This is a genomic window from Methanobrevibacter woesei (genome assembly GCF_003111605.1).
Classification (GTDB): domain Archaea; phylum Methanobacteriota; class Methanobacteria; order Methanobacteriales; family Methanobacteriaceae; genus Methanocatella; species Methanocatella woesei.
In genome coordinates this window covers 56,340-112,756 of sequence record NZ_MZGU01000006.1, presented here as the reverse complement: position 1 = coordinate 112,756, position 56,417 = coordinate 56,340, and the positions used below count along the sequence as shown (strand labels likewise).

Below are 56,417 nucleotides of genomic sequence, written 5' to 3'. Positions count from 1 at the left end.
TCCTAAAAATAAAGGATTCAAAATACACTGATGGGATAGATGATGAATCAGAACCTTTAAGGCCACAGTCAGCTATTAACACAATCTATGAGGTATTTGGAAATAACAGAATAGTAAATGATGCAGGAAGTCATACTACCTGGGCAACTATTCTTAAAAAGTCAGATGATTTTGGAAAACTTCTCTTTTCAGGAGGGTTTGCACCAATGGGCTATGGTCTTCCAGCTGCAGTGGGCTCTGCAATAGCTAAGCCTCAGGAAAAAATCATCCTCATTAATGGTGATGGTGATTTTCAGATGAATATGCAGGAATTAGCTACAGTGGCTGAAAACAACCTTAATATATTAATGGTAATCCTTAACAATTCTCAGTATGGGGTTATAAAACAGACTCAGAGGAATGTTTACAATATGGATCCCTTTGAAGTGGATTTAACCAATCCTGATTTTATTAAAATAGCTAGTGCATATGGCATTGATTCAGCAAGGGTAACTTCTAAAGATGAACTTAAAGGTGTTTTAGCTTGTGTTAAAGAGTCAAGCAAGCCTTTCCTTTTAGAGGTTGTTGTAAGGCAGGAGGACATTCCACTTCCTAAATAATCAATTATTTTTTTAAACAATATTTTAGACACATTTTATAAACATTTAATAAGTAGCAGTGTTATAGTTTACTTTAAGTAGGTGAATGAAATGATGATTAGTCCAAAGGGGTACATTGAAACTGTAAAGGATTTATCCTATGAAGAGCTTTTAAAGGAAAGGGGCAGTTTATTGCGAAGAATAAGGAAATTTGAAAGAGATTACAGGAAAAATTCAGATGACCTGCTTCTTGTGGCGAGATGTCCTTCACCAGATGTTGAATATTTATGCAATCTGATGTATCTTGCGGAATTATGTAATTTGATTTCAGATAAGTTTATTGAAAAAAGAGATGGGGAAATTCCATATTGAAATGGCTTTGTAATGTTTATTTTAATTCTTCCAAAAAATTAATAATAATTTATCGATAATTAGTAATACATGGATATGGAATATATTAAAAATAATTACCGTTTTGAGTTGCTTACATCTGAACATGATTTGTCTTCTTTTCACTGTGATTCCGATGATCTCAATGAATTTTTAAAAGAAGATGCATTAATTCAACAAAATTATAAATTTAACATGACTAAATTAATTTGTTGTGATGGTGAGATTATTGGTTATTTTTCTCTTTTAACAGATAAAATTAGAATATCAAAACTTTCAGAAGATGAGTGTAATAAGATAAAATTAAAAACAAGATTCAAAGAGTTACCAGCTATAAAAATTGGTAGATTAGCACTTGATAAAAAATATACTAATCAGGGATTGGGCACAATTATTCTTGAAAGTATTATGAATATTATCTACAATTTGTCAATAAATGATGTTGGTGTTAGGTATATTACTGTTGATGGTTATGTGAAAGCATATCATTTTTATGAGAATAATGGATTCTCTGTACTTAAAAAGGATAAAAACTTAATTAAAAGCTTAAATAAAATAAAAAAATTAAACCCTGAAAGGACAATTGCATTATATTTTGATATTTATAGAGCTTCAAAGGGATAAATAAAGTTAAATCATAGGTCTTCTTGGATTTTTCATTCTATTGAACATATCTTTTTCTTTTTTAGATGGTTTTTTATCCATATCTTTAATAAATTCTTTTGCATATTCTCCTTTTAAGACGGGGGTGGGATTAATAAGTTTTGCCATTTATATCACTTCATATGTTGTTTTAAGGTTATATTATTGCTTATCTTATTATTTATTTAGTTTTAACTGTTATTTAACATCATTAAAGTTGAATTAAGTATATTTTGATGATTTATGTCAATTTTTAGCTGAATTAAATTCAAAAAGAAGAATATTCAAGAAAATCTAAGTTATAAACATCTTTTAACAAATTCACGAACAATTCTCTCTTCATTGTTAAAAGACTCATCAAAGGGTACAAAAATCCACTCCTCTTTTTCAAAGATAAATCCTAGGGGTTTAACTTCAAAGGAACTTACATTCTTGTAGATTATGGTGGTAATCTCCTCGAAGGTAAAATAGAGCTTTAAGTCAAGAACTTCAACTTCCTTAAAGAGGATTCTTGATTTGCGGCTTATGGTATTATTCACTAGGTTCTTGATTTTCTCCATTATCTTTACCTTCCCTTGGATTTCTTACCAGTTTTATAAAATCTCTCACTTCTTTCTGCCTTAATAATTGGATTGTTGGAATAACAATCTTCAGGAGATTTACCTTGATATCAACACACCCTTTAAAATCAAATGTTGGTTCTTTAAATGTAGGTTCAACAGTTAACTTTACATTTTTATGAGAGCTATTTGGAACTACAAACAATGACCACATATATCCAGTATATTTTGCAGTGCTGACATAGCTAGACATACCAAAATCTAAATGATTTTCCAATTTTTTAATTTCAAGAGAGTGGAGAATCTCAGTTAAGTACTCAATTAGACTATCTAAAACATCAAGCAGTGGTTTTACAATCTCTTTAAATGGATAACCTTCGCCATCCCTATCAGATTCTTTTTCATCATCACTTTCACCTTCTTTTGGTGAAGGATAATCCTTTCTAAAAATAGAATAGCTATTTAGCAAGGTTATGTTTAAATGATATTCAAAATCAGAATTAAGTTTATTATAGGTTAAATTGATTCTAACTCCAAGATAAAGGAATACAATTATTAAAATTAGTATAACTGCAATTATTATTCCTATAACTTCAGGGATGCTCAATTTAACCACTTAATTAAGGAGTGTTTAGTCAGTTACTTTAGGAGTGTTTGGTTCAATGTATTCTCCTTCATCGTAGTCGTCATCTTCCTCTTTTTTAATGTACTCTTTTACTAAGTCACTGATAACTAAACCAAGATCACTTAAAGCCTTGTTGACTTCATTTCCTTTGGTTAAGTTAAGAACTCTCATTCCTTCAGTAGTGTCTCTAGATTTAGGTATGATGACCATGGATGTTGGTTCCACTCCAGCTCCAGCTCCAACTATATCACTGTCTTCACTTCTAATCATGTTTTTTCCAACAGCAAATCCCACTCCCATTCTCATTACTGGAATAAGGATTTTATCATCGGTTTCAATAGGTTCACCAATATAATTGTTAACATTTGTTAATTTGCGCAATTCTTCAACAGTTGCTCTAATGTTTGATTCAACCATATTTTTAACTCCTTTAAATTAATTATACTTATTGCATTTATTTAATATAAAGTTAGTTTTTTTTTAATAAAAAGTGAATAAGATTTAGCTATTTTTATCTATAATTGAAAAAGAAAGTGTTAAAAAGTAGATTTAAATAAAAAAAGCTCTAAGAATCGGATTAGGGAGTGACTCTTAGAGCTTATAAAGTAATTCCTTGCTTTTCTTGAAGTAAGGCAAGTTAATTTTTATTCATTAAACAGTAATATTTATATTCCTATTACTATATTTATTTTATTATTATTTTACATACCTAAAATAAGCTGTAATATGTTAAATTCAGAAAAAAAAAGATTAAAAAAAGAAAAAAAGAGAAAATTTAGAGATAGGATTTTACAAGAGAGGATACTCCAGCAGCTCCGTCCTCTACAATACCATTTCTTTCTAAGTAGATTCCCATAGCTGCAAAGGTTTGGAATAACTCTTTGTAGGAGATGTTACCCATGTGTCCTATTCTAAATACATTACCTTTTAAGTGATCTTGTCCACCAGCTAATTCTACACCAAATTCGTCACGGATGGTTCCTCTGAAGTCAGAATCAGTAAGTCCTTCAGGTATTTTAAGTGCAGTTACAGTAGCTGAAGATACTTTTTCATCAGCAAATAATTCAAGACCAAGTGCTTTTGCAGCTGCAACAGTAGCATTTGCAGCTTTGTGGTGACGTGCAACTCTTTTGTCAAGTCCTTCTTCATCAATCATTTTTAATGCTTCGTTCATAGCGTAAGTTAATGATACTGAAGGGGTGTAAGGAGTTTCAGCAGGGTCTTTGTTTCCGCTTTTTCTGTATGCTTTCATGTCTAAGTAGAAAGTGTGTGAATCGACATTTTCACATGCTGCCCATGCATCGTCACTGTAGGTAATTGCAGCCATTCCAGGTGGTGCAGCAATACATTTTTGAGAACCGGTTACACAAACATCGATGTTGTATTTGTCTACATCCACTTCATCCCCACAAAGGGAAGATACTGTATCTACAATGTATAATGCATCGTAGTTTTTCATTACTTTACCAATTTCTTTAATTGGAGCAGCTACACCAGTGGAAGTTTCGTTGTGAACAACACTTACTGCTTTGATGGATTCATCAGCATCTAAAGCTTCTTTAATTTGTTCAGGGGTTACTGCAGTTCCCCATTCAACAGCTAACTCTTGGGTTTTAATACCATGTGCATCAGCTATTTTTTTGAAACGTTCACCGAATTTTCCACCAACTACATTTAATACTTTTTCTCCAGCATTTAAAACATTACTAATTCCTGCTTCCATTACAGCAGTTCCGGATCCAGTAATTAAATAAGATTGATTTTCAGTTTGAAACATTTTTGACATTAATTCGTTAGTTTCAGTTAAAATTTCCCCATATCTTTTACTTCTGTGGTTAACAACTGCTTGAGACATTGCATTAAGAACTCTTGGATGTACAGTTGTTGGTCCAGGAAGCATTAATAAAATATCATCCATTAATTTTTCCTCCAATTAGAACATAAGTAGCTTTTCATAGCTAGTTACTTTTTTAATTTTTATACTTTTTAAATATTATGTAAAATTTGAATTTTTATTCAATTTTATTATATTAAACATTGTCTTTTTAAAAGAGGATTTACATATATAATATTGAACATTTGTTTTACATTAGGAGAATATTATGATAGAATTTCGAAGAATTTTTAATTATGTTTTTGGTTTATTTTTAATCACATTAGGAGTAGGTCTTTCAATTAAATCTAATTTAGGTTCTACTCCTGTTAGTTCTATTCCATATACACTTAATGTTATTTGGGGAATTGAAATAGGGGTTGCAACTGTTATATTTCATACTATGCTTGTTATAACTGAATTGATATTATTGAGAAGGGCATTTAAGCCTAAACACTTCTTGCAAGTCCCTGTTGGAATATTGTTTGGATTTTTTACAACAATATCTGTTAATTTAGTTAATTTGCTTCCAGACACTTCAAATATTATACTAATTGTAATTATGGTGCTTGTAAGTACATTTTTAGTTGCTTTAGGATTGTTCTTTTATGTTCCTACAAATATTGTTCCTTTATCAGTGGAAGGAATCACTCAGGCAATAGCTATTGTATCTAATCAGCCATTTACAAAAGTTAAAGTATTCTTTGATGTTTCAGTAGTTGTGCTTTCATTTGTTTTATGTTTCATATTTACAGGAGTTATTGGTGGTAGTGTAGGTATTGGAACTATTTTCTCAGCTATTTTTGTTGGAATAACATTAAAATATATTAATAAAGTAGTTTTACACTTTACAGGTCTTAATGCTGACTTAAAAAAAATGTAGGAGGTATTTAGTAAAATTATGAATTCCACTAGGAGAATTGTACAATATTTATTTGGTTTATTTATTATGACTTTGGGGATTGCATTTTCCCTAAAATCAAATTTAGGTTCTACTCCAATTAGTTCTATTCCATATTCAATGGAGTTGATTTGGGGAATTGAAGTTGGACTTGCTACTTCAATATTCAATGTTTTGCTTGTCTTGACAGAGCCTATTATACTTAGAAGGAAATTTAAAAAGAAACATCTCCTGCAGATACCTGTAAGTATAATCTTTGGTTTTTTCACAACTGTCGCAGTTAATTTAATCAATTTTATTCCAGAGCCTTCAAATTTTTTATGGGCATTGGTTATGATGGTTGTAAGCATATTTTTAGTTGCATTAGGTCTGTTTTTCTATGTACCTACAAATTTAGTGCCATTGGCTGGTGAAGGAGTTGTTCAGTCAATAGCTATTGTTTCAAAAAGATTATTCCCAAGAATAAAGGTTTTCTTTGACAGTACAATGGTTATAGCATCCTTTGTACTTTCATATGTATTTTTAGGTGTTATTGGTGGTAGTGTAGGTATTGGAACTATTATTTCAGCTATTTTTGTTGGAATAACATTAAAATATATTAACAAAGCTTATACTTATTTAACAGGAAAAGATGTTGATTTGAAAAAAATGTAGGTGTTTTAAAATGGATTTTGGAATTTGGGAAAAATGGTATAATGAAATCTTAGATGACTTTGGCTTTTCAAAGGATGATGATGAAGCATCAGCAAAGGAACTTGATGAAATATTATTTGATGAAGGGGCACTCACTTTAGAAGACCTTTATGAGTTAATACACACATACCGTAAAAGCAATGATTTCATTGTCTTTGGAGCAGGCCCTTCCTTAAAAAAACATATTCAGGAACTTAAAGAAAATTATGATTTAAATGACTATACATTAATCGCTGCTGACGGGGCAACAACTGCACTTATTGAAGAGAAAATAATTCCAGATATTGTAGCTACTGATTTAGATGGAACAATAAATGATATCTTACTTGCAAACTGCAGAGGTTCATTAATGGTTATTCATGCTCATGGCAACAATAAGGAAGCTATTCTAAAATACACTCCATTTTTTGACAATATTTTAGGAACTACTCAATCCAAACCTCATGGAAACCTTTATAACTTTGGAGGATTCACTGATGGTGATAGGGCAATATTTTTAGCTGTTGCACTTGAAGCAGAAAACATTATACTAGCTGGAATGGACTTTGGAGATGTTGTAACCAAGTACTCAAGACCAAATATTCCTGGAGCCACTGGTCCTGCTGATGAAATTAAGAAGAAAAAACTTGTATATGCTGAGAAATTAACTAATTGGGTTAGTGAAAATGAGGATGTAGCTATTATTAACCTAAAATAATCAACATTTTTTTATATTAGTTAAAATTATAATATTATTATGGCAATTGAAGATATTTTAATGCATGATGAAAGTTTATTTTCTAATATAAACGCATTTGATCCAGATTATGTGCCACCTAACTACAATTATCGGGATAGTCAAATGGAAGGTATGGCTTTAGCTATTAGGCCAGCAATTGGTGGTGGTCAACCTTCTAATCTAGTCGTTCTTGGATCATGTGCAACAGGGAAAACAACAGCTGTTAAAAAAGTTTTTGAATTAGTTGAAAAGAACACAACAAAAGTGGTTTGTGTTTATATTAACTGCCAGATTCATACAACTAAATTCGGAATCTTTTCTCAAATATATAAAAAGATATTTGGACATTTGCCTCCAGAAACAGGTGTTCCTTTTACTAGAATATACACTAAAATCATGCAATATCTTCAAAAAGAAAAGAAATCACTTGTTTTAGCATTAGATGATGTTAACTATCTTTTTCAGGGAAAAGTAATTAATAAAGTATTTTATGATGTTTTAAGGGCATATGAAGAGTTTTCTGGTGTAAAGACAAGTATTTTTGCAATTTTATCAGACTTGGAGTTCAGGTTTGCATTTGATAAAAATGTTACAACTGTCTTTATTCCTAATGATGTTATTTTTCAGCCATATTCTCTTTCAGAAATTCAAAGTATTTTAACAGACAGGGTTAATGCAGGATTCTTCCCAAATGTAATTTCTGAAGAGATTATTGAAGAAATAGCTATGTATACCTATGAAAAAGGGGATTTGAGGATAGGTATTAATTTACTTAGAACCTGTGGTAATATTGCAGAGTCAGAGGCAGCCCGTGAAATTACCAAGGAACATTTGGATAAAGCTATTGGTTCATTAGTTCCTATTGATTTGTCTCAAACTTTAAATTCATTAAATGATACAGAAAGAGCATTGCTTGATATTATAATGGATAGTGAAGAGATTTACACTGCAGGTAATCTGTCTGAATTATTCAAAGAAGAAAAAGGAGTTAGCTATGCTACCTTTAACAGAACTTTAGAAAAACTAGAATTTTTAAGGTTAATTGATACCAAATTCACTGGAAAAGGTGTTCGTGGCAATTCAAGAGAAATAATTCCAAGATTTACAAGTAATGATTACTCAAAATGTAGAAAATAGTGAATTTAGGAAAAAGATCTTTCAATTTGTATCTGGAGGACTAACCTTTTCCCTAAACTTTTTTTTTTGATATTGTAATTTCCGTTAACATTAACAATTTGCATGGATCAACTTGCATAATGTTACAGCAAATATATTAGGGTTTGGTATATTCTATAAAATAAATTTCATTTAATATATGAAACTAGGGTTTTGTGCTGTTACAACAGAAATTACAGATAAAAGCAATACTGCAAATACTGCAAGTATCACCATGCAAGCTTTAATATCATAACTACTGAATTGTATTTCATCTGTAAAGGAATTTCTTTTTCTTAAATCAGCTTTTAAATCAGTATTATAAGTCTTTAACATTTTTATCACATCGCTAAATTAATATTGTTTAAAAGTATAATATAAAGAAAGAGCGACCCCATTTGAAAAGTAATATTTTTAGAGTTGAAATGTATGTGTAAAAATATAGAAAAACCCTTTGAATTCTTTGATGTAACTGCAGATATTGGATTTTACTCTTATGGAAATAATTTGGAAGAAGTATTTGAAAATGCAGGATTAGCCATGTTTAATGTTATTTCAAATACTGATGATATAAAACCAGTTGAAACAAAGGAAATATCTGTCACTTCAGAGGATAAGATCTCTTTATTATATGATTTTCTTGAAGAATTGTTGTTTATGCATGAAGTGGAGTTCATGTTATTTTCACAATTTGATGTAGCTATCAAAAAAGATGGTGAAAATTACAAACTTGATGCAACTATAAAAGGTGAAGAAATAAACTGGGAAATTCATGAAAGGGGCGAAGAAGTAAAGGCAATTACATTTCACATGATGGATATTGTTAAAGAGGATAATCTATACAAATCCAGTGTTATTCTTGATTTATAACTTATTTTTTTTTAATTTTAAAAAATCTAAAAGAAGCTAATTTTTATAATACAAATTTATTTAATAAAGGTCGAACATAAATTTATAGATATATGTTGTGATTGCTATGAGTATTAAAGATAACATAACTAAAATTCGTGATAATGTTTATGAAATCTCAGGTAGCTACAATAAAAAAATGAGGGCTACTGGTAGATTATATCTTGATGAAGAAAGCTTTGAAAACTTAGAAATCGGTGCAATGGAACAAATAGCTAATGTTGCATGTTTGCCAGGTGTTCAAAAGTTTGCAATTGGTCTTCCTGATATTCATTTTGGATATGGATTTCCAATTGGTGGAGTAGCTGCATTTAATGAAAGAAATGGTGTTGTTTCTCCTGGAGGAGTAGGTTTTGATATTAATTGTGGTGTTAGATTAATAAGGACCAACCTCACTGAAGAAGATATTGCTGATAAGTTAGATGAGCTTGTAGAGAAGTTATTTAAAAACATCCCATCTGGAGTGGGCAGTAAAGGAAAAATCAGACTTGATGAAGATGAAATCAATGATGTCCTAGACTATGGAGCTAAATGGGCTGTTGAAAATGACTATGGTTGGGAAGAAGACCTTGAATACCTTGAAGAAAACGGTTGCATTAAAGAAGCTGACAGCACCAAAGTAAGTGATAAAGCTAAAAAAAGAGGTATTCCTCAATTAGGTTCTCTAGGTTCAGGTAATCATTTCTTAGAAATTCAAAAAGTTGAAGATATCTATGATTCAGAAGTAGCTGAAGTATTTGGACTTAAAGAAGGAATGATTGTAATTATGATTCACAGTGGTTCAAGAGGCTGCGGTCATCAGGTATGTTCTGATTACTTGAGATTAATGGATAAAGCATATAAAAATCACAACATCGATATTCCAGACAGACAACTAGCTTGCGCTCCACTTGATACTCATGAAGCTCAAGATTATTTAAAAGCTATGTATGCTGCAGCTAATTATGCTTGGGCAAATCGTCAGATGATGACTCACTGGATACGTGAAACCTTTGAAGAAGTAATGGGAAAATCTGCAAAAGAAATGGATATGGGAATAGTTTATGATGTAGCTCATAACATTGCTAAAAAAGAAGTTCATAAACTTAATGGCAGAGACACAACCCTTATTGTACATAGAAAAGGTGCAACACGTGCATTTGGTCCTGGAAGAGAAGAAGTTCCTGAAAAATATAGGGAAGTTGGTCAGCCAGTCCTTATTCCTGGAACTATGGGTACAGCATCCTATGTTTTACATGGGACTGATGTAGCTATGGAAGAAACCTTTGGATCCACTGCTCATGGTGCTGGAAGAGTGCTCTCCAGAACTCAGGCTAAAAAAGATTACAAAGGTGAAGACATTGAAAAATCCTTAAATGAAAAAGGAATTAAAATCAAGGCAACATCACCAAATGTAATTGCAGAAGAAGCACCTGAAGCTTATAAAGATGTTGACAGTGTTGTAAGAGTATCTGATGAAACTGGAATAGCTAAATTAGTAGCTAAAGTATCTCCATTAGCAGTAACTAAAGGGTAATTCTTATGATTGGTATTATTGGTGGAAGTGGTGTTTACGAAATCACCGAAAAAGCAGATAATATTGAAAAAAAGATGGTTAAAACCGACTATGGGGATGATGTGGAAGTATCTATCCTAGATATGGCTGGTAAAAAAGTAGCATTCATTCCAAGACATGCTTCAGGCCATAGCATTCCTCCACATAAAATCAACTACAAGGCAAATATTGATGCATTAAAACAGTGTGGAGTAACCAAAATAATTGCTACCAACTCTGTTGGTTCTCTTAATGAGAATATGGGTCCTGGTTCTTTTGTCATTCCTGATGATTTCCTAGATTTCACATCAGTTAGGGATAAAACCTTCTTTAATGATAAGGTGGTTCATATTGATGCAACTGAACCTTATTGTAATGAAACAGCTAAAACAATAGCTAGTTGCGGAGATGTAATTGTTGGAGGAACCTATGTCTGTACAGAAGGGCCAAGATTTGAAACTCCTGCTGAAATTAAAATGTTTAAAATGCTTGGTGGAGATGTAGTTGGTATGACTGGTCTTCCAGAAGCTACTTTAGCACGTGAAAGAGAAATGTGCTATTCATCAATTTGTATTGTATCTAATTTTGCAGCTGGAATCTCTCCTGAAAAATTAACCATTGATGAAGTATTTGAGGTTATGGAGATTAAACAGGCTGAATTATTAGATTTGATTTATGAAATTATTAAAAATTTAGATGCTGATAAAGACTGTGCATGTTTACATGCCTTAGATGGTGCAGAAGCATAAGGAAGTGAGAGAATGGTTAAAGTTATTTTATTAAATGCAAGTCCAAGAGCAAACAGTAATACTCAAGATGTTTTAGAAGTTTGTGCTGAAGAGATTGAAAAAGAAGGAGTGGAAACTGAAATCCTAAGATTAAGGGGTAAAACTATTCAATCCTGTTTAGGATGCAGTAAATGTGCAGGAACTGGAAAATGTATTATTAATGATGGAATCAATGAGATTGCAGATAAATTAAGAGATGCAGAAGGATTTATCCCTGCTGCTCCAGTATACTTTGGAACTGCAAGAGGAGATATTATGGCTGCACTTCAAAGAATTGGTAAACTCTCCAGAGGAAATGATAAGTTCCTTGACTGGATGGTTGGAGGACCAATTGCTGTTGCAAGACGTGGTGGCCAAACAATAACCTTACAGGAAATGAACATGTTCTTTGGAATTAATAACATGATTGTTGCAGGAAGTAACTACTGGAACATGGTATTTGCAGGACCAGAAGGAACTGCTCTTGATGATGAGGAAGGAATCAACACCATCAAATTATTTGGACAGAATGTTGCAAAAATTATTAAAAAATTAAATGATTAGGGGCTTTTTTAAAATGAAAATAGCTATTGCATCTTCAAATGGTGAAAATGTAGACTTGCATTTGGGAAAAGCATATTCTCTTTATATCTACGAATATGATGATGAAGGAATAACTCTTCTAGAACATAGGATTTTAGAGCTGGAAGATGATAAACATCAAGGTGGAAAAGTTATACAGGCATGTGAAGATTGTGATGTTATTATTTCTGTTAAATATGGATTTAAATCTAAAATTAAGGCGGATGATGCTAAAATCAAATTAGTTTCAGATGAAGGTCCTATTGATGAAGTTTTAAAAAGATACATTGATCATTACAACTTTATGAGAAGTTAATTTAATTTTTTAATTATTTTTTTATTTTTAATTTTTATTTATTAAGGGATTCAATATCTTTATATATCATAAAGAAAAAAACTAATAATAACCTTTATGGGCGGGTTTTAATAATAATTTTTCAAACTTTATAAATATTTCTTTAAATAAGACTTTTAAAACTCTTGATAGCCTAATAAATGTTTTTCAATAAATAAATTCTTTTTCTAATTAAAAAGATTATGTTATAGGCTATTTTATAAATTAATATTTACTAAAATTTAATAGCTAAAGCTATATTTTATTATAATCAAAAATTAAGGAAAAATAAATAACGGTGGTATAATGGCAAAAGCAAGACGTAGAGTACGTGACACATGGAAAGAAAAAGATTGGTATACTATTAAAACTCCAGTAGCTTTCGAAGACAAAGAAATTGGAGAAACCCCAGCAAGAGATCCTGATTACCTCATTGGTAGGGGAGTAGAAGTAACTATGAGGGAATTAACCGGTGACTTCTCAAAACAATACATTAAACTCAGATTTGAAATTGACAATGTAGCTGGAGAAGTAGCAAACACCAAATTCACTGGTCACAAAACTACTACTGATTACATTAGAAGCATGATTAGAAGAGGAACCAGTAGAATCGACGCTTCTGCAATTGTAAAAACTAAAGATGATCGTAAAATTAAACTTCACGTATTAGCTGTAACTACTAGGAGAGCTAAATCTTCCCAACAAAAATACATGAGAGAAGTTATTACTGAATTATTAATGGAAAATGCAGCTGAAAAAACCTTTGAAGAATTAGTAATGTCTTCTGTTAACGGTAAATTAGCTAGTGAAGTTTATCACAGAGCTAAAAAAATCTACCCTCTTAAAAGAGTAGAAATCATCAAAAGTAAAGTATTAAACTAAATACTTTATTTCTCTTTTTTTTAACTTTTTTTATTATAATAATCCTATTTTTCAATTAGAACTTCTTTTAAAAACTTAATAATGGATTTTGCATGGTAATCTCATGAATTGGTTAGATGATGTTAAAATCAAGCTTAAGAGAAAAAATCAGATATTATTCAGGAAAGACTGTGAATTTTTAGAGGATTTGGCATCTTTAGTGGAAAAACAAAACAGAATAGTTCTTGTAATGTGGGCTTTTGATTTGGCATGTGAATCTATTAAGGTTCTAGAGGAGAAATACCCTCATGAAAATCGTCCAAGAGATGCATTGGTCTATTCAAAAGCATGGGCAAGAGGAGAAATTAAAATGCCTATTGCACAGCGTAAAATTCTAGACTGTCATGGTTTTGCAAAAGAAATTGATAATAAGGAAGATATAGCTACTGTTCATGCAGTTGGCCAAGCCTGTTCTGTTGTTCACACTGCAGGTCATGCAATGGGATATCCAATATATGATTTAACTTCATTTGTTCATAGATATGGAATTGATGACTGTTTTGAGTTTATAGAATCCAGAAAACAGGAATATATTGATAAACTGAATTACTGGAGTAAAAATAAGGATATTTATAATTTTACATGGGCTGATTTTTTACTTAAATAAATTACCTCCAGTTAACTTTCAATAGCTATTTTTCTAATTTTAAGGCCTGTTTTTTATTATTTGTTTAAATTATTTCGGTATATTTTTATATTATTTTGTAGAAAAATATATTATTAAAAGGAAGTGGCTATTATGGACGAGTTAATGATAAATTGGGGATATGTTTTAATTTTATTTATTTTAGGTTACTTCACCTATAAAAGAGGTGCCCTTGACCTGTTAGGTTCTCTTTTTATGATTTTAATGGGTATTGTAATTATATTTTCAGCTGGTGTAAGCTGGTTAATGTTACTTTTAATATTCTTGATATTGACATTAGGGGCCACAAAATATGCAAAAGCTTATAAAACAGATTTGGGTGAATATGAGGGTCAAAGAACCGCTAAAAATGTAATATCTAATGGTATTGTTGCATTTATGATGGCCGCATTTGGTGGATATTACTTCCCTCTTGTTGGTGGTTTTATAGGTGCTATAGCTACTGCAACAGCAGATACATTAGCTAGTGAAATAGGAGTATTGCACACTCCAAGATTAATCACTTCCTTAAAAAAAGTACCTCCTGGAACTGATGGTGCAGTTTCAATTTTAGGTACTGCTGCAGGAATAGCTGGGGCTGGAGTAATTGGTATAGCTGCATGGATTTTAGGTGTTGTTCCAGATCCAATTACTGCAATTATGATTTCAGTTATATCTGGTACTATTGGTTGCTTTATGGACAGTTTCCTTGGTGCTGTTTTAGAAAGAAGGGATGTTCTAACTAATGAACATGTTAACTTGCTTGCAACTGTAACTGGAGCTATTGTTGGAGTTTTAATTGTTATTTTTTAACTGTAATGCAATCATTTGGGCATGCTACAGCACATAGCCCACAAAATTTACATTTTTGAATATTATCAATAGCTATTTTTCCATTTTTAAAAGTTAAAACATTCTTTGGGCATATCATTACACATTTTTGACATCTGATGCCCTTACAAAATCTTGTTCTAATTCTAAATACAATATTTGTGTCATTTCCAAGGTTATTATCAATTGTTGTTGATAAAGCTTCTTTTACTGCAAATTTTATAACAGAACCTAATAATGAATCAGATCCTCCATGACCATATCGTGCTCTCATGTATATTGTATTATTTAGGTATACCTAATAATCTTTTCTATTTTTTTAGGCATACAAAAATATTTAAAAGCTATCTTTAAAGATAATGCAATCATTTGGACAGATACTTGCACAAACTCTGCAGGATTTGCATCCTAAAGGGTTTCCTACTGAAGTTTGATTATTTTCAACTATTAAAACATTATTAGGACAAGCAATAACACATTTTCTACATTCCTCTCCATTACAATTATCATTTTCAATTTTGAAGTTTATATTGGAGTTTTCATTATTTGAACTGCCTTTAAACTTTTTTAAAAAACCAAATTTGCTCATAATAACCAATTTATCTTTAAAATTTAATAAAACTTTAGAATTTTTAAGTTAGCAAAATTATTTAAATAAATTATTTAACTACTGAAAAACAATATTTATAATAGTGTAATTTAATAGGTGATATTTTGAAAGGAATTATATTAATTATGGATGGTATGGGTGACCGTCCTTTAAAAGAACTTGATTATCAAACACCTCTCCAAGCGGCTAATACTCCAAATATGGATAAAATGGCTGAAGAAGGTATAAATGGTATTATGGATTCAATTGCACCAGGAATCATCCCTGGTAGTGACACAGCTCATATTTCAATTTTAGGATATGATCCATATGTTGTTTACACTGGTAGGGGTCCATTTGAAGCATCTGGTGTTGGAGTGGATGTAATACCTGGAGATATTGCTTTTAGATGTAATTTTTCAACTGTTGATGAAGATGGAATTGTTACTGATAGGCGTGCAGGAAGAATTAGGGAAGGAACCAAAGACATTGTAGATGTATTAAATACAATGGTTTTAGAAGATTATCCTGATGTTAAAATAATTTTCAAAGAATCTACTGGTCATAGAGCAGTTTTAGTTTTAAGAGGGGAAGGATTATCTGATAAAGTAAGTGATGCTGATCCTAAAGTAGAAGGAAACAAACCTAAAGAAGTTGTTGCTTTAGATGGTTCTAAAGAAGCTGAAAAAACTGCAGATATTTTAAATAAAGTAGTTGCAAAATCTTATGAAATGGTTAAAGATCATCCTGTTAACTTAGAAAGAATTGAAAACAATGAACCACCAGCAAATATTGTTATTCCTCGTGGTGCAGGTGCAGTACCAGTTGTTGAACCAATCAATGAAAAATATGAAGTAAACTCTGCTTGTATTGCTGAAACTGGACTTATTATGGGAATCTGCAGATTTGCAGGAATGGATATTATTGAAATGGAAGGAGTAACTGGTGGAGTAGACACAGATTTAAATGTAATCGTTGATACAATTCTTGACCAAGTTAAAAACTCTGATCATGATTTCTTCTTAATAAATATTGATGGGGCAGATGAAGCAGGTCATGACGGTAATGTTAAAGAAAAATTAGAATTCATTGAAAAAGTGGATGAAGTTGTAATGAGCAAACTTAAAGACTTAGAAGATGTTATTTTAATTTTAACTGCTGACCATTCAACTCCTATTTCTGTAATGAACCATTCAGGAGACCCTGTTCCAATGATTATCAAAGGACCTGAAGTTAGAAAAGATGATGTCTGCAAATTCTCTGAAGTTGATGCAGCAAAAGGTGGACTTTGCAGAATCAGAGGTTCTGATGTAATGAATATATTGATGGACTTAATGAATAATTCTCATAAATTTGGAGCTTAGAGGTGTTTTCAATGGCAAAAAAGCTATTTGGAACTTCGGGGATTAGAGGAAAAGTAAAAACTGAAGTAACTGCTGAACTTGCATTGAATGTGGGTAAATCATTAGCTTACTACTTAGGAAACAAAGGAACTGTAATTTTAGGTTATGATACAAGAACCACCAATCAAATGTTAGATCAAGCTATTTGTGCAGGTCTTTTAGAAGGTGGAGTTAATGTAGTTAAAATAGGAATGGTTCCAACACCGTTAGTAGGTTATGCTTGTGAAAAACTTGATGCTGATGCTGGAGTTATGTTAACTGCTTCTCACAATCCTTCTCAATATAATGGAATTAAATTATGGAATAAAAATGGTATGGCTTATACTTCTGTTCAAGAAAGTGAAATTGAAGATATTTACAACAACAAATCTTATATTTCAGTTGAATGGGATGAAGTGGGTCGTTTAAGTTTTAATAATGAAATTAAAGGCCAATACATTGATGACTTAGTTAATTTAGTTGATATTAAACCTGGATTAAAAGTAGTTATTGACTGTGCATCTGGTGCTGGTTCAGAAATATCACCTTTAGTATTTAGAAAAGCAGGATGCGAAGTAACAACTTTAAATTCACAGCCAGATGGATTTTTCCCAGGAAGAAATCCTGAACCAAATGCAGATAACCTACAAAACTTAATGAAAACAGTAGTTGCTGTTGGAGCGGACTTAGGAATCGCTCATGATGGTGATGCAGATAGAATGATTACTATTGATGAAAATGGTGACATTTCTCCATTTGACAGTTTACTTGCATTAATATCTAAGGAATTTGGAGGTACTGTTGTCACTACTGTTGATGCAGGTATCTGTATGGATGAATCAATGGAATCAGTTGGTGGAAAAGTTCTCAGGACAAAAGTTGGAGATGTAAATGTTGCTGAAGTAATAATTGAGGAAGATGCTACCTTTGGTGGTGAACCTTCAGGAACCTGGTTACACCCTGACTTCTGCATGTGTCCAGATGGAATTCTTTCAGGTTTAAGAATGGCTGAATTGGTATCCAAAAAAGGAAAATTATCTGAACTTCTTGATGCAATTCCAAAATATCCAAACATCCGTGAAAAGGTTGTATGTTCTAAAGAAGCTAAAATAGCTATCATGGAAGATATGGAAGAAAGTTTAGCTAGTGCATTTGATGATATTAAAGAAATTAACAATATTGATGGTGTAAGATTAACTTTTGAGGATAATAGTTGGGTATTAGTCAGACCTTCAGGTACTGAGGATTATGTTCGTGTAACTCTTGAATCTAAAGATGAATCAAAAGCTAATTATATTAAAGATACATGTCTTAAAATCATTAATGATAAATTATAAATAAACAGCTTTTAAATATAATTCAATATATTTTATAAAAATATTTGGGGATTAAAATCATGAAGGCCATAATTTTAAGTGCTGGTGAAGGCTCTAGGATGAGACCTTTAACACTTACCAAACCAAAAACTATGTTGCCAGTTGCTGGAAAACCAATTATTCAATATAACATTGAATCTTTAAGAAATAATGGAATTACTGATATTTTACTTATTGTAAGATATAAGGAGGAAATGGTTCGTAACTATTTTGGAGATGGGCGTGATTTTGGAGTTAATATAACCTATAAAACACAAAAAGACTTTTTAGGAACAGCTAATGCAATCTCATATGGTGAAGACTTTATTGATGAAAGCATCATTGTTCTTAATGGGGATATTATATTAGATGATGAAGTAATTGGGGAAATTATTGAAAAATATAATGAAGAAAAACCTGACACTTTAATGGTGCTTACTGAAGTTGAAGATCCTTCTGCTTTTGGTGTAGTTGAAATTGAAAATGGATACATCAAAAATATTGTTGAAAAGCCTAAAAAAGAAGAAGCACCAAGTAACCTGGTTAATGCAGGCATTTATATCTTCAATAAGGACATCTTTGATAAAATTAACAGGACTGAAATCTCTGAAAGAGGAGAGTATGAGATTACTGATTCTGTTTCTCTTCAAATTGAAGAAGGAAAAGAAGTTAAAGGTTATAAAACTTCCAAGGATTGGATTGATGTTGGAAGACCATGGGAGTTAATTGAAGTTAATGAATCATTAATTGGTGATTTAAAAACAGAAATCAGAGGAATTGTTGAAGGTGGAGCATTTATTCATGGAAATGTGCACCTTGATGAAGGAAGTATTATCCGTGCAGGAGTTTATATTGAAGGAAATGTTTATATTGGTAAAAACTGTGATATAGGTCCTAACTCTTATATCAGGGGTAATTCTTACTTTGGTGACAATGTCCATGTTGGAAATGCTGTTGAAATTAAGAACTCAATTATTATGGAAAACACTAATGTTAGCCATTTAAGTTATGTTGGAGACTCTGTAATAGGTTCTAACTGTAATATTGCAGCTGGAACAAATATAGCTAATTTACGTTTTGATAATGCAACTATTAAGACTAAAATTAAAGATAAAAAGATTGATAGTGGAAGACGTAAACTGGGAGCTATTATTGGGGACTCTGTAAAAACTGGAATTAACTCTAGTTTCTCTCCAGGTGTAAAAGTTGGTTTCAATTCAACAATTGGTTCAGGTGTTTTATTATATGATGATGTACCTTCTGATACAAGAGTATTAGTAAAACAAAATCATATTATTCAAGATAAAAAAGTAAAAAGATAAATAAGGGTGATATTCGATGATTAATAAAAAAGACTCTGTTGTAATATGTCCCGGTGCTCAAGTATTAGGTGATGTTGAATTAGGTGAAGATGTTTCCATTTGGCATGGTGCTGTTGTTAGGGGAGATATCGAATCTATTTCAATTGGTGATCATTCTAATGTTCAAGATAACTGTGTTGTTCACACATCTAAAGATTTTCCAGTAGTTATTAAAGAAAATGTTTCTATTGGTCATGGTGCTGTTGTTCATGGATGTACCTTAGAAGACAATGTTTTAATTGGAATGAATGCTACTGTATTAAATGGTGCACACATTAATAAAAACTGTATTGTAGGTGCAGGAGCAGTAGTAAGCGAAGGAAAAGAGTTTCCTGAAGGAAGCTTAATTTTAGGGGTTCCTGCAAGAGCAGTTAAAGAATTGACTCCTGAACAGATAGAACACATCCAGCATAATGCAGATGAATACTGTAAAATTTCAAAATTATATAAAGAAGATTAAAAAATGAAAGCAAGAAAAATTGTCATGGAAATGGACTCATATGTTCCAGGTAAATCTCAAGATGAAATAGCTGCTGAATTTGGTCTTAATAAAGAGGATATCATTAAATTAGGATCCAATGAAAATCCATGGGGTCCTTCACCTAAAGCTATTGAAGCTATTGAAAAAGAAGACATCAATATTAACAGATATCCTGAATCTGATTTAAGGGAGCTTATTGAAGAATTTGCTAATTATTCTGGAGTTAAACCATCTCAGGTAATTGTTGGTGGGGATGGAGCAGATGAAATTATTGATGTATTGGCTAAAACATTTATAGATCCTGAAGATGAGTTTATTGTACCTCTTCCTTCTTATATGTACTATGAATATTTGTTAAAGCAATATGGTGCAATTCCAGTTTATGCAAGATGGGATATGGATGCAAATAAACTTGATGTTGATTCTATAATTGATTCAATTACTGAAAAGACTAAAATGATTTTCTTATGCAGTCCTAACAATCCAACTGGAACTTTAATTTCAAAAGAGGATATCTGTAAAATAGCTGAAATAAATGAAGATATTCTAATTGTTGTTGATGAAGCTTATTTTGAATATTCTGAGGTAACTAATAAAGATCTTATTGATGAGTATCCAAATATTTTTATCATAAGAACAATGTCCAAAGTTATGGGATTGGCAGGTATGAGGATTGGTTATGGATTATCTTCTGAAGAGATTATTGAATACATGTTTAGAATTAAACCGGTCTTCTCTTTAACAAGGTTGTCTTATGTTGCTTGCTTGAATACTTTAAGGGATAAGGAATATATTGAAAGGTCTATTAAAGATGGTATTGAAAGTAGGCAATACTTATATGAGGAACTATCAAAAATTGATTCTTTGAATGTTTTTCCATCTAAGTCAAATTTCATGTTAATTGGAATTAAAGATACAGGATTTACTGCAGCAGAATTTGCTCGTGAACTTATGAGCAGAGGTATTATTGTCCGTGACTGCACTTCATTTAAAGGTTTAGATGAATATTGGATTAGAATAAGTATCTGCACATTGGAAGAAGATAAAATATTCATTGACAAAGTTAAGGAGGTACTTTCTTAAAATGTATATTGGTGGAAATGTAATTTCATCTGTTGAATTTCATGGAAATATGTCTTTAGTTATTTTCATGGCAGGATGTCCTTTAAGATGTAAATATTGTCATAATGCAGAATTATTGGAAGGTGGAGATGAAACATCTCCTGAAGATATCTGTAAGGAAATTGATGATTCAGCTGATTTTATAGATGCTGTTGTAATTTCTGGGGGAGAACCATTAGTTCAAGTTGATGCAGTGGCTGATATTTTTAAACATGTTAAGGAAATTGGTTTAAAAACAAAATTAGATACTAGTGGTATTTATCCAAATAGATTGGAAAAGTTATTGGAAGCAGATTTGGTTGATTACATTTCCCTAGATATTAAAGCACCTTTTTACAAATATAAAAAAATTGTTGGTTCTAATATGGGTCCTCAGGTTTTGGATTCAATGGAGTTGATAAATGAATATGATGTTCATTTGGAAGTTAGAACCACTTTTGTTCCAACTCTTTTAACTAAAAAGGATATTGTTCGTATTGCAGATGAAGTTAAGGCAGATGTATATACAATTCAACAGTTTAGAAATAAAGAAGTTTTAGATCCTGATTTAGCCAAAGTAGAAAATCCAAATCCTAATGAACTACATAAAATAGCTAAATCAATAAAACCTTACTTTAATGGAGTTATAAAAGTTAAATCTGCAGAATTTGGTGAAGAAATTATTGATTAGAGGTTAACTCATGCCTATTTTGTCCTTTGGAAGTCAAGATATAGATATCATCACTGGTAAAAAAACAATGACTATCCGTAAATTATGGAAAACTCCATTAAAAAAAGGAGATAGGCTTTACTGTTACTGGAATCTTGTTTCTAAAGAAAAAAAGAAAATATTTGAAGCTATTGTAAAAGATGTTAAATTAATTCCTTTTAAAGAGTTAAAAAACGATGATAAATTAGCTCGTGAAGAAGGATTTCAGGATTCAAAAGAGATGGTAAAAGACTTTAAAAAAATGTATGCTGGCCAGCTCGATGATGAAGAAATCTTTCAAATCATCTATTTTGAGAAGTTAGACATTGATAAATGGAAAGGAGACAAAATAGATGAGAAAGCAATGATAACACAAAGAGCAGATATTCTTTTTGACAGTGGTAAATATGATAAATCCACAATGTGTTATGATGCTGCTTTAAGAATAGATCCTGATGATGTTTATCTGCTTAACAAACAGGGGGATAACTTATCAAGGCTCGGTGATTTTAAACAAGCTATTTCTTGCTATGATAAAGCATTAAAACATGAGCCCGATAATGAGTATATTCTAAATAATAAAGCTATTGCTCTTTTGAATAGTGGAAATGTAAGCGGAGCACTTGAGGTTAGTGATATTGCTCTTGAAGTTAATGCAAATAGCCCTATTGTATTGTATTGGAGAGGATTTATTTTAGAAGTTTTAAGAAAATATGATGAAGCTTTGGAAGTTTATGATAAGCTAATAAAAATAGATAGTGAAAATCCAGAGGTTTGGAACTCCAGAGGAAATTTATTAACTGATATGGGCCAACCAGAAGAAGCTATTAATTCATTTAACAAAGCTGTTGAATTATGTTTAGATGATTCTGAAATGGATGCTGATGCAATTAATAGGATGGGTAATGCTTACATTGATATTGGTAAATTTGATGAAGCTTTAGAATGTTATAACAAAGCTATTGATATTGAAAAAAATAATGTTGACTTTTTATTAAATAAAGGCGTAGTTTTAATGGAGCTTGGAAAATTTCAAGAAGCAGTAGCTAGTTTTGATAGAGTATTGCTTAAAAATCCTGATAATGAGGATGCATTTTTCCTTAAAGAAGAATGTCTTGAAAATTTATAACTCTTTTAAAAACTTAGAAATAGGTCAATAGCTACCAATATTAAACATATTACAAATATAGCTATGCTTAATTTTTGATAAGGTTTGTTTTTATTTTTAAATAGAAATATTGCTAAAATTACTAATAAAATGATTTCAACTATTAATAAAACACTTACCATCTCTTTTCACCTTGAATAGCTAGTTTTAAAATAAAAAAGAAAAAATTTTTAGGATTTATTCAATTCCCAAATTGATATTTTTCGCAATGCTGTATGCATCGTAAATACAGTAAAGCCATAGTAAAAATCCTATAAGTAATGGGAATATTAGGAAATAAAGTGCATATAATATGCAAATAACTATGAAAAATGAAATTCCTCTACCTACTTTTCCATCGTAGATTTGTCCGAGACCTGGGATGAAGAAAGATAATATTGCTGCAAGTATTGTGCTTTTATTGTTTGCAGGTCTGTACATTACTCGAACACCACATTTTGGACATATTTCTGCATTCATATCTATTTTTGCTCCACAGTTTTCACAGTATTTTGTACTTTTAACTGTCTGTTTTGCACCGCATTTTGGACATATGTCTGTTGATTTATCTTTTATTCCATATCCGCATTTTACGCAATATTTAACTACTTCCTGATTATCACTTTCAGTTTCTTCTATTGTTTTGACTGCAGATAACTTTTCACCGCATATTCTACAAAAAGTTGCTTCATCAGGATTGTCTGAACCACAGTATGGGCATTTAATCATACTTTATCTCCTTTTTTTAGATAGTGTTATTAATGATTATCCTTTGAATTTTTCAACTAGTCCAATTCCCCATTCTGTCATTTCATCTGCTTTTTCCTGTGAATCGGATTCAGCAAAGCATCTAAAGATTGGTTCAGTACCAGATGGTCTGATGATTACCCATCCATCATCTTTAAGGATTTTAACTCCATCAGTTGTATCAATTTGGAATTCGGTGGTTGTTTTAATTTCATTAGCTATTTTATCCATTACTTCATCTTTTAAATCATCACTACATTCAATTTTCATTTTTTTAGAATAGTAAACTGGTAATTCGCTAACAAGTTCAGAAAGAGGTTTTTTCTCTTTAGCTATTATTTCCAATATTTTGGCAACAGTCATAGCAGCATCTCTTCCATAGACAAAATCTGGGAATATTAATCCACCATTTTCTTCTCCACCAAAGAGCCCATTGTTGTCTTTCAATGCACGTGCAACTAATAAATCTCCAACTGCTGTAGCTATTACTTCTCCATTATGCTCTTCAGCTATATCATAAATTGCCTGTGAGGTTGCAACGGTAGTTACAATAATTCCGCCATTGTTTTCTTTAAGCATCTGTTTTTCTACAAGGGAGAATGTTTTATCACCAAGGACAAAGTTTCCTTTTTCATCAATACAAATGGTTCTATCTGCATCACCATCGTGAGCGAGTCCAATATCTGCATTTAATTCTTTTACTGTGCTTATTAATTCAGACAAGTTTTCTTCAATTGGTTCAGGATCACGACCTGGGAAAAATCCATCTGGTTGGCAGTTAAGTGTAGTTAATTGACATCCTAATTCTTTAATTAAGTAAGGTGCAGTGTAACATCCTGCTCCAGATCCACAATCAACAACAACTTTTAAATCAGCAGCACGTATAGCTTCAACATCTACATTTTCAAGAACTCTGTCAATATATTCTCTAATAATATTTTCATTGGTGTAGATTTTACCAATTTCATCCCATTTTGCCCTTTTTGGTTCACTATCGAAGTACATTTCTTCAATAGCTAATTCCATATCATCAGGAATTCCAATACCGAATTCATCTAAAAATTTAATTCCATTATATTTTGGGGGGTTATGGGATGCAGTAATTATAATTCCACCATCATAGTAGTTTCTAACTGCAAACTGAACTGCAGGGGTTGGAAGAGTACCAAGTTCTACAACATCACATCCAGAAGAAAGTAAACCTGCCTTTACCGCTTCCATTAACATTGGGCTGGTAGTCCTTGTATCTCCACCAACAGCTACTTTTCCTTGAATTAAAGTACCATAACAAGCTGCAAGTCTAGATGCAAATTCTGGTGTAAGAACATCATTTGCAGTTCTTCTAACTCCAAATGTTCCAAATAATCTTTTTTTCACAGACATTTATTTTTCTCCATATTGTTAATATACAGTAAGTTATGTTTTTGTTTTGTTAAAAATTTTACTTAATTGTAATATTAAAAAAATAGGATAGTGATTTGTGATATCACTATCAAAAATAAATTAGGAACCTGTATATTTCTAGGTGATAGTTAGTTTATTAAAAAGTTTAATTCTTTTTCAAGAATCATATTTACATATATTTTTAATACATTATAAACATATCTTTTAAACAATCTTAAGAGAATTGCTGTTTTGGAGTATTATCTCCATTTTTGAGTTATACTCAGTTATGGTACCTATAACTTCCACATGCTTCTCTTTAAATGTATCTAAGGGTGTTTCTGACTCTTGAATTTCAACAACTGCTGACTGAAAGATTACAACTTGAATTCTGCCTGTTCCATCATTTACTGTTAAAATATATGTTTCACCATTTGAAAGAGCTTGCACATTTTCAACTACTCCTTTAATAGCTACTTCTTCATCTATCATGGATCTGGTTATTTGGCCAATTTCAACTTCTTTAACCTCAATTGTTGGTGTAGTTATTATTAAACCAATAATTCCAATTAAAGAGGTGATTAAAGCTATTTTTAAAATTTTATCATCGGTTACTTTCATAAAATAACTTTTTTTAATAGCTTTAAAATAAGAAATAGAAAATTAAATAATAATTTTTATTTTAAAGAAAGTTATTGGGTGTTGTACATTGAGATTAATCTCTCAACAGTATCAACATCCTTTAATCCTTTATCCTTACGGATGTTTTTAACAACTGGGAAACGTAGTGAGTAGCCAGTTTCATATTCTGGACTTTCAACAATCTCACTGAAAGCAATTTCAAGAATTATTTTAGGTTCAACTGTAATGTCTCTGCCTTTTTCTGTAAGTTTATATTCTTCCATTTTTCCTGTGAGATATTCAAGTGTGGCGTCATCTAGGCCTGTTCCAACATATGCAACGGTTTTAAACTCGTCATTTTCATCTCTAAGGCCCACTAAATATGATCCAACGAAGTTTTCTCTTTTACCAATTCCATGAACTCCACCTAAAACAACCATATCTAAAGTTTCAGGTTCAGCTTTATATTTAAGCATTTTCTTTCCACGAAGTCCTGGAATATAAGGTTCTTTTGCATCTTTAATCATAATTCCTTCATGATTCTGATTAATGGACAATTCAAATAAGCTTTCAACTTCATTGATATTTTCAGAAGTTCCATAAACCATATTGCTTAAGTTAATTTCATCGACTGTATCATCGACAATTTCCTCTAATTTTTGTCTACGGTTGATTAATGGTTTATCAATCATCGGTTTTTTATAATAAAGTAAATCGAATAAATAAACCTTTAAAGGCACATTTTCAATAGCTTCATCAATATTATGTTTTCTTCTAACTCTATGCAAAATATTTTGGAAAGATAATGGTTTTCCATCTCTTGTAGCTATTACTTCACCTTCAACGATGTAGTCATCATGGGGAAGATGTTCATCCATCAATTCAACAATCTCAGGCAGTGCATGGGTGATATTTTCCAGTCTTCTGGTGAATATGGTTATTTCATCACCATTTCTATGTATCTGGAGTCTAATTCCATCGTATTTTGTTTCACATAATGCAATGCCCATTTCTTCTAAAATTTCAGGTAATGGTGGTGCTAACTGAGCAAGCATAGGTTTAACAGGAGTTCCTGGTGTTAAATTAAGTTTTTCAAGGCCGTCGCTTCCTTCTGTTTTAGCAACACGTGAAACCAATCCTAAATCATTAGTTAACATTACTGCACGTTCAACAATAGATTTATCAATATTAAAAGCCTGAGCTATTGCATCCCTAACAATTCCTTCTCCAACACCAATCCTAAGCTCTTCAAGAATAGTTCTTGTCAGATATTTTGCTTCAGTTGCAGAAGCTACAGATAAAAGTTCTAAAATAATGTCTATTTTACGGTTAGTTGATCTAGGGCCACTAATTTTAGAAAGTTTTCTTAAGCTATCAAAGACAAAAGAAATGGTTAAAGGCTTTGAAAAGAATGTAGTCTGGCTTTTATTTGAAAATAGCTTTACACAGGCAGAACCTATGTCTCCTTCTTCACGGACTGCATCTTCTACTTTGTCTACTGTAGTTCCAGTTGCATCAGCTACGGCCTTTGTTACAAGTTTGGTACCAATACCAATTTCTTCATCACTCCAGGCTGGAAATATGGTGCCTAAAATAAGTAAACCAACCTGTTCTAAGGTTTCCTCATCTAAATCTTTAATAAAGTCTACAATTATCTCAGTTTTCTCTAATCTTTTAGTAGTTTCTTCTAAAGCAGAATAAACATTAACTAATTCTTGATATTTCATAGTATAACCCTTTAAAGGATTCTTTCAAAACGATCTTTATCCACATGACAAATTGGACAGGTGTCTGGTGCATCATCTCTTGCACATAAATATCCACAAACTTTACATCTCCAAATAGGATATTCTAAATCTAAAGTTTTAGGAGCTTCTTTCTTTTCTTTTTTATTTTTCAATTCTTTTAATCTTCTATCAGGGATTGAATGGATTTTTTTGTTGTTTTCAATAACATCATGAGTTACATATAGTCCACAAAAACAGAAACCATATTCATTTAAATCTTTATCTCTGTAATCACAAGGACAGATTAAATCAAGGTCTTTTTCACGTTCTCCACTAGCTAATCTACATGGACAAGCAGCATAACCATACCTGTCTTCATTTACTTTTATATTTTCAAGTAACATTTCACAGTAGTCAACATCAGGATTTAAGTAATAACCAGTTTTATTTGCTTCTTTTTCGAAGTCATCATATAGTTTTCCCATGCAGTTCACGCCCTTGCAACAGCTGCTTCAATTTCTTCTTCTTCAAATCCTAAGATTACATCTTTTCCATCATTTAAGACAAGTGTTGGGAATGACTGATCAGGATTATATTTATCTAAAACTGCAAGGATTTTTTCCCTTTCTTCACCTTCAGTTAGGTCAACATAAACATAGTCATAGGAAATTTCTTCCATTTCTAGATACATTCTGGTCTGTTTACACCACCCACAGGTAGATAATGCAAATAAAACTGCATCAGTTTCAATTTCGCCATCTACATGTCTTAATTCAAAATCCATCTCATCTTTTAAGCTCATTTTTCCCATTCTCCTTTATTGATTTAATCAAAAATCACCTTTAGCTATTTTAACAGCACAATACTCTCCACACATTGCACACATTTCATCATCGTCTAATTCACATTTGTCCCTATATTTGCGTGGTTTAGACTGATCAAAAGCTAATTTGAATTGTTTTTCCCAATCAAATTCTTTACGGGCTATTGCCATTTCTTTTTCTCTAGCCCATGAAGATTCCAATCCATTAGCCACATCGGCAGCTTCAGCAGCTATTTTAGATGCAATCACTCCTTCTTTAACATCCTCTAAATTTGGTAATGATAAATGTTCTGCAGGGGTTACATAACATAAAAAGTCTGCTCCACTAGCTGCAGCTATTGCCCCTCCAATAGCTCCAGTAATGTGGTCATAACCAGGCGCCAAATCTGTTACAAGAGGTCCTAAAACATAGAATGGGGCTCCATTACAAATTGTTTTTTGTATTTCCATATTTGCTTTAATTTGGTTAAGTGGCATATGTCCAGGACCTTCCACCATAACTTGAACATTTGCATCTTGAGCTCTTTTAACTAAGGTTCCAAGGGTTACAAGTTCCTGAATCTGTGCAATGTCACTTGCATCAGCTAAACAGCCAGGTCTTAATCCATCTCCTAAACTTAAAGTTATGTCATGTTCATAGGCTAATTCAAGAATATAATCATAATTTTCATATAATGGATTTTCTCTTTGATTATGTAAAATCCAAGAAGCTAAAAAGGTTCCACCTCTACTTACAACACCCATCATTCTTTTTGATTTCTCAATTTTATCAACAAGGTCATGGGTAATTCCGCAATGCAAGGTCATGAAGTCTACACCTTCTTTTGCTTGTTCTTCAATAGTTTTGAATATTTCTTCTTCATCCATTTCAATAATTTCTTTACTTTTGGATAAAGTAGCTACTCCTGCTTCATAAATTGGAACAGTACCTATTGGAACATCAACTGCATCCATAATTTTGCGTCTAAATGTTTTCAAATCAGAACCAGTACTGAGATCCATTATTGCATCTGCACCATATTCAACAGCTAGTTTTGCTTTGTTGATTTCTAATTCAATGTCATCAATTTTGCTTGAAGAACCAATATTTGCATTAATTTTAGTTTTTAAGCCTTTACCAATTCCGCAGGCTTCTGTTTTTCCATTAATATTTTTAGGGATAACAACTTTCCCTTCAGCTACTAATTTAACTAATTTATCAACAGATATGTTCTCTTTTTTTGCAACAGATTCCATTTCTGTTGTAATATTTCCTTTTATTGCTTCACTTTTTTGAGTCAAATTTATCCCTCTACTTAATATATTACTTATTTCTTTAAATAAATATATGATAACATTATCAGCTGAAGACATTATGTTGGAAAATGTAATCGTTGGAAATCCTAATGATTTAGTTGCTGCCTGTAAATTAAAAATGTTCCGTTCTAATATTGGTGCTCTTCCAATTGTGGATGGTGAAAAATTAGTTGGGATTATTACTCATAGAGATGTTTTATGGGCAGGAAATGAAGTTGTAACTTTAAAAATTAAAGATTTAATGACTAAAGATTTAGTTACAGCTGAAAGAGACACTTCTGTAATTGAAATTTCAAAAATAATGAGTGAAACAGGTCTTCAAAGAATACCTGTTGTTGAAGATGGAAATTTAATTGGTTTAGTAACACAAAGCTGCATTATAAAGGCTGTTGCTAATATGTTTAAACCATAGGGTAAGGTAAATCTGGATTGTCCTTTTTTGGTTTTTCTCCACCAATTTTTTCAAGTCTCACTTCTAAAAACTCTTTTCCTTTTTCTGTTTTTGCATAAATAGGTATTGATTGGCCTACTGTTTTTAAACTTTCTTTATCTCCAATTTCACGTAAGTTTTTAGATGCACAGGCTGTTGCTACATCACAGTTATCAAATAAAATTCTTGCATCTTCTGGGCTTACTCCAGTGGTATGAACAACAAAAACATAGATATTTACATTGGAGTTTTCTTTTTTCAGCCTGTTAATTTCTTCAATATCACTAGCTAGTGCAATTGTTACAGCTATATTTTTATATCCTTTTTCAATAGCTTTTTTTACTCCAGCTATCTGATTAATTTCTGCAGTTTCAGGATTAACGATATTTTCAGAACCTAACTTTTCAATTAATTCTGGAATGGGGCTAGTTTTAACAAGACCTGAAACTCGACCACCAATTCCTTGAACTAGTTCACTTTCAAAAACAAGTAAGCTTCCACAGCCTTCACAAACCATCACTGCACAATCAATGATTTCTTTTTCTATTAATGTGCTTATAATTTCAGAAATACCAAAAGACAGATAATCTTTCATTTTAAGTTGTCTATTTTTTGTACACATCCCAAAGTCTTTTATTCTGAATTCCATATTGTTTTTAACTTCTTCTTTAGTTATTTCTTTAATCCCTCTCTGATGATCAAATAAAGGACAATATTTAACTTTGGGTTCTGTAACATTAATTACTTTTCCATCTCTAATTGTGATTATACTTTTTCCTAGACCGTCTATTATATGTTCATCCATATAAAACACCTCTAGGAAAAAATATGTCAGATATATCTATTAAGTGTTTCTATAAAAAAAGTGTGTGTTGTGAAATAGTCTAATTAAAGACTATTTCACTTTTTTTGCATATTATGGAGATTTAATGTTGTGTTTTTACATGTATTGGACCATGTCACTTTCTGACTTGGAAGGTTTTACTTTTTCTATAGCTTCTTTAAAGAATTTGTTGGATACTTTTTCTGAATCCATATTGTCTCTTAATGTTAGCATTGCAGCTTCACGGCATACAGCTTCGATATCTGCACCAACATAGCCTTCAGTCTCCTTAGCTAATCTTTCAAGGGAAACATCATCGGCAAGAGGCATATCTTGAGTATGAACTTTAAAGATAGCTAACCTTCCTTCTTCATTAGGAACATCTACTTTAATATGTCTATCAAATCTTCCAGGTCTCATTAACCCTGCATCAATGATATCTGGCCTATTTGTAGCAGCAATTATTGCAACATCCTCTAATTCTTCTAAACCATCCATTTCAGTTAATAGTTGGTTAACAACTCTTTTGGTAACACCGCTGTCTCCATCTTGGTTACTACGGCTACTTGCAATAGAGTCAATTTCATCAAAGAAGATTACAGTAGGTGCAGTTTGTTTAGCTTTTCTAAAGATCTCCCTAATTCCAGCTTCTGATTCACCTACCCATTTTGAAAGTAATTCAGGACCTTTGACAGAGATAAAGTTTGCTTCACTTTCATTAGCTACCGCTTTTGCAAGTAAGGTTTTACCAGTTCCTGGAACTCCGTAGAGTAATGTTCCTTTAGGTGGCCTTATTCCAAATTTTTGGAATTTCTCTGGGTATTTTAATGGCCATTCTACTGCTTCTTTTAACTCTTGTTTTATTTCACCTAGACCTCCTATATCATCCCATTTTACATTAGGAACTTCTACAAGAACTTCTCTTAATGCAGATGGTTGAATTTCTTTAAGAGCTGCTTTGAAATCTTCAGCTTTTACTACTAATTCTTTTAAGACTTCTTCTGGAATTTCTCCATCATTTTTAATATCTGGAATAATTCTTCTAACAACTCTCATTGCTGCTTCTTTACATAGGGATTCTAAATCAGCTCCTACAAAACCATGGGTTGAATTAGCTAATTTAGTTAAGTCTATACCTTCTTCAAGAGGCATGTTTCTAGTGTGTATTTCTAGAATTTCTTTTCTTTCTTCTTGGTCAGGAACACCAATTTCGATTTCCCTATCAAATCTTCCAGGTCTTCTTAATGCTTGATCAAGAGAATCTGGTCTATTGGTTGCACCGATAACTACTACTTGTCCTCTGGATTTAAGACCATCCATTAAGGTAAGTAATTGAGCAACGGTTCTCCTTTCCGCTTCTCCTTGAGTGTCTTCTCTTTTAGGAGCAATTGCATCTAATTCATCAATAAATATGATTGAAGGCGCATTATCTTCAGCTTCTTCAAAGTACTCTCTTAAGTTTTCTTCAGATCCACCAACATATTTACTCATAATTTCTGGCCCATTTATTGCAATGAAATGAGCATCACTTTCACTTGCAACTGCTTTTGCAAGTAAGGTTTTACCTGTTCCTGGAGGACCATGCATTAAAACTCCTTTAGGTGGTGCAATACCTAATCTTTCAAAGAGTTCTGGATTTTTAAGAGGAATTTCAATCATTTCTCTTACTTTTTTAACTTCTTCTTTAAGTCCACCAATGTCATCGTAGCTTACATCAACTAAGTTACTTACACCTTCAAGTTTGGATACATCTATTGGTTTTTCATGCAATTCTACTTCTGTACCTTGTCCAATGATAACTACATCATTTGGTTTAGTTGAAACTACTGCAAATTTAAGTTCAGGCATTGGGGAAATGTTCATCATATTATTAAAGATGCTATCAAAGCCACTTCCAAGATTTGGCCTTGTTCTAATTTTAGTCTGGACAATATCTCCTTGAACCATTACTTTGCCCATAAATAATCTACTAATATCACCTTGAACACGAATGTTGGTATCAATTGGAGCTAATACTACTTTTTTAGCTTCTACAGCGGTGGTTTTTTTAACTGTTACTTCTTCACCAATTGAAGCACCACAATTTTTACGGGTCATACCATTGATTCTTATTACTCCTAAACCAATGTCTGTTTGGGATGGGAGCGCAATTGCAGCTGTTTTCCTTTCTCCTACAATCTCAATAAGATCTCTTTCGTGTATTCCTAAATCATCCATTACATTTGGATCTAATCTAGCGATACCTTGACCGATATCTTTTTGGGATAAAGATTCTGCAACTTTTAAAGTCATTTCATCTTTTGCCATTTTAATCAAATCTCCTTTAAATTGATAACAATAACATTTATAATTCATAAAATGCTATTTTTGTAATTGTGAATTTAACTCATAACACTTAAAGTTACTATGAGTTACTTTAATATAGTTCATTTCTAATATATATACTTTTCGGTTTTCTTAATTTTTGTTATTTTAATTTTAAAAAGTTTATTTTGATTACAAATAGCTATATTTATGTATTTTATTTATTTTTATATTAAAACTTCGATATTTATTTTATATAATTAATTTATGTTAATTATATTAAAAAGTAGTTGATTTTAATAAGTTTTAATTTTTAGATTTATTCGTATTTATTAAAACAAGTTTTAGATAAAAATTAAGGATATGATTTTATTAAAAAAGAAAAAATATTAAAAATTAATTAGCGTATGATTCCACCAAATCCGGTTAATAAGGATTTAACTTCATCAATAGCTTCTTTATTTAATGCTTCAACTTTAAAAGTTAAACTGATATGTTCCTTTTCTATTTGAGGTCCATTATAAACATCAACAAGCTCTACAGAAATCACATTGTCAATATTAGCTATTGTTTTTTCAATAACTTCCTTATTCACAATGTCTTTAAAGGAACAGCTAATGGATTCGATTTTATGTTCGTAGTTATCTACTTTCCATTGGTAAAGTTCTTCAGGAGATAAAATCTCTACATTTGCAGTTCTTAATTGTTTTTTGTTATCTAAAATTACCCAGTCTTTATCAACACTTTTCAGTATTCCAGTGTGTATTTTTCCAGAATATATGTGTTTTAAGCCAACTTCATGGCCTTTTAATTCATGGAGGAGAGTTATTTCATGACTTAAGGAATTAATCGCTTTATCACTTCTTCCTAAAGCTCCCTGAATATCTCCTAAGTTTTTAGTTGCTCTGTTAACTATTTCAACAAATGTTTCTTCACTATTTGAGTTAACTGCATCTCTAAGTTCAATTACTGCATCTGCAAAAGCATTTCTAATTTTTTCTCCATTGTTATTCATGGATTGGATGTAATAAGTTAAAAATGGATTTTGAGCAGCTATCCTTGCAATTACATCAATCATTAAATTGTATATTGGACTTTCGTAATCTTCAGTTTCATGGATATCTATTTTTAGCTTTTCCATTGCTGAAGCTGTTGAAATAAAGGAAAAATGAGTCAAAACTTGAACTATGCTCATCATATAATCATGATTTTTAGCTGTAGTTTCAATTACTCTCATATTTTTATTTTTTAAGTAATTGAAGACTTTAGGATACCATTTACCTTTTTTATCTGGAGTTAAAACAATTACTTGATTATCTAATTCGGTTGTTCTTGGCCCAAATATTGGGTGTGTTGGAATGTATTCAATATCATCGCCAAGTGCTTCACGCATAGTTTCACTTGGAATTTCCTTAACTGAAGTGACATCAAGCATAAGGGAACCTTCTTTCATATAAGGAGCTACTTCTCTTATTACATCATTTGTATAATGAATAGGGACAGATACAATAACTATATCACTATCACTAGCTAGTTCAGTGTTAGATTGATAATAGGTAGTGTTAGTTTCATTAGCTACTTTCATACCTTTATTATGATCTCTTCCACTAAATGCAACATTAAATTCATCTTTTAAATGATAAATTAAGGTTTTTCCTAATCCATCACTTCCACCAATTATTCCAATATTCATTTTAATCAGTAATTATTTTAAAATTAAGTATTATATATAAATAATTAAAAGGAAATAAATTGTGAAAGTATGAAAATCGTAAAACAAGATACAAAAGATGGGATTATGGAAGTAGTTCCAGAAATATTAGATGATTTATGGCATTTATCTCATATTGTTGAAGTTGGAGATAATGTATCATCTAAAACAACACGCCGTATTCAGGATACTGCTGGAGACAAATTAAGGAGTGACAGGGGAGTTAAAAAAACATTTTTCTTAGGAATTGATGTTGAAAGTATTAGTTTTCATATTTTTACAGGAAAATTAAGGTTGACTGGTGTAATTACAAGAGGTCCTGAAGATCTAATTCCTTTAGGTTCTCATCATACTTTGGAAGTAAAATTAAACACTCCTTTAGTTATCAAAAAGGAAAAATGGTCTAAATATGCAGTAAATAGGGTTAAACAAGCTATGGAGTCTTCCAAAAAGTTAAGTGCTATTATCATTGTTTTAGAAGATGATGTTGCAACTATCGGGTTAATGAGGCAATATGGACTTGAATATTATGGTCCTATACATGGAGGTATTTCTGGAAAAAGAATTATTGATAAAAATAGAAATAAAAAAGTTCAATTCTTTTATGAGCAGGTTGTTGATTCCATTTCCAAATTTGAAAACCTCCAGAATATTATTATTGCAGGTCCAGGTTTTGTTAAAAATGATTTCTTTGAATTTCTCAAAGATAAACATAGTGATTTAGCTAAAAAGGCTATTCTTGAAAGTACTGGTTCTGGAGGAAGGGTAGGTATTCAGGAAGTTCTTAAAAAGGGGACTGTTGAAAAACTCACTGTTGAAAACAGAATTTCCTTAGAGATAAGGGCTGTAAACGATTTACTAACAGAAATAGCTAAGAACTCTTCAATGGCTGTTTATGGTGAAAAAGAGGTTATTGATGCTATAAATATGGGTGCTGTTGAAAAATTATTAATTCTTGATACTGTTGTTCCAACTAAGGATATGATAAACCATATGGAAATTGTAGAGAATATGAAAGGCGAAGTAATCGTTATAAGCTCACAACATGAAGGTGGAGAGCAACTTAAAAGTTTAGGTGGTCTTGCAGCTATTCTACGTTATCCTTTATCTTAAGATATAAATAATATAAACAAGTATAACTTATAACTAAGATAAAAAATTAATTATTTTTTAAACACTTTTTAAATAGGGATTATTATGATGTATGAATCAACAATTACGGCTTTTATTATAATTTTTATTTTATCAGTCGTGGGTACAATGGCATTAGACATTGTATTTAGATTTTTAGGTAAAAGAGGATATTTAGGTAACTTATTCCCTAATGTTCGTGGGGGAATTCCTCGTGCAGTTGGATTAGTTCCATTTTTAATTTTAATCTTTTTGATGCTACCTGCTTATAATAATCTTGTTTTAATAATAGGTATTTTTGCTTTAATTGATGATATTCTTGGAAGAAAAGAGATTCCTTTTATTGGTATTGAGTGGGGTCAACTTTCTAGGGGTATTGGAATTCTTGCGGTTATGATTACTGGTTTATATATGGATTTAGGATGGGCAGCTATTTTTATAGCATTACTTGTTCAACCGATTAACATTTCAGATATGCAACCAGGATCTTGTTGTATGGTTACTATTATAATGTCAATATTAACTGTAATTGCTATGTTAATTGTGGGTACAGCTCCAATTGAAGAATTACCTGCTATTTACACACCATTACTTATATTGGTTACCTGTTTAGGATATTGTCCTTTAGATTTCTCAGGAAAAATAATGCTTGGTGAAGTAGGTAACCATTCCTTTGCTGTAGCTTTAGGAATTGCTTTTTATTTAATTGGTGGTTTCTGGTGGTTAATATTATTCTTTATTATAACTGTTTGTCTTACTGCATTTGTAAGAAGAAGTACCTTAAGAATATTCCTTAGACAGAAATTAAATATTCCAAATCCAACATTTGGGGATTATTTTATGGATGTTTTAACTGGTGGGGGTCTTGGTGATTTGATTAGAAGAATCATCTTAAAAAATGAGCAACCTATAATAGATAATGATATATTAATACAATTAGGATTTAGAAGATTATTATATAATCCATATGCAACACATGAAAATGTTGGTTTAAGAAAAAATAAACGTGTAGATTTAAGGAGAATGAATTAAATTTAATAAATCTGCTAATGGAGGGTATTATGAAAGCATTAATATTAATGGCTGGACGAGGTTTAGGTGGAGATGCAGTTGTTACACTGAATGTTATTAGGGCATTGGAAGAACGTGGAGTTCAATGTGAATTAGCTCTTGATGAAAACTCTCCTGGTGTTTTATTTAAGAAAAAAGGGTATACTTGGCATAAGATTAAAATTCCTCAAGCTGGAGGTCATGCAGCAACTAAACTTAGTGCTATGAAAGCCGCTTTTAAAATGTTAACTGCGACATTTAAAGTTAGAAGGTTAATTAAGAAATTAGATGTTGACTTTATTGTAGGAGTTATTGGTGGGGGAGCTATTGTAGGTTCTGTTGGTGCAAAATTATCAAACACTCCTGCAGCATCTGTTATATGCACTCCTCTTGATTCTAAAGTCTGTTCTAAGTTTAATCCATGTTTTGCATTACCTGAAACTAGCTTATTTAGGCAAGAGGTTCTTCCAGATAATATTCAAAAAACTTATTTCCCAATTAATGCTGATGTAAATGAGGGGAATGCTGATGTTGCTTTTAGAAAATTAAAAGAGGAACCTCTTTTTGATGAAAATAAGAAAACTATTCTTTTTTCATCAGGATCTTCTATATTTAAAGGAATAATTGATGCTGCTAATAAATTTGCAGAATATGCTAATGGTGAATATAACCTTCTTTTAATAGGTCTTCCTTTAAAAGAGGATTATTTAGATGGATTACATAATGATATTATTTATTTAGGTTATGTGGACTGGTTAAAAGATTTGTATGCCTTTCTTGATTTAGCCGTGTTAACTGATGATGGATTGATGGTTGAAGAGTCTGTAGCATGTGAACTTCCGACTGTTGCACTTACTCGTGTAAAATGGGGAAGATACCATAATATGGCAGGAATCTTTGAAGGAGCAGTAATAGAATCAGAGCTAGATGAATCCAATGAAAAAATCATGGAAGCTTTAAATAATTTAGACAGTTTAAAAGAAGCTTCTAAAAAGTATTCTTCTAATTTAGTTCATTCTAAAGAAATTTTAGCAGATAAAATTTTAGAAGCTGTTAAAAAATAGATAATGTGGGATTTAAACCACAAAACTTTCTTTTTTTTATTTATAACCACATATTTTTAATGATTTTATAGTTTGTATCAGTTGATGGGTGTATTTCAATAAAATCATCATAATCATTTAAATCATAATCCTCTCTCATGATATATGATAAGTAGGCAACATCACTAACTGAAGATGGTGATATTGAAGTTATTCTTTTTATTTTATTGTCGTCTGCATCAAAGGATACTTTTGTAAAACCTGTTTCACCATCCATTATAGTCCAGAAGTTTCCAGGACCTGCAATTCCAGGAAATCCAATGTCTACAATTTCATGGTTTTCATCTATTTTTTCATTTTCAACAAAGCTCACTTCTGTGTTAAGGTTTAATGTTTGAGGAACTGAGTTGTAACTTATTTTATTTGGATAGTTTGCCATATTTCTTGCAGCACAAATGCCTTCCATTCTAGCTATTGGTGTTAGTTGAATTCCTCCAGTTACATCACCTGCAGCATATATATTATCCACATTAGTTTGCATTCTTTCATTAACTTTTATTGTTTTATTTGGGTTAAGTTCTACAATTCCTTCAGCTATTTCAGAATTTGGTATTCTTCCAGTTGCAAAAAGAGATTTTCCTTCAAATTCTTCACCAGATTCAAGAACAAGTTTGTTTTTAGTTAATTTATCCACATTAACATGTTCATGTATGTTGATTTCAGGAATTAAATGTTTTAAAATATAGCTGGTAGCATCTTCATCTTTTATATCTTTTAGAACGGTACTTCTTGCAAATAGGTTAACTTCACTGCCTAGTTTAGAGAAAATATTTGCAACTTCAATAGCTATGACTCCACCACCAATAATGTTTAGCTGTTTTGGAATGTCATCTAAATTCAATATATCAGAACTTGTTAATCCGTATTCATTACCTTCAATATCTGGAATAAATGGGCGGGCTCCAGTAGCTATTAAAAGATTATCATAGGTAAAAGATTCATTATTTACAATGACTTCTTCATTTTCGATTTTCGCTTCACCATAAATAAGTTCGTTTCCTGCAGCTTCACATTCTTCCTGGTTTATGGACCTGAGCATTGTTTGTGTTTCTTTGATTTTCTCAACAATCTTATCATAGGAAACATCAAGTTGACTTTTGATGAATCCTCTTTTATTAAATCTGTTATTTGTTTCAATAAATTTAGTAACGTCTGTTAAAGCACATATGACCATACATCCTTCATTTAAACAAGTACCTGCAATATGCTTTTTTTCAATTAATTTAACCTTTTGTCCTAATTTTCCAAGCTGAAGGGCAGCTAATCTTCCAGAAGGACCTGATCCAATAATTATATTATCCATTTTTACACCTGTATAGATAGTTTTATATATATTTAATAGTATATTCTTATACGAATTAAATATATTTTTTTATAAATTAGTTTTAAGAGAGGTAATTAATTATGTGTATAGCAGCACCTGCAAAAGTTGTAGAAATTAATAAAGAAGAAGGAAGCTTATTTGCTGATTTTGGTGGAGTTAGACAAGAAGCTAAAATAAGTCTTTTACCTGATGTGGAAATTGGGGATTATGTTCTTATTCATGCAGGATATGCAATTGAAAAATTAACTGAAGAAGCTGCTAAAGAATCTTTAGAAGCATGGGAAGAACTTTTAGATGTTCTTGAAGAAGAAGATAAAGAAATGGAAAAGGCAAGGATGGAAGATTTTCAATAAATTGAAACTCTATTAACTCCTTTTATAGATAAAAACTCTTTAATTATGTCACTTGGGACAGGATTTTCAGTAATTATTGTTAAAAGAGGAAATTCTTTTGTTTCAATATCATCTGCATAGGCCTGTCTAATATTAACCTTTTTTTCTGAAATTAATTCTGTTACAGCAGCTAAAATTCCTTCGTTTTCAGAAGTTACTTCAATTTCTATTACTCCTAAGTTGAGATTTTTAGCTATATTTTTAAGTAAAGTACCAGCTGGAATAATATTTTTAAATATATTTGATAAATCTGGATCATTTTCTATAACTTCAGTTGTTGCTTTAATAACTCTTCTGTCAACATCTGCTGCATTAGCTAGTGCATTATCACTTATTTTTAAGTTACCACAATAGATTTTCCCGTCATCTTTAAGACTTAATCCAAGTTCAATCATCTTTTGTGCAACTCTCATTCTTGCAGGATATTTTTTAAATTTCTCATTTAGGGGTTCCCACATTTTCAACAACACTCCTATATTTTGTACATCAATCTTATTTTTTGAGTATCTGATTATTAAATGTTTTGAATTTAAAATAATCTTAAAAAAGCCGATAAAATAGTTATGTTATTGAAAAAAATCTTTAAAAATAGTTAAATAATTAAAAGTAGTAGGCTAGATGGGATTCGAACCCATGACCTCCCGGTTATCAGCCGAGCGCGCTAACCAAGCTGTGCCACTAGCCTATATGAAAAATACGTTACTGCATAACACAGTAATTAATAGTTTGTAATTACCTATATATAACTCTTTCGGTTATTGGGGGTAATTACAACTTTTTTTGAATGATTATTTATTAATCATTTCATTTATTGAATCTGCCATTGCATGCCCTTCAACAATAATTTCAGCTTTTTCAATACCTTCAACTTTTTCAGCCATAATTTTTGTATCAGCTGCAACGCGAGCAATACTCATACAACCAGGATTTGTTGGTTTAAGAGTAATTTTAGCTTCAGAGTTATTTACACTAATATCTTGTACAATGCCCATTTCTACAATACTTACTCCCATATGTGGATCATTAATTACAGAAATAGCATCTCTAACATCACTAACTAAATCTTCTGACATAAATTGTCTCCTAGAATTTTATATAGGTTTATTTTATGTTAGCTTTCTCTAACATTGTAATAATTATTTAAATTTATAATATTTAAATTCTTTTCTTTTTTGTTGAATAATACTCGTTTTATTGATATATTTATTTAATTTTTTACACGATGTTTAAGTTTCACACCAATTCCATTATCACATTCTTCCATTTCACGGCCAGTCATAACAGCTTTTCCAACACCAACAACTTCATCGCCACGAACAACAACAACTTCATCTTGAGGGATAATGTTATGATCTGCACTTTCAATTCCAGGTGCAAAAACAGTATTGGTTTTTAAATCAAAATCAATATTGACAATATTGATTCCCAAATCTTTAAGAACACGGCCTCCTTCTAAATTAAGAGTATAAAGGCCTTGATGCATATTTAACATAGCTAACTGTTTATTTCCAGATAAAATCTTTTTATGAAATTGTCCTTTTGTTTTCACATCTTCAGGAATGAATTCACTTGCTTTTTCTCCCCATTGGTAAACAGCTATTGATTTGAGCTTATTTAGAACTTTCTGCCTTCTATTTATTTTTGGATGGTTTTTTAATTCCATTCTAAGATTATAAATTGAATCTGGAGATGTTGGTTTTCCATCAACACAAGTATAGATGCAGTCATCAAGATATTGTCTACATACTTCTTCATATCCGCCAGATACATGAGCTACAACAGTTTTTCCTTTAACATATTCCTTTAATATTTTTCCAGATTCATCAATTTCATCCTGTGACCAGTTTCCAGTAACTGCAACATCGTAAGATTGTATTGGGAATGTTTCTTCAAGTTCTCTTGGACAGATACCAAATGGTGAAGTTATAATAAGTTCCTGAAATGAGCGAGTAACTTTTCTAAATTTCATATGTGATTTTGAGTTAGAATAAGGTTTTTTCATACTGCATGGTAAAAGAACAACTGTATCACCAATTGGCTTCATAAGTTGCATTCTTTCTCTCCATCTTACAGCCTCTGGACGATAAAGGGATTCTTCACTAGAACAAATTACTTTCATATTTAATTTCCACCTTTTAACTCTTCATCAAGTTTTATTAATCTTTTTATATTTTCTTCAGGGTCATCCATATTTTTGCGCCATTTATTTATAACAAATTCTAAATCTACAGGTTTTGTTCCACTTATAAGGTTATCACTATGTGCAACAATTTTTTCTTCAAGTGTAACTGGAACATAAGATTTTTCTGGAAGACCTAATTTAATAGCTTCTTTTCTAGTAATTCCTGCACCAATATGCCTTTCAATGATATTACAAACAGATTCATCATAACCATATTTTTTAGCTATTTCAACACCTTTTATGGCATGTTGGATGCTGTGGGTTTCACTTCTCCCAATATCATGTAATAATGATCCTTTCTGGAGAAGATCTAAATCCACATTTTTAAAATTAGAAGCCATTTCCATAGATTTCATGCAAACGGCTTTACAGTGTTCAATAACATTTTCAGGACAATTAACCTTTTTTAAAAGTTTTATTTCTTCATTCATTGTTCTGTTTAATGTTTTTTATTGAAATTATCTAAATTAAGTTTAATATTTTCAATAATATCTTTTAATTGATTAATTTGTTCTTCATTATCAAAGAATTCCATTTCTTCTCCACATTCAGGACAAATGAACTCATATTCAGATGCTGTGTTAAAATCAAATCTTACATGTCCTTGTGGACAAATGAAATACATATTATTTTCTTCTTCGTTTAATGCTTCTTCAAAATGTTTTACATCAGCTTCACAAGCTTCACGTATATGTTTCACAACTTCATCTTTTTCAAATTTCCAAGAGTAAGTGAACCATTGTGTTTCCGGATCTTTACTTCTTTTATAACTAGCTAATTTCAAATCATATAATTTATAGAGGATTTTTCTAACTAAATTTAATCTGATACCTGTTTTTTCAGCAATTTCCTCATCTGTTTCAACGCCATCAATCAAGCATTCAATAATTGGTAAATTGGATTCATCTTCAACTACATTTGTTAAAAAAGGTTTTACTAACGGATCATCTAACATTTAATTTCCTCGACTAATTATTATGTCTTCTTTGATGAAGAAGCATTTTTTTTTAAAAAATAAAACTTGAATTATAATTCATTATATTATTATTTATATGGTTTTATAGTGTTATATATTTTATGTTTCTTTAATTAGAAAATATTATTTTTTTCTAAGAATAACTGCTGGGGTATGAGTTATTGAGTCAAGGTCTTCAACAGTAACAACTCCGCCATCCACATTTAAAACAGATTTTACGCTGTGTATTGTTGGCATTGCTGTGTCTAATGATTTTTGATATTCTTCAGCAATATTAGCTATTTTTAAACCTTCTTCAACACTAATTTTTCTGGAACATCCTAGTGGTGTAGATCCCATATTTTCACTTAACTGACCTTTAACATATCCAATAACTCCTTTATTTGCTTCAATTCCATCAATAGCTATTGGAAGGCCTGTAAAGTAATGTCCATTTTTCATATATGTTGCATCAGTGTCAATTATCATTACAGTAACATCTTTATTAATCTTCTTTTTGAGGCTTTTTGCAACTTCTTCTGGATTTTCTGGAAGTAATGATACACTAGTTCCTGGTGCATTACTTAAATCAATTCCAGCTTCAGAAGCAGGTTTTAAAGCATGTTTCCATCCATATAATTGTAAAACAACCTCTTTATGTGCACTTGTTTCTTTAGGTAGTTTTCTTAGGTTTTTTATTGTTCTCTTTTTAATTTTAAGAAGAGGGCCTAAAATATACCCCCAGATATATTTACTCCAGATTACTGCAAGGAATTTAGCTTTAAGACCAGGTTTATATTTGGCTTCATCAACTAATCGTCCTTGTGAAACGGATATTGGTGTTTCAGCTATAACTAAGTAATCTCCATCTCTCATTAGCTTTGTGGCAGGTTCAATAATAGGATTTAAACTGCCATTAGGTTTTATATATCCAGTTTCTATGGGGATTACATAATAGCCATCTATTTCTTTGTATTTTATATTTTCAAGTCCATTATTAGTCATAAAATCATTAGTTTTAGGTAATTTGAATTAATTATATAATAAATTAATGATAAATTTATTAAATAAGTATTTTACTAAAATTTTGAGGTTTTATTATGAGTAATCAAATAACTTATTTCGAAAAAGAAGGTGTGGACAATACTGATGATCTTATTAATATAGTTAAAGAAAGATTGGCAGATTCTACAATTAAAAATGTAGTTATTGCTTCAGCTTCTGGTGAATCTGCAATGAAACTGGCTGATGCATTAAATGATGATATAAATATTATTAATGTAACTCATCATGCAGGGTTTAGTGGGCCAAATTCTTTAGATATTTCTGAAGAAATGATTGAAAAATTGGAAGAAAGGGGAATTCCAACTGTAATAGCTTCCCATGCACTTAGCGGTGTTGGAAGAGGAATTACAAATAAATATGGTGGATATTCGCCAATAGATATAATAGCTGATACTTTACGTATGTTTTCACATGGAATTAAAGTATGTGCTGAAATTTCAATAATGGCCGCTGATGCTGGATTAATTCCTGTTGGTGAAGAAGTTTTAGCTATTGGTGGTAGAGCAAAAGGAGTAGATTCTGCAGCTATTTTAACTCCAGCTAATATGACTGGTGTTTTTGATTTAAGGTTCCATGAAATCTTAGCAATGCCAAGACCATAAATAATTTTTCTATTTAATCAAAAAATTTAAATAGCTCATGTCATGTTAATAAGTTATTTGAAAAAATGAGAGAAAATCATTTTAATTCATTTTTTTATATAATTTATTTTCATGCTATAATTTGTAGTTTTATGCTTTAAATTATATTTTTTTTAAGAATAACATATTATTCGTCGTTAATTTATTTTAAAATTAACTTAGGGGAGACATGTTTAATATTCATTATTTGATTTAATGTTTTAATTACATTCATGTAATTATTAATATTAATAATTGAAATTTAACTATTTTAAGGCTTCTATTTAATATGAATTATCTAAAATAAGGTTATAGTTGCATTTAAATATTAGTTTTTATAGAAATAGTTAACAATATTAATGCATAGTATGTGTGGGGTTAATTCGTGAAATTTATAGATGATGCAATTAAAGAATCTGAAAAGAGAATGGAAAAGAAAAAACCAGAAAAAAAAGTTTCTTCAGATATTGATGATGGTTTAGTAGATATTATTGAAGGAAATAAGACTAAAATATTCGTTGTTGGTGCTGGTGGAGCTGGTAACAACACCATTTCAAGATTAAATGAAATGGGTATTGAAGGAGCTACTACAATTACTGTTAATACTGATGCTCAAGATTTATTTTACAGTCAATCCTCTAAAAAGATTTTATTAGGAAGACAAACCTGTGGTGGTCTTGGTGCTGGTGGAGAACCATCTATTGGTGAAGAATGTGCTGAAGAAAGTGAAGATGAAATCAGAGAAGAATTAGATGGTGCAGACATGGTATTTGTAACCTGTGGTCTTGGTGGAGGTACAGGTACAGGATCAGCCCCAATTATTTCAAAATTATCTAAAAAAACTGGTGCATTAACTGTTGCTGTAGCTACTATGCCTTTCTCAGCAGAAGGAATTAGAAGGAGAGAAAATGCTGAAGAAGGTTTAGCTAAACTTAAAGAAGCTGCTGATACAGTTATTGTTATTCCAAATGATAAATTATTAGAAGTGGCACCTAACCTTCCTTTAAACAAAGCATTTATGGTTTCCGATGAAATTTTAGGAAGAGCAGTTAAAGGAATCACTGAATTGATTACCAAACAAGGTTTAATCAGTCTTGATTTCGCAGATATTAGATCTATTATGGAAGGATCAGGAATGGCTATGATTGGTATGGGTGAATCTGACTCTGGTGACAGAGCTTTAGAATCTGTACATGAAGCTTTAAGCAGTCCTTTATTAGATATTGATGTATCTAACGCTACTGGTGCTTTAATTAACATTTCAGCTAGTTCTGATTTAACATTACAAGAATCTGAAAAAATCGTTCAAGTTGTTGCTGATAAATTAGATCCAGAAGCAAATATTATCTGGGGTGCACAAATTGATGAAAGCTTAGGTAATATCTTAAGAACAACTATTGTTGTTTCTGGTATCCAATCTGAATATACTTCTGATGATGATGAATTCATTGATGAAGATGGCAATGTAGATTCAGCTAACAATGCTGATGATAACTTAGATGATTTTATTGATGGAATATTCTAATTCTTTCAATATTCTTTTTTTTATTTTTAATCGAAAACTTTATTTATTATAAAAGTGAATAATTAAAATATTACTATATTTTATTATAATTCTGTTCAATTTATTTATGAGTATTTTTTATTGGGATTTATATGAATGTACAAGAAAACTTAGATAAGTTATGGAAAGATTGTAAAAGAGTATTAAAAGTAGCTAGAAAACCTGATGGCTCTGAATATCTTGATTTTTCTAAGATCACTGCTCTTGGAATTGTTGTAATTGGGGTTATTGGTTTTGTTATTGTTTTAATAAGTCAATTAATTGGATTATAATATTTAATTATTAATACTTTTAAATTCCAATATTTTTTCATTTTAATAATTATAGTAAAATTTATTGTAATAATTTAATTTTATTTTAAAATTATATTTTTTTGAAAAGTTTATATATTACTTTTTATATAGATATAAGCATTATAAAAATATGATTTTTTCAGGATTTTAGATCTTGTATTATCAAAGGTTTTATAATAACTTATAACTTAAATTTATGATTTTATTAACAAGTAGAAATATTTAAAATAGGTGAATTTTTCATGGAAGATACTAATAATTCCATATATGCTCTTAAAACATCTGTTGGCCAAGAAAGAAATGTTGCCAGATTACTTTCTCGTAAAGCACAAGTGTCTGGTATTGGTATTTCAGCTATTCTTGTCCCAGAGTCTTTAAAAGGTTATATATTAGTTGAATCTTCAACTAAAATTGATTTAAGAAATCCTGACCTTAAAGTACAACATTTAAGAGGTGTTGTGGAAGGTAAACATGGTATTACCTTTGAAGAGGCAAAAAGATTCTTAAAACCAGAACCTATTATTTCTTCAATACAAAAAGGAAGTATTGTTGAGCTTATTTCTGGTCCTTTCAAAGGAGAAAGAGCAAAAGTGGTTCGTATTGATGAGTCACGTGAAGAAGTAGTTCTCGAGTTAATAGAAGCAGCAGTGCCAATTCCGGTTACTGTTAAAGCTGATCAAATTAGAATCATTCAAAAGGAGGCTGACTAATGGCTAAAGATACCGTTGAAGTTCTTATCGAAGGTGGAAGCGCAACTGCGGGACCTCCATTAGGCCCAGCATTAGGCCCTTTCGGTATTAATATGATGCAAGTAGTTGAAGAAATTAATAATAAAAGTGCTGACTTTGCAGGAATGAAAGTGCCTGTTAAAGTTATCATTGATAGAGATACTAAAGAATTCGATATTGAAATTGGTACTCCTCCAACTACATCACTTATTATGGAAGAGCTTGGCATTGAAAAAGCTTCTCACGAACCAGGTTTAGATATTGTAAATGATTTACCAATTGACAAAGCTTTAAAAATCGCAAGAATGAAATTTGATTCTTTACTTGCAAATGATTACAAAGCAGGAGTCAAAGAAGTAATGGGAACCTGTGTCAGTATGGGACTTTCTGTTGATGGTAAAGATCCTAGAGAAGCACAAAAAGATGTTGATGCAGGAAAATATGATGATATTTTAGTAGAATAAATATTCTGCTTTATAAATTTAAAATTTAAACTTATATGACAGTGTATATGATGTTATAATGATTTGTTATAATTGATATACTGTTTTTATTCATGCAATCGAGAAAGATTATTCTTAAATCGATACTCATGAAACCAAATTTAAAATAACCAATGAACTAATGTTCATGGGGGAAAATAATGACACAAGAAGTATTAGAAGCGGTGAAGGAGGCAAAAGAACAATCAAAGCCGAGAAACTTCACTCAGTCAGTGGACATGATTATTAATGTTCGTGACTTAGATGTCAAAAAACCAGAAAATAGGTTTAATGAGGAAGTTACTCTTCCTAACGGCCGTGGTAAAGATGTAAAAATCGGAGTCATTGCTGACGGGGAACTTATTGTTCAAGCTAAAGATGCTGGTGTCGCTCTTGTAATAAACAAAGATGATTTAGAAGCTTTAGGAAAAGACAGAAAACAAGCAAAAAGTGCTGCAAACTCTGTTGATTTCTTTATAGCTCAAGCTGATATGATGCCACTTGTTGGTAGATTTTTAGGTCCAATTTTAGGTCCTCGTAATAAAATGCCAAAACCAGTGCCAGCTAGTATCAAATTAGATCCTCTTTTAGAAAGATTACAAAGCACTATCAAAGTTGGTATTAAACAACAACCTTCTATTCAAGTTATCGTTGGAAGTCAAGATATGTCCGACGAAGAATTAGCTGAAAATATTGAAACTGTTCTTACTGTCTTAGACCGCCAGTTAGATAAAGGAAGAAGTCAAATAAAATCCATGTTTATTAAAACAACTATGGGTCCTACTGTGAGGGTGATTTAGATGGCTCATGTTGCTGAATGGAAAAAAGAAGAAGTTAGCGAACTCAAAGGGTTAATAGATTCTTATGATGTTGTTGGTATTGTTGATTTATTAAACATTCCAGCAAAACAGCTCCAAGAAATGAGAAAATCCCTTAATGGTAAAGCTGTAATAAGAATGTCTAAAAAGAACCTTATTGATTTAGCTCTTGAAGATTGTAATGCTGATAAAACCAATATTGTTGGATTATCTGATTATATGGATGGTCAAGTTGCTGTTATTGCAACCGAAATGAATCCTTTCAAATTATACAAAATATTAGAAGATAGCAAAACTGCAGCTCCTGCTAAACCAGGATCTATTGCTACTGATGATATTATTATACCTGAAGGAGATACTGGTTTTGAACCAGGTCCATTCCTCGGTGAATTACAACAAGTTGGTATTCCTGCTAGAATTGATAAAGGAAAAATTGTTGTTTCTAAAGAAACTGTTCTTGTAGAAGCAGGGGAAGAAGTATCCAAAGAAGTAGCTAGTACCTTATCTAGAATGGATATTAACCCAATGGAAGTAGGAATTGATTTAAAAGCAGTATATGAAGATGAAGCAATTTATACTTCTGATGTACTCGCAATCGATGAGGAAGAAACATTAGCTGATATTCAAAGTGCATTTACTAGAGCATTTAATTTATCTGTTAATGCAGCTATACCTACAGAAGAAACAATTTCCACAATTATTAGTCTCGCTTACAACAGAGCAATTAACGTTGCTATGGAAGGAGGCATAATGACTTCTGAAACTTCTGAACCATTAATTGGTTTAGCTCAGGCTAAAATGTTATCCTTAGCATCACTTGTAGCTGATGTTGAAGGTGCATTAGATGAAGAATTAGCAGAAAAAGTTTCCAGTGCTGCAGCTAGTGCAACTGTTGCAGTAGTTGAAGAAGCTGAACCTGCAGATGATGAACCTGAGGACGAACCTGAAGAAGATGCAGAAGAAGAAGCAGCAGCTGGGTTAGGGGCTCTCTTCGGTTAGATAATTAATTAAAATTTTTTATATTATAAAACCTTACAAAAATTAAAATTATAAACTAAATGGTGATTTAACATGGAATATATTTATGCGGCAATGATTTTGCACAGTGCAGAAAAAGACATTAATGAAGAAAACGTTAAAAGTATTATTGAAGCAGCAGGTATCGAAGCAGATGATGCTAGAATCAAAGCATTAATCGCAGCTTTAGAAGATGTTGACATCGAAGAAGCTATGGAAACCTCTGCAATGGCAGCAGCTCCTGTAGCAGCAGCTCCTGTAGCTGAAGCAGCAGCTGAAGAAGAGGAAGAAGAAGAGGAAGAAGAGGAAGAAGCAGCTGAAGAAGAAGCAGCAGCTGGTTTAGGTGCTTTATTCGGATAGATTTTCTATCCTTCTCTTTTTATTCTTTTTTTAAATTATTTTTAAGTAATTATTCGATTATAACTATTTTTAACCAATTTTAAAACTTATTTTTTCATTTAAATGATTTTTTTTTAGATTTGATTATTATTCTATTTTTAAAGTGTGAAATTTTAGTAGCTCTTTTTAATATTAACTAAAATATTTATTATAAAAAAATCAAATATTAAATCATAATATACTGTTTATGATTTGATTATTATGGTTGAAATTTTTAAAGAACTTGGATATATAAAACAAACATGTAAAACTTGTGGTAATGAGTTTTATTCACAAGTTGAAAGGGATACATGTGGGGATGCTCCTTGTGATGAATATGAGTTCATTGGAAATCCTGCAACAGATAAACCTTACACTTTGTATGAAATTCAACAAGTTTTTAGAGAATTTTTAGAAAAAGAAGGTCACACTCATATACCTCGTTATCCAATACTAGCCAAAAGATGGAGGGATGATGTATTTTTAGTTGGTGCATCAATATTCTGTTTCCAACCTTGGGTAACTTCTGGTTTAGTTAAACCTCCTGCTAATCCTCTTGAATTAGCTCAACCTTCTGTCCGTCTTAATGATGTTGATAATGTTGGAAGAACTGGTAGACATATGACTTGTTTTACAATGGGTACTCATACTGTTATCAATACTGAAGATGACTTTATTTATTGGGAAGATGAGACTATAAGACTTTGTCATGAGTTTTTCAAATACATTGGAATAAATACTGAAGAGATTACCTTTATTAAATCCTGGTGGAGAGGTGGAGGTAATGAAGGGCCATGTTATGAAGTCTGTGTTAGAGGTGTTGAACTAGCTACTTTGGTTTTTATCCAATATAAAACTTTAGAAAATGGAGAAATGGAAGAAATCCCAATTAAAGTTGTGGATACTGGTTATGGACTTGAAAGAATAGCTTGGATTTCTCAAGGTACTCCAACTGCTTATGATGCATGTTTCGGTCCAGTTATTGATAAATTAAAAGAATTAACTGGCGTTACTCTTAATGAAGATATTTTAGGACGTAATGCTCAGATAGCTGGAATGATGGATATTGAAGATATTGGGGATTTAAAAGAGTTACGTCAGAAAGTAGCTGATAGTTTAGGCCTTACTTTAGATGAATTATTAGAATTTGCAGAGCCTATGGAAGCTATTTATATAATTGCAGATCATACTCGTTGTCTTGCTTTCATGTTAACTGATGGTATTATTCCATCTAATGTAAAAGAAGGTTATTTGGCCAGATTAGTTTTAAGAAGAACTATTCGTTTCATGAAAGAGTTGAATATGAAAGAATCCTTAGCTGATGTAATGGCTATCCAACTTGATTTCTTAACTAAATTTTATCCTGAAATTGAGGAATCTAAGGACCATATTATGAATATTATTTCTCTTGAAGAAGAAAGATATCAAACCACTATCAATAAAGGAAGAAGCACTGTTAAAAGGTCTATTAAGAAACTTAAAAAAGATGGTCAAAGTGAAATGCCTTTAGACATGCTTATTGATTTATATGATGCTCATGGACTCCCTCCTGAAACTGTTGAAGAAATAGCTAATTCTTTAGACTTTAAAGTTAATATTCCAGATAATTTCTTTACTTTAGTAGCTAATGAACATGAAGTTGATAAATCTAACAAAAAGGAAAGTTTTGAGATTGATTATCCTGAAACTGATTTGTTATTCTATAAAGACTTCAATCAAAAAGAATTTGATGCTGAAGTATTAGGATTAGTTGAAAAAGATGGTAAAAAGGCTTTAGTATTTGACAGAACTGTATTTTATCCTGAAGGTGGAGGTCAGCCTTCTGATTTAGGTACTATTGAATATAATGGTAAAACTTTTGATGTTACCTATGCAGAGAAAGTTAATAATGTAGTACTCCATTATGTTGATGGAGATATTGCAGACTTAGTTGGAAAAACAGTTTCTGGTAAAATTGATTGGGATAGAAGAATTACCTTGGCTCGCCATCATACTGCAACTCATTTAATTGTTGCATCAGCTCGTGAAGTTCTTGGAGAACATATCTGGCAGGCAGGTGCTCAAAAAGGAGTATCCAGGTCACGTATTGATTTATCTCATTATAAACGTATTTCTCAAGAGGAACTTGATGAAATTGAAAGGAGAGCTAATGAATATGTAATGGAAAACATTCCTTTGGATATTCAGTTCCACTCTAGAGATGAAGCTGAACAGCTTTATGGATTTAAACTTTATCAGGGAGGTATTGTTCCTGGTAAAATTATTCGTGTAGTAAAAATACCTGGTGTAGATGTTCAGGCTTGTGCTGGTACACATGTATTGAATACTGGTGCTATTGGTCCAATCAAAATCAATAAAACTGAAAGAGTTCAAGATGGTGTTGAAAGAATTGATTTCTCTGCTGGTTTAGCTGCTGTTGATTCTATACAAAATGAAAACAGATTATTAAGAGAAAGTTCAGCCATTTTCAAAGTAGATGATGATCAACTTCCTAAAACATGTGACAGGTTCTTTAGTGAATGGAAATCACAGAAAAATGAGATTGACAAGTTAAAATCTCAAATTGCTTCTCTTAAAATGAACTCTTTAACTGACAATGTTTGTGAAATTAATGGTTTAGGCGTTCTTCGCGAATTAATTGATGCTGACTTTAAAGAGCTTCAAAAAATAGCTACTGATTTCACAGACAATGGAAAAGCAGATATTGTTATCATTGGAAATAATGATGGTAAAATTGTTGGTTCTGCTTCCAATAAAGCTATTGATAATGAAATAAAAATTAATGATATTATTAAAGAAGCTGCTCAAGTACTTGGTGGTGGGGGTGGAGGTCGTTTGACCCTTGCTCAAGGTGCTGGACCTAAGGCAGAAAATATGGAATCTGCATTAGATAAAGCAGTAGATTTAATTAAAAATTAATTTTTCTTTCTTTTTTTAAATTTTTTAGCTATTTTTTCATATAAATTAACTTTTAAATAGAAGTAAAAATAAAATACATATTAATAATTAAAATTTTTTACTTATTTTTATATGTTTGGTTAAATTATGGAGCACAACTTAATTTTTTTAGCAATAGGACTTTTATTAATTGGAAGTGTTTTTTTATCTAGGTTTACTTCTAAAATTGGTATTCCAACTTTAGTTGTCTTTTTAATCATTGGTATTTCTCTAGATACTTCTAATCTTATTAGTTCTACTGTACATAACTATGAGCTTGTTCAAACGATAAGTATCTTTGCTCTTATTATGATTATGTTTTCTGGGGGTCTAGATACTGAGGTTAAATTAATGAAACCAATTGTTAAGCCTGGACTGTCATTATCTACAGTTGGAGTTGTCATAACTGCATTTATTATAGGTATTGTAGTTCATTTAATGTTAGGCTTAGATTTAATGTTATCTTTGCTTTTAGGATCAATTATTTCATCTACTGATGCAGCAGCTGTATTTTCAATATTTAAAACACAGAATATGAAAATTAAAAATAACTTGGACAGTATGCTTGAGCTTGAAAGTGGTACTAATGATCCAATGGCATATATTCTTGTAATATCTTTTATTGAATTAATTACAGTTCCGAATTTGGCTATTTCTACTTTAGTAATTCATTTTATCCAGTCATTAGTTTTAGGTACAATATTTGGTTTTGTTTTAGGAAAATTCTTTGCAAAAATACTTGCAAAAATACATTTGGCAGTTGATGGACTTTATCCAGTGCTATTATTATCAACAGCTATCCTATCCTTTTCAGTCTCAGAGTTTGTTGGAGGAAATGGATTTTTAGCCGTATATTTAGCAGCACTTATTATTGGTAATTCTAATATTAAAAATAAGGAATCTCAAATGTCTTTCTTTGAAGGATTTGCTTGGTTAATGCAGGTTGCATTATTTATATTGTTAGGAGTATTTACAACACCATCTGAGTTGTTTTCAGTATTTATTCCAGCAGTCTTTATTTCCATTTTAATAATCTTTGTTGCAAGACCAATAGCTGTTTTAATATCTCTTGCACCATTTAATGTGGATGTTAATTCAAAGGCATTTGTTTCATGGGCAGGTATTAAAGGGGCAGTACCAATTGTATTTGCCTTTTATCCGCTCGTATATCAAATCCCTGGTGCAAATCTGATGTTTAACATAGTATTAGTTACAACTTGTATCTCTGTACTTTTACAAGGTTCAACACTTAAATTTATGGCAAAACGTTTTAATTTATTAGATGATTAAGGGGAATTTTTAATGGATTATGATTTAGTTATTTTACGTTATGGTGAGATTGGTCTAAAAAGCAGTAAAGTTAGATCCAGATTTGAAAAAAAGCTTGTGAAAAATATTAGGGCTTCTATTGACTGTGAAGTTGATAGAAACCAAGGTAGAATATACCTATTTCCTAAAGATTTTGAAGAGTGTTTGTCTAAATTAAATAAGATTTTTGGAATAGTTTCTTACTCTCCGGCTATTTCAACATACAGTAATTTTGAAGATATTAAATCCACTTTATCTGATTATGTGGATGGTTTAGTTGAATTGGGAGATATTGATTCTAAAACTAAATTTGCAATCAAATGTAGGAGAGTTGGAAAACATGACTTTTCATCTCAGCAAATGGCTGCTTTTTGTGGATCTGTTGTTGTTGAAAAATTAGGATGTCCTGTTGATTTAACAAATCCTGAACTTACAATTTATGTTGAAATAAGGGATGATGATGCTTTTATTTATCATGAAAAAATAGAAGGTCCTGGAGGTTTACCTTTAGGAACACAGGGTAAAGTTATCTCTCTTTTATCTAGTGGGATAGATTCACCTGTTGCTACCTATTTGATGATGAAAAGAGGATGTGAGGTTGTAGCCCTTCATTTTGATGGAGCTCCTTTTACACAACCAAAAGCTGTTGAAAATGTTGAAAAAATAATAGAAAAATTACAGGAATATGCTTCAGGTGTTCCAATTAAAACTAGGATAATAAAATATGGTGATTATCTTCAAAAATGTAAAGATGATGCTCCTGAAAAGTTAACCTGTGTTTTATGTAAATCTGGAATGTATAAACTAGCTGAAAAATTGGCTGAGGATATGGGTGCCTTAGCTATTGTGGATGGAAGCAGTGTAGGTCAGGTAGCATCTCAGACTCTTTCTAACATATTAGCTACTCGTTATGGTGTAGAAATGCCTATTTTAAGCCCTTTAATTGGTTTGGATAAAATTGAAATTGAAAGAATTGCTGATGAAATTGGAACATTTGAGATATCTAAAATCGATGATGGGGGATGTAGTGCAGTTCCAAGATATCCTGAAACAAAAGCAGATATTGAAAGAGTAAGAGAAGCTCAAGAATCAATGAATCAAGAAAAAGTTATTGAAGAAACCTATGCTAATAATTAGTGGTGCAAATTAATGAAATGGTCCAATCTTATTTGTCATAGATTGCCTGAAAGAAGTTTTTTCATTAAAGGCCATCAGTTTCCAGTCTGTGCAAGATGCACAGGTTTTTATATTAGTTTAGCTATTTTAGTATTATATGACCTATTATTTCCAATTACTTTCACATTTAATGGTTTTATAGGGGGAATATTTCTCTGCATGCCTTTTATTGTTGATGGTTTTACTCAATATTGGGGATTTAGGCAAAGTACTAATTTGCTTCGTTTAATAACTGGTTTATTAGGCACTATTGGCATTGTACTTGCTTTTGGATATATTGTTAAAGTTTTATGGTGATTTTATGTTTTGTCCTAAATGCGGATGTGAAAATAATAATGGTGAAACATATTGTAAAGAATGTGGTGCTCTCCTTCCAATTAATAGGGTTCATCAAGTAGAAGTTATTGATGAAACTGAGACAAATAATTCTGGTGGAGATAAAGAAGTTCATCAAGCAGAAATTATTAATGATACAGCAGAGGATAATAATAACACAAATAAAGAAAGTGATAGTACTTGGCTTTGTTGTTGCTGTATTTTTGTAATAATTGTAGTAATTGCTTTTGTTTTTATTTTTTAGATGATTACTAAAAACTCTTTTTTACTTATTTTTTCTATTTTTATGTAATAGCTATCATTTTATTATCTTTTTTGTTAAAAGCTCCTCTTTAAATCATAATAATTATATACTATACAAATCAAAAATAGATGTGTATAGTAAATAATAAATTTAAGTTTTTAATAACTTAGATTTTATTTTTTATGCTCTTATTTCACTAAAAATAGTGAAATTTTAAACTGAGGTGTTTAAATGAAAACAACTGTAAGTGTAATTAAAGCAGATATTGGTAGTGTTTCTGGTCACTGTGTTGCACATCCAGAATTAATCGACATTTGTGAAGAAGTTTTAAACGATGCTTTAGAATCTAATATTTTATCTGACTATTATATTGGTCGTTGTGGTGACGACATTGATTTAATCATGACTCACACCAATGGTGTAGAAAATGAAGAAGTACATGAAACTGCATATAATGCATTTTTAAAAGCTACTGAAAGAGCACGTGAATTGAAATTATATGGTGCAGGTCAAGACTTGTTATCCGATACTTTCTCTGGAAACATCAAAGGTATGGGTCCAGGATGTGCTGAAATGGAATTTAAAGAAAGACCAAGTGACCCAGTAATTGTATATTGCTGTGATAAAACTGAACCTGGTGCTTTCAATTTACCTCTCTTTAAAATCTTTGCAGATCCATTTAACAC

Annotated in this window: 66 protein-coding genes and 1 tRNA gene (2 of these 67 cut by a window edge); 41 read left to right on the top strand and 26 right to left on the bottom strand. The window is 31.2% G+C overall.

Annotation, left to right across the window (positions count from 1 at the left end; translation table 11 throughout):
• The 3 genes from MBBWO_RS06900 to MBBWO_RS06890 all read left to right on the top strand — a co-directional run.
• Positions 1–599 carry the final stretch of a thiamine pyrophosphate-binding protein gene (locus tag MBBWO_RS06900; protein ID WP_116670161.1) on the top strand. The gene continues 952 nt to the left of window position 1, outside the view, so 599 of the gene's 1,551 nt are visible here — the last part of the coding sequence; the start codon falls outside the window, past its left edge; its stop codon occupies positions 597–599.
• Positions 600–689: 90 nt separating this feature from the next.
• Entirely contained in the window at positions 690–950 is a 261-nt protein-coding gene (locus MBBWO_RS06895; protein ID WP_116670160.1) for a hypothetical protein, read from the top strand.
• 69 nt (positions 951–1,019) lie between these two features.
• Positions 1,020–1,592 carry a GNAT family N-acetyltransferase gene (locus tag MBBWO_RS06890; RefSeq protein ID WP_116670159.1) on the top strand — a complete coding sequence of 191 codons (573 nt, stop codon included), beginning with the start codon at positions 1,020–1,022 and terminating at the stop codon, positions 1,590–1,592.
• 6 nt (positions 1,593–1,598) lie between these two features.
• Here the strand turns inward: MBBWO_RS06890 and MBBWO_RS08140 are convergent, their stop codons facing one another.
• The 5 genes from MBBWO_RS08140 to MBBWO_RS06870 all read right to left on the bottom strand — a co-directional run bounded on the left by MBBWO_RS08140 (position 1,599) and on the right by MBBWO_RS06870 (position 4,713).
• Positions 1,599–1,739, bottom strand: coding sequence for a hypothetical protein (locus MBBWO_RS08140; RefSeq protein WP_165807939.1), 141 nt, complete (start codon positions 1,737–1,739; stop codon positions 1,599–1,601).
• Positions 1,740–1,909: 170 nt separating this feature from the next.
• A complete protein-coding gene (locus MBBWO_RS06885; RefSeq protein WP_133241510.1) occupies positions 1,910–2,149 on the bottom strand; it encodes a hypothetical protein in 240 nt (79 codons plus the stop codon).
• Positions 2,142–2,777: a DUF2953 domain-containing protein gene (locus MBBWO_RS06880; RefSeq protein WP_116670157.1), complete on the bottom strand. Its 636-nt coding sequence runs from the start codon at positions 2,775–2,777 to the stop codon at positions 2,142–2,144. Before MBBWO_RS06880 ends, MBBWO_RS06885 begins: the two co-directional genes overlap by 8 nt.
• A gap of 24 nt (positions 2,778–2,801) precedes the next feature.
• A complete protein-coding gene (locus MBBWO_RS06875) occupies positions 2,802–3,212 on the bottom strand; it encodes a GerW family sporulation protein (protein WP_116670156.1) in 411 nt (136 codons plus the stop codon).
• A gap of 358 nt (positions 3,213–3,570) precedes the next feature.
• Complete coding sequence (locus MBBWO_RS06870) at positions 3,571–4,713, bottom strand: pyridoxal-phosphate-dependent aminotransferase family protein (RefSeq protein ID WP_116670155.1); 1,143 nt, start codon at positions 4,711–4,713, stop codon at positions 3,571–3,573.
• 184 nt (positions 4,714–4,897) lie between these two features.
• Here MBBWO_RS06870 and MBBWO_RS06865 point away from each other — a divergent pair, with 184 nt between their 5' ends.
• Genes MBBWO_RS06865 through MBBWO_RS06850 form a run of 4 tightly spaced genes read left to right on the top strand, consistent with a single transcriptional unit; the run spans position 4,898 to position 8,117 of the window.
• A complete protein-coding gene (locus MBBWO_RS06865; protein ID WP_116670154.1) occupies positions 4,898–5,551 on the top strand; it encodes a DUF6198 family protein in 654 nt (217 codons plus the stop codon).
• 18 nt (positions 5,552–5,569) lie between these two features.
• Entirely contained in the window at positions 5,570–6,223 is a 654-nt protein-coding gene (locus MBBWO_RS06860; protein ID WP_116670153.1) for a YczE/YyaS/YitT family protein, read from the top strand.
• Between the two features lie 10 nt (positions 6,224–6,233).
• Complete coding sequence (locus tag MBBWO_RS06855) at positions 6,234–6,959, top strand: 6-hydroxymethylpterin diphosphokinase MptE-like protein (protein ID WP_116670152.1); 726 nt, start codon at positions 6,234–6,236, stop codon at positions 6,957–6,959.
• A 39-nt stretch (positions 6,960–6,998) separates the two neighbouring features.
• Positions 6,999–8,117 (top strand): ORC1-type DNA replication protein, encoded by a 1,119-nt coding sequence (locus tag MBBWO_RS06850; RefSeq protein ID WP_116670151.1) that lies wholly within the window; start codon positions 6,999–7,001, stop codon positions 8,115–8,117.
• Positions 8,118–8,288: 171 nt separating this feature from the next.
• Here MBBWO_RS06850 and MBBWO_RS06845 read toward each other — a convergent pair whose 3' ends face one another.
• Positions 8,289–8,471: a hypothetical protein gene (locus tag MBBWO_RS06845; RefSeq protein WP_116670150.1), complete on the bottom strand. Its 183-nt coding sequence runs from the start codon at positions 8,469–8,471 to the stop codon at positions 8,289–8,291.
• Between the two features lie 93 nt (positions 8,472–8,564).
• Here MBBWO_RS06845 and MBBWO_RS06840 point away from each other — a divergent pair, with 93 nt between their 5' ends.
• The 8 genes from MBBWO_RS06840 to MBBWO_RS06805 all read left to right on the top strand — a co-directional run bounded on the left by MBBWO_RS06840 (position 8,565) and on the right by MBBWO_RS06805 (position 14,620).
• Entirely contained in the window at positions 8,565–9,005 is a 441-nt protein-coding gene (locus tag MBBWO_RS06840; protein WP_116670149.1) for an archease, read from the top strand.
• A gap of 106 nt (positions 9,006–9,111) precedes the next feature.
• On the top strand, positions 9,112–10,560 hold the full coding sequence (locus MBBWO_RS06835; protein WP_116670148.1) for an RtcB family protein: 1,449 nt from the start codon (positions 9,112–9,114) through the stop codon (positions 10,558–10,560).
• A 5-nt stretch (positions 10,561–10,565) separates the two neighbouring features.
• Positions 10,566–11,327, top strand: a complete 762-nt coding sequence (gene mtnP / locus MBBWO_RS06830) for an S-methyl-5'-thioadenosine phosphorylase (protein WP_116670147.1) — start codon at positions 10,566–10,568, stop codon at positions 11,325–11,327.
• Between the two features lie 12 nt (positions 11,328–11,339).
• Positions 11,340–11,909: a flavodoxin family protein gene (locus MBBWO_RS06825; protein WP_116670146.1), complete on the top strand. Its 570-nt coding sequence runs from the start codon at positions 11,340–11,342 to the stop codon at positions 11,907–11,909.
• A gap of 13 nt (positions 11,910–11,922) precedes the next feature.
• Positions 11,923–12,243: a NifB/NifX family molybdenum-iron cluster-binding protein gene (locus MBBWO_RS06820; protein ID WP_116670145.1), complete on the top strand. Its 321-nt coding sequence runs from the start codon at positions 11,923–11,925 to the stop codon at positions 12,241–12,243.
• A gap of 324 nt (positions 12,244–12,567) precedes the next feature.
• Positions 12,568–13,143, top strand: a complete 576-nt coding sequence (locus MBBWO_RS06815) for a 30S ribosomal protein S3ae (protein ID WP_116670144.1) — start codon at positions 12,568–12,570, stop codon at positions 13,141–13,143.
• 103 nt (positions 13,144–13,246) lie between these two features.
• A complete protein-coding gene (locus tag MBBWO_RS06810) occupies positions 13,247–13,789 on the top strand; it encodes a putative immunity protein (protein WP_116670143.1) in 543 nt (180 codons plus the stop codon).
• A 132-nt stretch (positions 13,790–13,921) separates the two neighbouring features.
• Positions 13,922–14,620, top strand: coding sequence for a TIGR00297 family protein (locus tag MBBWO_RS06805; RefSeq protein WP_243408489.1), 699 nt, complete (start codon positions 13,922–13,924; stop codon positions 14,618–14,620).
• Here MBBWO_RS06805 and MBBWO_RS06800 read toward each other — a convergent pair.
• Both MBBWO_RS06800 and MBBWO_RS06795 read right to left on the bottom strand, forming a co-directional pair.
• The gene (locus tag MBBWO_RS06800; RefSeq protein ID WP_116670142.1) at positions 14,610–14,912 is read right to left on the bottom strand and encodes a 4Fe-4S binding protein; all 303 of its coding nucleotides are present in this window, start codon (positions 14,910–14,912) and stop codon (positions 14,610–14,612) included. The genes MBBWO_RS06805 and MBBWO_RS06800 overlap by 11 nt on opposite strands.
• Before the next feature lie 63 nt (positions 14,913–14,975).
• The gene (locus tag MBBWO_RS06795) at positions 14,976–15,227 is read right to left on the bottom strand and encodes a 4Fe-4S dicluster domain-containing protein (RefSeq protein ID WP_116670141.1); all 252 of its coding nucleotides are present in this window, start codon (positions 15,225–15,227) and stop codon (positions 14,976–14,978) included.
• Between the two features lie 125 nt (positions 15,228–15,352).
• On the opposite strand from MBBWO_RS06795, the gene MBBWO_RS06790 reads away from it, so the two are divergent.
• From MBBWO_RS06790 to MBBWO_RS06760, 7 genes are read left to right on the top strand one after another with little or no spacing between them, the layout of a single operon-like run.
• Positions 15,353–16,591: a 2,3-bisphosphoglycerate-independent phosphoglycerate mutase gene (locus MBBWO_RS06790; protein ID WP_116670140.1), complete on the top strand. Its 1,239-nt coding sequence runs from the start codon at positions 15,353–15,355 to the stop codon at positions 16,589–16,591.
• An 11-nt stretch (positions 16,592–16,602) separates the two neighbouring features.
• A complete protein-coding gene (glmM, locus tag MBBWO_RS06785; RefSeq protein WP_116670139.1) occupies positions 16,603–17,946 on the top strand; it encodes a phosphoglucosamine mutase in 1,344 nt (447 codons plus the stop codon).
• A 59-nt stretch (positions 17,947–18,005) separates the two neighbouring features.
• On the top strand, positions 18,006–19,286 hold the full coding sequence (gene glmU / locus MBBWO_RS06780; protein ID WP_116670138.1) for a bifunctional sugar-1-phosphate nucleotidylyltransferase/acetyltransferase: 1,281 nt from the start codon (positions 18,006–18,008) through the stop codon (positions 19,284–19,286).
• A gap of 16 nt (positions 19,287–19,302) precedes the next feature.
• Positions 19,303–19,785: a gamma carbonic anhydrase family protein gene (locus MBBWO_RS06775; protein ID WP_116670137.1), complete on the top strand. Its 483-nt coding sequence runs from the start codon at positions 19,303–19,305 to the stop codon at positions 19,783–19,785.
• Between the two features lie 3 nt (positions 19,786–19,788).
• Complete coding sequence (hisC, locus tag MBBWO_RS06770) at positions 19,789–20,889, top strand: histidinol-phosphate transaminase (protein ID WP_116670136.1); 1,101 nt, start codon at positions 19,789–19,791, stop codon at positions 20,887–20,889.
• A gap of 1 nt (position 20,890) precedes the next feature.
• Positions 20,891–21,598: an anaerobic ribonucleoside-triphosphate reductase activating protein gene (locus tag MBBWO_RS06765; protein ID WP_116670135.1), complete on the top strand. Its 708-nt coding sequence runs from the start codon at positions 20,891–20,893 to the stop codon at positions 21,596–21,598.
• A gap of 10 nt (positions 21,599–21,608) precedes the next feature.
• Positions 21,609–22,745: a tetratricopeptide repeat protein gene (locus tag MBBWO_RS06760; RefSeq protein ID WP_116670134.1), complete on the top strand. Its 1,137-nt coding sequence runs from the start codon at positions 21,609–21,611 to the stop codon at positions 22,743–22,745.
• A 216-nt stretch (positions 22,746–22,961) separates the two neighbouring features.
• Here MBBWO_RS06760 and MBBWO_RS06755 read toward each other — a convergent pair whose 3' ends face one another.
• The 7 genes from MBBWO_RS06755 to thiC form a co-directional block, all read right to left on the bottom strand.
• Positions 22,962–23,492, bottom strand: coding sequence for a zinc-ribbon domain-containing protein (locus MBBWO_RS06755; RefSeq protein ID WP_116670133.1), 531 nt, complete (start codon positions 23,490–23,492; stop codon positions 22,962–22,964).
• 36 nt (positions 23,493–23,528) lie between these two features.
• Complete coding sequence (glmM, locus tag MBBWO_RS06750; protein ID WP_116670132.1) at positions 23,529–24,893, bottom strand: phosphoglucosamine mutase; 1,365 nt, start codon at positions 24,891–24,893, stop codon at positions 23,529–23,531.
• A gap of 225 nt (positions 24,894–25,118) precedes the next feature.
• Positions 25,119–25,514, bottom strand: a complete 396-nt coding sequence (locus tag MBBWO_RS06745) for an OB-fold nucleic acid binding domain-containing protein (protein ID WP_116670131.1) — start codon at positions 25,512–25,514, stop codon at positions 25,119–25,121.
• Between the two features lie 71 nt (positions 25,515–25,585).
• Positions 25,586–27,241 (bottom strand): ATP-dependent DNA ligase, encoded by a 1,656-nt coding sequence (locus tag MBBWO_RS06740; RefSeq protein ID WP_116670130.1) that lies wholly within the window; start codon positions 27,239–27,241, stop codon positions 25,586–25,588.
• Between the two features lie 11 nt (positions 27,242–27,252).
• Entirely contained in the window at positions 27,253–27,726 is a 474-nt protein-coding gene (locus MBBWO_RS06735; protein ID WP_116670129.1) for a ferredoxin-thioredoxin reductase catalytic domain-containing protein, read from the bottom strand.
• A gap of 5 nt (positions 27,727–27,731) precedes the next feature.
• Positions 27,732–28,043 carry a glutaredoxin family protein gene (locus MBBWO_RS06730; RefSeq protein WP_243408487.1) on the bottom strand — a complete coding sequence of 104 codons (312 nt, stop codon included), beginning with the start codon at positions 28,041–28,043 and terminating at the stop codon, positions 27,732–27,734.
• Positions 28,044–28,070: 27 nt separating this feature from the next.
• The gene (thiC, locus tag MBBWO_RS06725) at positions 28,071–29,345 is read right to left on the bottom strand and encodes a phosphomethylpyrimidine synthase (protein WP_116670128.1); all 1,275 of its coding nucleotides are present in this window, start codon (positions 29,343–29,345) and stop codon (positions 28,071–28,073) included.
• Between the two features lie 46 nt (positions 29,346–29,391).
• Between thiC and MBBWO_RS06720 the strand changes: the two genes are divergently transcribed.
• Positions 29,392–29,772, top strand: a complete 381-nt coding sequence (locus tag MBBWO_RS06720) for a CBS domain-containing protein (protein ID WP_116670127.1) — start codon at positions 29,392–29,394, stop codon at positions 29,770–29,772.
• Here MBBWO_RS06720 and MBBWO_RS06715 read toward each other — a convergent pair.
• From MBBWO_RS06715 to MBBWO_RS06705, 3 genes are all read right to left on the bottom strand, one after another.
• Positions 29,762–30,595, bottom strand: a complete 834-nt coding sequence (locus tag MBBWO_RS06715; RefSeq protein ID WP_116670126.1) for a methanogenesis marker 8 protein — start codon at positions 30,593–30,595, stop codon at positions 29,762–29,764. The two genes, MBBWO_RS06720 and MBBWO_RS06715, sit on opposite strands and share 11 nt — an antisense overlap.
• 135 nt (positions 30,596–30,730) lie before the next feature.
• Positions 30,731–32,920: a CDC48 family AAA ATPase gene (locus MBBWO_RS06710; RefSeq protein ID WP_116670125.1), complete on the bottom strand. Its 2,190-nt coding sequence runs from the start codon at positions 32,918–32,920 to the stop codon at positions 30,731–30,733.
• A gap of 397 nt (positions 32,921–33,317) precedes the next feature.
• Positions 33,318–34,619, bottom strand: a complete 1,302-nt coding sequence (locus MBBWO_RS06705; protein ID WP_116670124.1) for a prephenate dehydrogenase — start codon at positions 34,617–34,619, stop codon at positions 33,318–33,320.
• Between the two features lie 60 nt (positions 34,620–34,679).
• Between MBBWO_RS06705 and MBBWO_RS06700 the strand changes: the two genes are divergently transcribed.
• The 3 genes from MBBWO_RS06700 to MBBWO_RS06690 all read left to right on the top strand — a co-directional run bounded on the left by MBBWO_RS06700 (position 34,680) and on the right by MBBWO_RS06690 (position 37,873).
• Positions 34,680–35,741 (top strand): mRNA surveillance protein pelota, encoded by a 1,062-nt coding sequence (locus tag MBBWO_RS06700; RefSeq protein ID WP_116670123.1) that lies wholly within the window; start codon positions 34,680–34,682, stop codon positions 35,739–35,741.
• Positions 35,742–35,825: 84 nt separating this feature from the next.
• A complete protein-coding gene (locus MBBWO_RS06695) occupies positions 35,826–36,791 on the top strand; it encodes a cell wall biosynthesis protein (RefSeq protein WP_116670122.1) in 966 nt (321 codons plus the stop codon).
• A gap of 29 nt (positions 36,792–36,820) precedes the next feature.
• Positions 36,821–37,873, top strand: coding sequence for a glycosyltransferase (locus MBBWO_RS06690; RefSeq protein WP_116670121.1), 1,053 nt, complete (start codon positions 36,821–36,823; stop codon positions 37,871–37,873).
• A gap of 40 nt (positions 37,874–37,913) precedes the next feature.
• Here the strand turns inward: MBBWO_RS06690 and MBBWO_RS06685 are convergent, their stop codons facing one another.
• The gene (locus MBBWO_RS06685; protein WP_116670120.1) at positions 37,914–39,215 is read right to left on the bottom strand and encodes an FAD-dependent oxidoreductase; all 1,302 of its coding nucleotides are present in this window, start codon (positions 39,213–39,215) and stop codon (positions 37,914–37,916) included.
• Positions 39,216–39,316: 101 nt separating this feature from the next.
• Between MBBWO_RS06685 and MBBWO_RS06680 the strand changes: the two genes are divergently transcribed.
• Entirely contained in the window at positions 39,317–39,589 is a 273-nt protein-coding gene (locus tag MBBWO_RS06680; protein ID WP_116670119.1) for a HypC/HybG/HupF family hydrogenase formation chaperone, read from the top strand.
• Here the strand turns inward: MBBWO_RS06680 and MBBWO_RS06675 are convergent.
• From MBBWO_RS06675 to MBBWO_RS06645, 7 genes are all read right to left on the bottom strand, one after another.
• Positions 39,583–40,098: an amino acid-binding protein gene (locus MBBWO_RS06675; protein ID WP_116670118.1), complete on the bottom strand. Its 516-nt coding sequence runs from the start codon at positions 40,096–40,098 to the stop codon at positions 39,583–39,585. The genes MBBWO_RS06680 and MBBWO_RS06675 overlap by 7 nt on opposite strands.
• A 140-nt stretch (positions 40,099–40,238) precedes the next feature.
• Positions 40,239–40,313, bottom strand: a tRNA-Ile gene (locus tag MBBWO_RS06670).
• 103 nt (positions 40,314–40,416) lie between these two features.
• A complete protein-coding gene (locus MBBWO_RS06665) occupies positions 40,417–40,701 on the bottom strand; it encodes an iron-sulfur cluster assembly protein (protein WP_116670117.1) in 285 nt (94 codons plus the stop codon).
• 134 nt (positions 40,702–40,835) lie between these two features.
• Positions 40,836–41,747 carry a DUF5591 domain-containing protein gene (locus MBBWO_RS06660; protein WP_116670116.1) on the bottom strand — a complete coding sequence of 304 codons (912 nt, stop codon included), beginning with the start codon at positions 41,745–41,747 and terminating at the stop codon, positions 40,836–40,838.
• A 2-nt stretch (positions 41,748–41,749) separates the two neighbouring features.
• On the bottom strand, positions 41,750–42,241 hold the full coding sequence (locus MBBWO_RS06655; RefSeq protein ID WP_116670115.1) for a TIGR00295 family protein: 492 nt from the start codon (positions 42,239–42,241) through the stop codon (positions 41,750–41,752).
• A gap of 8 nt (positions 42,242–42,249) precedes the next feature.
• A complete protein-coding gene (tfe, locus tag MBBWO_RS06650; RefSeq protein WP_116670114.1) occupies positions 42,250–42,765 on the bottom strand; it encodes a transcription factor E in 516 nt (171 codons plus the stop codon).
• 144 nt (positions 42,766–42,909) lie between these two features.
• On the bottom strand, positions 42,910–43,770 hold the full coding sequence (locus MBBWO_RS06645) for a coenzyme F420-0:L-glutamate ligase (protein ID WP_116670113.1): 861 nt from the start codon (positions 43,768–43,770) through the stop codon (positions 42,910–42,912).
• A 95-nt stretch (positions 43,771–43,865) separates the two neighbouring features.
• Here MBBWO_RS06645 and MBBWO_RS06640 point away from each other — a divergent pair, with 95 nt between their 5' ends.
• The 14 genes from MBBWO_RS06640 to fbp all read left to right on the top strand — a co-directional run.
• Positions 43,866–44,432 (top strand): pyruvate kinase alpha/beta domain-containing protein, encoded by a 567-nt coding sequence (locus MBBWO_RS06640; RefSeq protein ID WP_116670112.1) that lies wholly within the window; start codon positions 43,866–43,868, stop codon positions 44,430–44,432.
• Positions 44,433–44,835: 403 nt separating this feature from the next.
• Positions 44,836–45,975, top strand: a complete 1,140-nt coding sequence (ftsZ, locus tag MBBWO_RS06635) for a cell division protein FtsZ (RefSeq protein WP_116670111.1) — start codon at positions 44,836–44,838, stop codon at positions 45,973–45,975.
• Positions 45,976–46,106: 131 nt separating this feature from the next.
• Complete coding sequence (locus tag MBBWO_RS06630; RefSeq protein WP_116670110.1) at positions 46,107–46,286, top strand: protein translocase SEC61 complex subunit gamma; 180 nt, start codon at positions 46,107–46,109, stop codon at positions 46,284–46,286.
• Between the two features lie 263 nt (positions 46,287–46,549).
• Entirely contained in the window at positions 46,550–47,017 is a 468-nt protein-coding gene (locus MBBWO_RS06625) for a transcription elongation factor Spt5 (RefSeq protein WP_116670109.1), read from the top strand.
• Positions 47,017–47,499, top strand: coding sequence for a 50S ribosomal protein L11 (locus MBBWO_RS06620; protein ID WP_116670108.1), 483 nt, complete (start codon positions 47,017–47,019; stop codon positions 47,497–47,499). Before MBBWO_RS06625 ends, MBBWO_RS06620 begins: the two co-directional genes overlap by 1 nt.
• Positions 47,500–47,678: 179 nt before the next feature.
• Complete coding sequence (locus MBBWO_RS06615) at positions 47,679–48,317, top strand: 50S ribosomal protein L1 (RefSeq protein WP_116670107.1); 639 nt, start codon at positions 47,679–47,681, stop codon at positions 48,315–48,317.
• Positions 48,318–49,334, top strand: coding sequence for a 50S ribosomal protein L10 (locus tag MBBWO_RS06610; protein WP_116670106.1), 1,017 nt, complete (start codon positions 48,318–48,320; stop codon positions 49,332–49,334). It abuts the gene before it with no gap.
• 72 nt (positions 49,335–49,406) lie between these two features.
• On the top strand, positions 49,407–49,712 hold the full coding sequence (rpl12p, locus tag MBBWO_RS06605) for a 50S ribosomal protein P1 (RefSeq protein ID WP_116670105.1): 306 nt from the start codon (positions 49,407–49,409) through the stop codon (positions 49,710–49,712).
• Positions 49,713–49,952: 240 nt separating this feature from the next.
• Positions 49,953–52,649 carry an alanine--tRNA ligase gene (alaS, locus tag MBBWO_RS06600; RefSeq protein WP_207771581.1) on the top strand — a complete coding sequence of 899 codons (2,697 nt, stop codon included), beginning with the start codon at positions 49,953–49,955 and terminating at the stop codon, positions 52,647–52,649.
• A gap of 126 nt (positions 52,650–52,775) precedes the next feature.
• Positions 52,776–53,957, top strand: a complete 1,182-nt coding sequence (locus MBBWO_RS06595; protein WP_243408484.1) for a potassium/proton antiporter — start codon at positions 52,776–52,778, stop codon at positions 53,955–53,957.
• 12 nt (positions 53,958–53,969) lie between these two features.
• Positions 53,970–55,112: a tRNA uracil 4-sulfurtransferase ThiI gene (gene thiI / locus MBBWO_RS06590; protein WP_116670102.1), complete on the top strand. Its 1,143-nt coding sequence runs from the start codon at positions 53,970–53,972 to the stop codon at positions 55,110–55,112.
• Positions 55,113–55,124: 12 nt separating this feature from the next.
• Positions 55,125–55,448, top strand: a complete 324-nt coding sequence (locus MBBWO_RS06585; RefSeq protein WP_116670101.1) for a DUF2085 domain-containing protein — start codon at positions 55,125–55,127, stop codon at positions 55,446–55,448.
• 4 nt (positions 55,449–55,452) lie between these two features.
• Positions 55,453–55,731, top strand: a complete 279-nt coding sequence (locus MBBWO_RS06580) for a hypothetical protein (RefSeq protein WP_116670100.1) — start codon at positions 55,453–55,455, stop codon at positions 55,729–55,731.
• 231 nt (positions 55,732–55,962) lie between these two features.
• On the top strand, positions 55,963–56,417 hold the 5' end (the start) of the coding sequence (gene fbp / locus MBBWO_RS06575; RefSeq protein ID WP_116670099.1) for a fructose-1,6-bisphosphate aldolase/phosphatase. 640 nt of this gene lie beyond the right edge of the window; 455 of the gene's 1,095 nt are visible here — the first part of the coding sequence; the start codon lies at positions 55,963–55,965; its stop codon lies beyond the right edge, outside the window.

Excerpts from the sequence above, each read along its gene's own strand:
- MBBWO_RS06645 (WP_116670113.1), bottom strand. The coding sequence starts at position 43,770 with ATGACTAATAATGGACTTGAAAATATAAAATACAAAGAAATAGATGGC.
- MBBWO_RS06840 (WP_116670149.1), top strand. The coding sequence starts at position 8,565 with ATGTGTAAAAATATAGAAAAACCCTTTGAATTCTTTGATGTAACTGCA.
- MBBWO_RS06755 (WP_116670133.1), bottom strand. The coding sequence starts at position 23,492 with ATGATTAAATGCCCATACTGTGGTTCAGACAATCCTGATGAAGCAACT.
- hisC (WP_116670136.1), top strand. The coding sequence starts at position 19,789 with ATGAAAGCAAGAAAAATTGTCATGGAAATGGACTCATATGTTCCAGGT.
- MBBWO_RS06630 (WP_116670110.1), top strand. The coding sequence starts at position 46,107 with ATGAATGTACAAGAAAACTTAGATAAGTTATGGAAAGATTGTAAAAGA.
- MBBWO_RS06665 (WP_116670117.1), bottom strand. The coding sequence starts at position 40,701 with ATGTCAGAAGATTTAGTTAGTGATGTTAGAGATGCTATTTCTGTAATT.
- glmM (WP_116670132.1), bottom strand. The coding sequence starts at position 24,893 with ATGTCTGTGAAAAAAAGATTATTTGGAACATTTGGAGTTAGAAGAACT.
- MBBWO_RS06690 (WP_116670121.1), top strand. The coding sequence starts at position 36,821 with ATGAAAGCATTAATATTAATGGCTGGACGAGGTTTAGGTGGAGATGCA.
- MBBWO_RS06720 (WP_116670127.1), top strand. The coding sequence starts at position 29,392 with ATGATAACATTATCAGCTGAAGACATTATGTTGGAAAATGTAATCGTT.
- tfe (WP_116670114.1), bottom strand. The coding sequence starts at position 42,765 with ATGTTAGATGATCCGTTAGTAAAACCTTTTTTAACAAATGTAGTTGAA.
- MBBWO_RS06730 (WP_243408487.1), bottom strand. The coding sequence starts at position 28,043 with ATGAGCTTAAAAGATGAGATGGATTTTGAATTAAGACATGTAGATGGC.
- MBBWO_RS06820 (WP_116670145.1), top strand. The coding sequence starts at position 11,923 with ATGAAAATAGCTATTGCATCTTCAAATGGTGAAAATGTAGACTTGCAT.
- MBBWO_RS06895 (WP_116670160.1), top strand. The coding sequence starts at position 690 with ATGATGATTAGTCCAAAGGGGTACATTGAAACTGTAAAGGATTTATCC.
- MBBWO_RS06875 (WP_116670156.1), bottom strand. The coding sequence starts at position 3,212 with ATGGTTGAATCAAACATTAGAGCAACTGTTGAAGAATTGCGCAAATTA.
- thiI (WP_116670102.1), top strand. The coding sequence starts at position 53,970 with ATGGATTATGATTTAGTTATTTTACGTTATGGTGAGATTGGTCTAAAA.
- MBBWO_RS06735 (WP_116670129.1), bottom strand. The coding sequence starts at position 27,726 with ATGGGAAAACTATATGATGACTTCGAAAAAGAAGCAAATAAAACTGGT.
- MBBWO_RS06810 (WP_116670143.1), top strand. The coding sequence starts at position 13,247 with ATGAATTGGTTAGATGATGTTAAAATCAAGCTTAAGAGAAAAAATCAG.
- MBBWO_RS06660 (WP_116670116.1), bottom strand. The coding sequence starts at position 41,747 with ATGAAAGTAATTTGTTCTAGTGAAGAATCCCTTTATCGTCCAGAGGCT.
- MBBWO_RS06765 (WP_116670135.1), top strand. The coding sequence starts at position 20,891 with ATGTATATTGGTGGAAATGTAATTTCATCTGTTGAATTTCATGGAAAT.
- MBBWO_RS06625 (WP_116670109.1), top strand. The coding sequence starts at position 46,550 with ATGGAAGATACTAATAATTCCATATATGCTCTTAAAACATCTGTTGGC.
- MBBWO_RS06585 (WP_116670101.1), top strand. The coding sequence starts at position 55,125 with ATGAAATGGTCCAATCTTATTTGTCATAGATTGCCTGAAAGAAGTTTT.
- MBBWO_RS06890 (WP_116670159.1), top strand. The coding sequence starts at position 1,020 with ATGGATATGGAATATATTAAAAATAATTACCGTTTTGAGTTGCTTACA.
- MBBWO_RS06595 (WP_243408484.1), top strand. The coding sequence starts at position 52,776 with ATGGAGCACAACTTAATTTTTTTAGCAATAGGACTTTTATTAATTGGA.
- MBBWO_RS06760 (WP_116670134.1), top strand. The coding sequence starts at position 21,609 with ATGCCTATTTTGTCCTTTGGAAGTCAAGATATAGATATCATCACTGGT.
- MBBWO_RS06835 (WP_116670148.1), top strand. The coding sequence starts at position 9,112 with ATGAGTATTAAAGATAACATAACTAAAATTCGTGATAATGTTTATGAA.
- MBBWO_RS06740 (WP_116670130.1), bottom strand. The coding sequence starts at position 27,241 with ATGAAATATCAAGAATTAGTTAATGTTTATTCTGCTTTAGAAGAAACT.
- MBBWO_RS08140 (WP_165807939.1), bottom strand. The coding sequence starts at position 1,739 with ATGGCAAAACTTATTAATCCCACCCCCGTCTTAAAAGGAGAATATGCA.
- MBBWO_RS06640 (WP_116670112.1), top strand. The coding sequence starts at position 43,866 with ATGAGTAATCAAATAACTTATTTCGAAAAAGAAGGTGTGGACAATACT.
- MBBWO_RS06870 (WP_116670155.1), bottom strand. The coding sequence starts at position 4,713 with ATGGATGATATTTTATTAATGCTTCCTGGACCAACAACTGTACATCCA.
- MBBWO_RS06795 (WP_116670141.1), bottom strand. The coding sequence starts at position 15,227 with ATGAGCAAATTTGGTTTTTTAAAAAAGTTTAAAGGCAGTTCAAATAAT.
- MBBWO_RS06655 (WP_116670115.1), bottom strand. The coding sequence starts at position 42,241 with ATGAATGAAGAAATAAAACTTTTAAAAAAGGTTAATTGTCCTGAAAAT.
- MBBWO_RS06815 (WP_116670144.1), top strand. The coding sequence starts at position 12,568 with ATGGCAAAAGCAAGACGTAGAGTACGTGACACATGGAAAGAAAAAGAT.
- MBBWO_RS06680 (WP_116670119.1), top strand. The coding sequence starts at position 39,317 with ATGTGTATAGCAGCACCTGCAAAAGTTGTAGAAATTAATAAAGAAGAA.
- alaS (WP_207771581.1), top strand. The coding sequence starts at position 49,953 with ATGGTTGAAATTTTTAAAGAACTTGGATATATAAAACAAACATGTAAA.
- MBBWO_RS06715 (WP_116670126.1), bottom strand. The coding sequence starts at position 30,595 with ATGGATGAACATATAATAGACGGTCTAGGAAAAAGTATAATCACAATT.
- MBBWO_RS06775 (WP_116670137.1), top strand. The coding sequence starts at position 19,303 with ATGATTAATAAAAAAGACTCTGTTGTAATATGTCCCGGTGCTCAAGTA.
- MBBWO_RS06845 (WP_116670150.1), bottom strand. The coding sequence starts at position 8,471 with ATGTTAAAGACTTATAATACTGATTTAAAAGCTGATTTAAGAAAAAGA.
- MBBWO_RS06580 (WP_116670100.1), top strand. The coding sequence starts at position 55,453 with ATGTTTTGTCCTAAATGCGGATGTGAAAATAATAATGGTGAAACATAT.
- MBBWO_RS06745 (WP_116670131.1), bottom strand. The coding sequence starts at position 25,514 with ATGAAAGTAACCGATGATAAAATTTTAAAAATAGCTTTAATCACCTCT.
- MBBWO_RS06825 (WP_116670146.1), top strand. The coding sequence starts at position 11,340 with ATGGTTAAAGTTATTTTATTAAATGCAAGTCCAAGAGCAAACAGTAAT.
- MBBWO_RS06695 (WP_116670122.1), top strand. The coding sequence starts at position 35,826 with ATGATGTATGAATCAACAATTACGGCTTTTATTATAATTTTTATTTTA.
- MBBWO_RS06855 (WP_116670152.1), top strand. The coding sequence starts at position 6,234 with ATGGATTTTGGAATTTGGGAAAAATGGTATAATGAAATCTTAGATGAC.
- MBBWO_RS06850 (WP_116670151.1), top strand. The coding sequence starts at position 6,999 with ATGGCAATTGAAGATATTTTAATGCATGATGAAAGTTTATTTTCTAAT.
- MBBWO_RS06610 (WP_116670106.1), top strand. The coding sequence starts at position 48,318 with ATGGCTCATGTTGCTGAATGGAAAAAAGAAGAAGTTAGCGAACTCAAA.
- MBBWO_RS06615 (WP_116670107.1), top strand. The coding sequence starts at position 47,679 with ATGACACAAGAAGTATTAGAAGCGGTGAAGGAGGCAAAAGAACAATCA.
- mtnP (WP_116670147.1), top strand. The coding sequence starts at position 10,566 with ATGATTGGTATTATTGGTGGAAGTGGTGTTTACGAAATCACCGAAAAA.
- MBBWO_RS06860 (WP_116670153.1), top strand. The coding sequence starts at position 5,570 with ATGAATTCCACTAGGAGAATTGTACAATATTTATTTGGTTTATTTATT.
- MBBWO_RS06620 (WP_116670108.1), top strand. The coding sequence starts at position 47,017 with ATGGCTAAAGATACCGTTGAAGTTCTTATCGAAGGTGGAAGCGCAACT.
- MBBWO_RS06685 (WP_116670120.1), bottom strand. The coding sequence starts at position 39,215 with ATGGATAATATAATTATTGGATCAGGTCCTTCTGGAAGATTAGCTGCC.
- MBBWO_RS06805 (WP_243408489.1), top strand. The coding sequence starts at position 13,922 with ATGGACGAGTTAATGATAAATTGGGGATATGTTTTAATTTTATTTATT.
- rpl12p (WP_116670105.1), top strand. The coding sequence starts at position 49,407 with ATGGAATATATTTATGCGGCAATGATTTTGCACAGTGCAGAAAAAGAC.
- MBBWO_RS06865 (WP_116670154.1), top strand. The coding sequence starts at position 4,898 with ATGATAGAATTTCGAAGAATTTTTAATTATGTTTTTGGTTTATTTTTA.
- MBBWO_RS06710 (WP_116670125.1), bottom strand. The coding sequence starts at position 32,920 with ATGGCAAAAGATGAAATGACTTTAAAAGTTGCAGAATCTTTATCCCAA.
- MBBWO_RS06800 (WP_116670142.1), bottom strand. The coding sequence starts at position 14,912 with ATGAGAGCACGATATGGTCATGGAGGATCTGATTCATTATTAGGTTCT.
- MBBWO_RS06700 (WP_116670123.1), top strand. The coding sequence starts at position 34,680 with ATGAAAATCGTAAAACAAGATACAAAAGATGGGATTATGGAAGTAGTT.
- glmU (WP_116670138.1), top strand. The coding sequence starts at position 18,006 with ATGAAGGCCATAATTTTAAGTGCTGGTGAAGGCTCTAGGATGAGACCT.
- glmM (WP_116670139.1), top strand. The coding sequence starts at position 16,603 with ATGGCAAAAAAGCTATTTGGAACTTCGGGGATTAGAGGAAAAGTAAAA.